We start from the raw sequence: 57,671 nt of genomic DNA, 5'->3' as shown, positions 1-57,671 counted from the left end.
TGTGAAGCGTCCAGTACTCTCCATGGGAATGCGTGATGGACTCCCCATCAGAAAAATAACTTGCCAATACTTGGCCTTCCTTCGGTATCCGTACTAGAACCTCATCTGCAGGATAGGTACTTGTAAAACGTAAGATAACCGGTTGATTTGTGCCTGTCCGAGAAGTCTTTTCTACAAATGAAAACTCTTGAACTGCTGGTGGTGCTTCCTCGACCGGTGTAACAGTATTGGTACTCATTGCTACATAATCTGGTAGATGGCTGCGAAAAGCAGTGAGTGCCTGCTCATCTACTGGTCCATTCGTTTCTGCATAGACCTGACTGATAGTAACGGGTAGCCATTGTGCTAATAGTAAAAGAGTCGTGCATACTACAACGTATTTGCGAATGTTCACTCTAAATCCCTCCTACTCTTTTTGCTTTTTTTCTTGCTTTCTTTTCTTTAAAACGAAGTAAAGCAGGATGATGACCAATAGAATCAATAAACTGATGGTTCCGATCATCCACCAATTTGGACTGTTGTCGATCATGACGTCTTCTCGGTTCAACTTACGGGCATCGTCGGCATCGATCGTAAACTCACGTGTCCAAGACCATTCATTGTCTCCTGACTTTGCCGTTAGTTCTAACACGTAGTTTCCGCTGCGAAAGCGATCTCCTTCTAAAGAAATCGGGAAGTTAAAGTTCGAATTTGGGGCCATCTGCATCATTTCTTTTTCCGCCTTATAGAGAACGTCGTTCTCCCCTGCTCGTTTCACGGTAGCTTCCACCGCCAATTGATTAACAAAAGTAGGCGTAAAGTTTTGTAACGTGGCACTGATCACATTGCGGTAGTTCAATTGATCCGCAAACACATCCAATAGTTCCAACTCCGGTTGCACCGAATCTCTGCTATTACTGACGACCACACCGACCACATGGGCAAACTCATTCTTGATCGCTACACCTTCTCCTTCTGGAGCTTCACTTTCTTCCTCTTCTTTGACTTCGGTGATCCGTAAACCACCGGCTAAATACCCTTCAAAAGCGTCTTTAGGCATTTGAAGAGGAATTTCTATGACCTTTGTTTCATTTCCAGCTAAGGTAATGACCTCTGAAGGAGTCATCAGCTCATCCAAGGAATGGATTAAGGTTGGATCCGCTTCTTCGGCATCTTTGCCATACTCGACATTTCCCAAGGTATTCGTATAAGCCGTATGCGGTGTCACCTGAACGTTAATTGGTTCTGAACTGGAATTGCCGACTTTCACCTGTAATGTCTCTTTTTGATCAGGAGCAAGTAGTAGCTCGTAATAGCCCTTACTTTCATCTACTTGGCTTTCTGGGAAAAGCGGGGTGACATGTGTATTTAAGGTCGTCTCTTCGGCTTGGGCTGAAACGGGCAAGAAAAAGAAAAGCACTACTAGAAGCCACAGCCCACTTTGGATCGATCGTTTGTGTCTCATTTGTCATAATCCTTTCTAAAAAAAGCAACGCCACAGAAATCTGTAACGCTGCCAGTGACTAATGGAACATGGAAATGGTTACTTCTTAAACCTCATCAGGTGCCTCATTATCAGGTGTTAGTTCTAATTCCCATGTCAATGTAGAGGTATACGTTACTGCATCTTTGGCAGTCGAGCCAGGAACAAACAGTTGGATTGCCTCATTTTCTACGACAGCTACCCCATCTTCTACTTGTTTTGCGATCGCGTCATGGTCGCCCCAAACAGTCGTCGAGGTTCCACTCCCTTTTTTAACTGCTGCAGTCATAATTGGCACTGCATCATTGTTTGGAATCAATTCTAACCCGCTTGAGTGAATAGTAGGCGCCTGATTTTCATCGTTAACACTGTAAAGAAGGGTCGGATCGAATAACGTGATTTTCGCACCTTTTAATACGTTATTTAGGGTATCCGTAGGAGCTTGGAATTCAGTTAAGCTAACACTTAGTTCCCATCCCTTGTTCGTTCCGCGAGTGTCTTGAACTTGTGCCAAACTCACATAAGGCACCTTGTTTTCTTCACCGGTTGTTCCTGTTTTTTGTTGTCTTTCAGCGACCATGTTGTAATTCTTATCCGTCGTCGAGATAATTTGAGAACCAAAGTTCATCGTTGGCACGGTTGCAATGGTCAAAGGCCCTTTGTTTTCTCCATCAGGACCAGTGACTGGCGGAATAGTTACATCAGGACCATCCGGTCCAGGATCAACGATCGTATCGTCATTACTTGGGATGAAAGTGATCTGACCATCAGTAGTTGCTTTACGGACTTCTTTTGTTTCCTCTGGCACCGCATCTTCAGCGAAGACTTGTATGCCTCCGGCAAAGATCGTGGTTGATAATGCAGCTACAGTTGCTAAACGAATAAATTTCATACTTAAATTCCTTCTTTCATTCCATTATTTTTTGTGTTGCTTCTCTTCTTTTGTACCCTAAAACTACTAAAACGCCACCCACTAAGAAACTGCCGACCCATAGCCCGATTGAACTACCGATCGTATTGGTTTTCGGTAAAGTGCCGCCTGGCTTTTGGGGGCTGGTGCTGGGGGGTGGATCTGGTGAACCGATTGGTTCATAGGTTCCAGTAAATCCAATCGATCCTTCTGACTCGACGGATTGGATCTCTGTACCGTATACCAGTAGCGGAAACTGCATCGCTATTATTAGCACAAATAGTGCAATCATCTGACCAACCGTTTTTCGCATCTTCCCTCCTCCTTTAATGTTTTTCTCAAAATTCTTCGTTTTTAAGGAGACCACAAAAAAAAGACATCCGATAGAATCAGATGTCTTGAAAAAGTGATTAGATTAGCTTTTCTATTTTAAGTGATAAATAACAAATATCCGTTCTTAAAAACGAAGATTTTCGATAAAAATAATTAAACAAAATAAGGCTCAACTTGAATCCTTATTTGCATCTCTTATATTACAAGATCCTCTATAAAATGAATAATCGAAATTTTCACCTCGACATGTAAATTTAGAAAAACGAATATTAAAAAAGAATCATTAAAAAGAGCGTACAGCAATTTTTTCTCTGGATAATCTTTTTGGATTCATATAATTTAGAAAATATTTTTTGGTCATAAATCGTTACGAAACCTAGATTCAGTCAATTAACATATTCACTATTTTTCAGAGTAATCCTTCTAAAAAGTTAGAAAACTAAAGTTTGATGAGGTTAATTGTTCATTGGGAGTTGACTTAATTAAGCTCGTTTAATTAGTTGGTAGGAACCCAATAGAGTATACTCCAATGTCATTAAGTTAAGGCAAAAAGCAGGAAAACATTTAAGTTTCCCTGCTTTATTTTTTCTATGTAAAAGGACACTCTCTTGATACAATTATTTTAACAATAATAAAACGTCATAGCGCTACGTATTCTGGAGGTGCCCTTATGTCTAATACTATCAACATTTCATCCACACTTCAAGCAGCTCATAAAATCAAACAAAATTTAGAAGATCAAATTCGCTGTATTACAAATCAACCTGAAATTTTTGCTCAATCTCCGCTTGATTTTTCACGAAATAGAAAATTATCTTTTGAGACCACTCTCAAAATTATTCTCTCTTTCGGTGGACAAAGTCTTTCTAGTGAATTACTCTCTTACTTTGATTTTACACTTCAAACGCCAACTGCTTCCGCATTTGTACAGGCTCGAAGTAAAATAAAGATTGAAGCTTTCAAACAACTCTTCTACCGAACCATTCCTTCAAGTAACCAAAACAAGCAATATAAAGGGTACCAACTATTGGCTCATGATGGCTCCGATATTAATATTCCTTATGATGAAAACGATCCTGAATCCCATTACACCATCGGAAAGTTTGATAAATCTGTAGGATCTTTTCATCTCAATGCTTTATATGACCCATTAAATAAATACTATGCATCGGTAAACTTCCAAAAAATTAGACAGCTAGACGAACGGAGCAGTTTGTGTCAAATGGTTGATGAGTTTACTTTTGAAAAGCCGACAATTATTATTGCAGATCGTGGTCATGAGTCATTTAACGTGTACGAACATATTAGAAAAAGTGGTCAAAAATTCGCGATTCGAGTAAAAGATACCAAAAGTAATGGCTTTCTTAAAGGACTTGGATTACCTCAAAAAGGAACATTTGATAAAGAGGTTAACCTTTGGTTAACAAGAAGACAGACCAATAAAATCAAAGCTGACAAAAGCTATCAATTTGTGTGTAAAAAAGCCAGCTTTGATTATCTCCCACCCGATTCAAAAGAAAGCTATCCCGTTAGTCTCAGAGTCGTTCGGATTAAGTTGAGTGAGGATAGTTATGAATCTTTAGTCACGAATCTTGATTCCTTCACTTTTAAAAGCGAAGATTTAAAAGTACTTTATCACTTACGCTGGGGAATTGAAACTTCCTTTAGAGAATTAAAATATGCCTTAGATTTAAACCAATTCCACTCAAAGAAACTAGAGTTTATTATTCAAGAAATTTACGCTCGTCTTATTATATACAACTTTTCAATGGAAATTGCTCAGGTAGTGGCGTTATCAGCTCCTTTAAAGCAGTTCTATCAGCTTAATTTCACACAAGCTATAGGCATTTGTAAAAGATTTTTTCTTGATCAAACCGTCAATGTAGAAATTTTGATAAGAAGATATCTCCTCCCCATACGACAGAATCGGAGTGACCAGAGAAATATAACAAAAAAGAAATTTGTTGGTTTTTTATATCGTATTGCCTAATATTATAAATCGGACTATACCATATAGGACGTTTTTTTGTGTTGCTTAAAAATATAAAATTGGTCAAGTTAATAAGAAAAAAGCGATATACTTGAGACTATTATTTACTTTTTTGCCTTAACTTAATGACATTGGGGTATACCCTGGTGGGCTTTTTGTGCATTCTATTATTTTCTTTTTTAAGCAACAATTTTTCACAAATTTATCACATGAAAATTTGAACATTATCAGATAGTTAGAAATCTAGCAGCTTCTGACTCTTTGGAAAAATTGGTCATACCTTGACAAATTATATTTTAATTGAACAATGATTCATTGACGAAGATCATGAACACAAAACACAATGAGTCACCCAAATTAACCGTAGAAAAAAGAGTGCCCAGATAATAATTTTCTGAACACTCTTTTACAATGACCTAATGCTAGGCTCACTCTATACGACATGAAATACTAGTGAGTGATTGGTCTCCACACTTAACTCATTGCCGCAAAGTTCTTTAAGGTACGTGCGATAATCTGTTTCAACGAGTCGCAGAATCTCTTGCGTCGAAAAATCGTCATACCGAATCAACTCTGCAATGAGTGTTAGTTTTGCATCGATGCCCAGGACTTCAGGAAGTGTCTCCCAAAAGTTGTCTGGTGAGACCTCACTCGTCAATTGATTCAGTCGCTCGAATTGTTGAGACAGATAATCTTCCAGTTCGCCGGTCTCTCTTTTAGCTTGTGTCACGGTGTCATAAAACTGACGCATATATTCGTCCTTCGTTAGAGGTGTTTCCATCCTAACCACTCCTTTTTCTTCTTCATTGATTCTGAATGTAAAAAGATGGAAAAACCTTGCGCTCTGTTCCTCTTTTTAATTGTCAGGAACAGCGCTCAGTTCCCACGTCAAGGTCGTTTCATAGCGAGCGGATTCAGGGTTGGCGCCTTTTGGCACATCTAAAGCCACACTTTTATTAGCCGTTTCTTGATCACCCAACCGATAGATCCAGGTACCAGTCCCTACGGTTCCTTGGGCCATTAACAGAATCCGTCGGTTTTCTGGAACAAGGGCCAATGGATTGGTTTGTTGGAATTCCGGTGCACTGCCCCCTTGGGCGGTCGCCAGTTGCTGGTTTGTCAAGCGCAAGCGTGCCCCGTTTAATTCTCGATTATTGGTTGCGGTAAACTGAGCATTTTGTGTCACAGCAAGCTGCCAGCCGTTGCGGTCGTTTTCTGGTCGACGATCGCTGATTTGAACATAGTTTGGCCGTTCTTCTGTCTTATTAACCGTCCCATCTTCATTCAATAATCGTTGTGGTTGCGCATAATAGGTTTGATCAGTTACTGAAATGCCTTGCGTGCCAAATTGTAACTGTGAGACAAAATCAATACTTAACCTTCCCTGATCTTCAGGAAGCTGCGGTTTGTTTTCTGGATCGATTTCTGTTTCTGGCGCTAATGGATCCACAGGTGAAACAGGTCGTAGATCTTGAACCGTTAAAACCGTTGCTTCATCAAACAATTTATCACGAAAAGAAAGCGGAGATTTTGGATTGATATTCCCTTGCTCATCATTTGTTGCAGGAGGATTCACAACTCCAGCAACTGCAGCAGATCCCTCAAAGTCTTTTAAAAACACTTGAATTTCATCGTCTCCTTGTAATGACAGCTCGCTTAAGTCTAATGTGAAGGTACCATCATTTTCAACAACCACATTTTCTGTATTTATCGGTTCATTATTATGGGTAGCAGTAACCGTTACTTCTTTGTTTTCCGTGAACCCTTTAATCGCTGTACTATCATTTGAAACCACAGAAGAAGAAAACTTAGCTGGTGTTGGCGGAATGATTGGAAAGACTTCCACTGTATCTGTTAAGATAATATTTTCATATCCTTGTGTTAACTCTCCAGAAGTTAAGCGAACGTCTTTAATTTTAACCTTATCTCCTTTTTGTAGGTACTCTTCTAACTCTACTTCAAATAATCCAGCACGTGGCTCTTCACCATAGATACTGATGCCTGGTTCTTCATTTGAGTGTCCCACAGTTTTCGCATTATGCTCTGTTTTCCTTCCATCGGCACGTTCAACTTCTACAATGACTGTAGCTTCCCCATCCCAAGCAGAGCGGCTTTCTTCTAATCCAACTGGAATACTAACATGCCCATGGATTTTCTTATCCGCATTTGTTGGGACCCTGAGTTCATCTGCAATTGCCCACCGGGCATTATTTGAACTTAATCTAGAATATGTTGTCAATCCTGTGGTACCAAAAGTCCCAGTATTTAATACGTCTGGTTGACTAGTGGCTCCTAAAGTATTGAAATTTATCCCAGAGAAAGAAAAATCTAAAGTTGGAAAATTCAAATCTGGATCACCGTCTAAGTTTGACCCATTTTTCCAGACTGCTAGATCGCTATTTAATGCCTTTAAACTAGATCCGCTTGCGACATTAAATAGATTTCCTCCTCCAGATCGATTATTTCTGAAGTCCATAAATAAAGGATTGTCAAATTCTACATCTAGCACACCTGCTCTAAATATTCCACCAGAAGCAGTCGCAGTTCTGCCCACTGCTTCAAAATAACCACCATTGCTATTCTTTACTTTCCCCATTCCAGATAGATCTATAGCTGGTCCATTTTCAGCTAAAATAGTAACTTGTGACCCCGGATCTGTTACTGAAAAAGACGTGTCATTTCCAGATGTTAAATGGACTCCTTGATTTCCGCCTTGTGTATTTCCATCACTAGGGGTTCCATTACCTGGATTTTTCACCTGAAAAATACCACCATCAACCACCTCTATGGAATTTTTATCTCCTAGCATACGAATTCCAGGGGCAGAACCTCCACTCTTTAAAATTGAAAACATACTGTTTTCAATTTTGAACAAGCTATCGCCTGAATTTAAAAACCTAAGTGTAGCAAATGCCCCTGTACTGATTGAAGTAGTAGACCCAGAATACAAATTAATTTCACTTTTATTTTTAACGTAAAAGCTATTAACTCTTCCTTCCAAAACAATAGAACTAGAAAGATTGGATTCTGTTAATATGCTTGATTGCTCATCAACTTCTATTATAGAGTTACTGGCTCCATTCATTCCTATATACAAACTAGATCTTTGGTTATGCTCGTTAGTGCTACCATGAACATTCCAATTACTTTTTAGAATTAGCGAAGATTTACCGGAAATAGTTGTTTTTTGATTAGACCCCTGCATATGCAGTGAATTTGCTTGTTCTGTATTAATTTTAGCCTCTGATTCCTCATCAATATTAAATTTATTACTCGAATTTTGGAAGAAAACCCCTCTCTTCGCACCTGCTATCACATTAACATCTAAAATAGATTGATTTCTCACTGTTAGTTCTGATGATTCTCCTACGAATTGAATGGCATTATTAGCTGAATCTGTTGCATCACTTGTCGGTCCACTTGCGTTCAAAATTAATTTGGATTGATTTTCAATAATCATCTTTGAACGTGCCCCACTAAATAATATATTTCGGGCTGTCCCACTTCCACTGGTTAACTTTACTTCACTGTTGTTTGATATTTTTAATAATGAGTCTGTACCGCTTAATCGGATACCGTTGTTAGAACTACTCATGGTTAAATTCAGTTGGCTCTCATCAATAACGATTTCTCCATTGGCATTATCCGTAGATATAGGCAGTCCCATTGTAGAGTTAGTAGAAAGGTTTGACCTTAATATATTAATTTGTCCGTTTACTCTCATTGCTCTCCCAGCTGTTGTAGTTAAATTCATATTAGAGTTTGCTATCGTTAAAATCCCGTTCTGCCCTTCTGACTGAATTGCTTCTGCGGTCTCAGAAGTTACAGAAAATTCCGAGTTATTTGCCGTAAGTTGTGAATTGTTTCCAACAAGATATATTCCTCTTTTTGATAATGTCGTTCGAAGAGAGAATGTACTTTCTTGATCCAAGCTAAACTTAGGAGATACGCCGGAAAGAACGATCGTATTGTTAGTTGTGTTTGTTGGTGTCGTTGCAGTAGCTGGCCCTATTGTACCTACTGATAAATGTCCATTTTGAACGGCTATTTCTGGATTTTCTCCTCTTAGATCAATCGTATTGGCATTCCCAGCAGTAGTTGTGATCGTAACTGTGGCACCTTGTTCTACCGTCATCTTTGGATCCGCTACTGTAGCAGAAGAAAACAAGACCGTCGCATTCCCTCGACTAATAGTGACCTCTGCTTGATTTGTTGCTACGACTTCTTTTGCTACGATGAAAGTTTGTGCAGAAGCTGTACGTGTGAAGTTTGATACCCCCCCGGTAAAATGAATATTTCCTTCAGGAAGAGAAGCTAATCGCATGGTATTCGCATTCACCTCGGTAATGTTTTCTAATTCAACAGTCCAATTTTTACTGCTTTCTACCGTTGCATTGATCAATGGTGTTGTGCCAACTTTTGTAAGTCTTGTATTTTCAATTCGAAAAACACTTGGTTCCACTACTTCTGCTAGTTGAAAATAAAAGCCATTTATGCCAAATGTTAAGGTATAGCCGTTTCCTTGGATAAGTAACGGACGATCCACAGTTAGTACATTTGCTGTCGCTTCCGTCAGATTGGCTTGAACGGAAATGATCCCAATATTAGGATTGGCAACGGCTGCTCTGAATTGCGCCATCGTAGTGACTTCTTCTGTCTCCCCATCAAAGACGGTCGGCTCCTCTATCGCTTCATCGGTCTCTTCCGCATCGATTTGTTGCTCCTGCGGCGCTTCTACCACAGGCTCACGTACTTCTTCTGCCGGTTGTTCATTCTCTTGATCTTCTTCTATTACATTTTCTTCTTCTTTTAAATCTTCTTGTCCTGCTGAATCCTCATCGGAAGATTCTGTTTCTTCGACCGGAACTTCCTCACTTGTCTCTTCTGGTTCTTGCACCTCAATAGTCGCTGTCGCATCTTTCACAGCAACCTCATAGTTTCCTACCGAGTCAAATATTACTGGAAGAACAAAGGTATTTCGTACACGTTCGGTCTGGATTATCCATTCATGAGAGTGCGTTCCTTGTTTTGCAGTAAGACCCACTGGCAACTGCTCTTTTAGTAGTTTCGCTTCGTTAGGTAAGGTGACTCGCGCTTCTGACACTTCTTGGTCAGAAAAGAAAATCACCTTGATTGGTTCTTCTATCATTCCTTGCATACGCGATTGTGTAAAGAAAAAGCGTGGTTCACTTGTTTCTCCTTTTTCTAAATAATTTTTTATGCTCGGAAGTTCCAATGGTTCCAGATCTTCTTCTGTCTCATGTATAGGCGCCTCAACCATTTCTGCATAAATCATGCTTACCGGCAGGAAGAGTACGTGCAGAACTACTAAAGTTGTACTTAGAAACACCTGCGTTTTTCTCCAGGTCATCGTCATCAAACTCACTCCTTTCTACTTCTCTGATTCATTTTCACTTACCTGCTTCTTCTGAACCATCAGATAAATCACTAAGGCTAGTAAAAGCAGAATCAGAAGCATCGTCCCAATCATCCACCAGTTGATGCTCGTATCAATCGTGACGTCTTCTCGGTTAAAGCTGCGGGCCTCATCGGCTTCAATCGTAAACCCCCGTTCCCACGACCATTCTTCTCCTGAAGTGGCTTTTAGTTTTAACACATAGTCACCGGCTTGGAAACGATCCCCTTCTAGCGAGATTGGAAAATTAAAATTTGAGTTTGGTGCCATCTGCATCATTTCTTCATTCGCTGTGTAGAGCACCTCGTCTTCTCCTGCACGTTGAACCGTGGCTTCGACAGCCAGTTGATTCACAAAAGCAGGTGTAAAGTTTTGTAGGTTCGCACTGATCACATTCCGGTAGTTCAATTGATCCGCAAACACATCGTTCAATTCTAAATCCGGCTGAACCGAATCCCGAGAATTGCTGACCACAACGCCTGCGACGTAGGCAAACTCATTTTGGATTGCCACACCCTCTTCTTCACTTATCGGTTCTTCTTCTGCTTCTCTGACTTCCTTAATGCGTAAGCCGCCGGCTAGAAATCCCTCAAAAGAAGCCTCCGGCATACGTAAAGCGACCTCGACAGTTTTGGTTTCATTGCCAGCTAAGTCAATCACTTCAGAAGCCTCAATTAATGCATCCACTGAATAAGGTAACGTTGGATCGGGTTCTTCTGCATCTTTGCCGTATTCTACCACGCCATGAACATTCGTATAGGCGGTGTGGGGAGTAATTTGCACTTGGATAGGTTCACTACTGGCGTTTTGTAATTTTAAGGACAACCTTTCGGTTTCTCCAGCAGCCAGATTCAAATCAAAGTAACTACTCGAACCCTCCACCTGGCTCTCTGGAAATTCTGGCGTCACATAAAAATTTAAGGTCCCCTCCTCGGCATGTCCGATCACGGGAACAAAAAGTATGACTAGTGCAAAGAGCATCAATAGCCAGCGAATCCCGTTGTTCAATGGCTTCAATCGTATTTGTTTATTCATCACATGTTTCCTTCCTTTTAAAAAAACAGCGCTACAAATAGCTGCAACGCTGTCGATAGTCAATTCATCTAGTAAGAAAGCTTATACACCTACTGGTGGATTTTCTGGAGTAATAGTCAATTCCCATGTCAGAGTTGACTTATAGGTTGTCGCATCTTTGGCAGTTGAGCCCGGGATCGATAAGCGAATCGCGTTGTTTTCGACTACCTCTTTTGTAGGATCCAAAAATTGAGCATTCAATTCCGCTTGATTTCCCCAAACAACGGAAGAAGCACCCGCACCTTTGCCTTTTTCTGCGGTCATCACAGATTGTGCCGCACCGTTAGGGATCAGTTTCAATCCGGCCGCATGTGCCACTGGAGCATTGGCGGCGTTGGACCCTTCGTATTGAATACGAGAACCCACCAATTCAATTTCCGCTCCGGTCAATGTTTTATTGAGTGTTTCAGATTCAAACGCACTTAAACTTAATTTTAGGTCCCAGCCATCATTGCTTCCTCGTACATCTTGAACTTGGGCAAAGCTGGTATAAGGGACATGTGTCGGCCCATCTGTGACTGGATTTGCTAGTTTCTGCATTTCAGCCACCATGTTGTATGTTTGATCTTGATTTGAGATAATTTGTGTACCAAAGTTCATAGTCGCAGCTTTCATAATAGACAATGGCCCCGTCGTTCCTGGTACTTCAGGAGAAATCTCGACATCTGGTGCTTCTGGTCCCGTTTCAGGCGGAATGACTTCTAGCTCCCCATCTTCTTCCCCAGCCGATCGAAATTCGACTTGACCTTCGGTCGTCACTTTCCGTACTTCATCGGCAAAGACAGCCGAAGAGCCTCCTACTAATATAGTGGTTGATAGTGCGGTAATTGTAGCTAAACGGATTAATTTCATTGAATAAGTCCTACTTTCATCTATTAGTTTCTATGTGTGCTTGTTTCTTTTGTTTCCAGATAAAGAAAACCAAACTAAGAATTAGGAGTCCTAACCCGATCAGCCAATGATTGGTAGTCATATTGGTCTTGGGCAATACGCTTTCTGGTTTGGCAATTTCAGTGATCGGTGGTTCTTTGATGCTCTCAGGTGGTGTAGGATCTGGTGTCCCGATTGGCACGTAAGTGCCAGTAAAACTAATTGATCCTTCGGTTTCTACTTGTTGAACTTCTTTCGCACTCACTGAAGGCAGTGAAAAGAAAAAGAAGAACAGCAGTATGCCCGTCAAAATGAGTTGTTTCTTCCTAATCATGTCCCTCCCCCTTGATTTTTCTCAAAACTCTTCGTTTTTAAGGAGACCACAAAAAAAGACATCCGATAGAATCAGATGTCTTGAAAAAGTGATTAGATTAGCTTTTCTATTTTAAGTGATAAATAACAAATATCCGTTCTTAAAAACGAAGGTTTTTGATAATGATCCTATAAGAATATGCCTTTATGATAGATTCTTACCCAATAAATATTAACAGTTTTTCCACTTTAAAAAAAACATTTATTTCACACATGCATGAAATAAATGTTTTTATTTTCTTCTTTGATCGTCTTAAAAAAAAATGATCATATTTTCCAATAGGAACTAATTTTTCTTTTACGCGTGTCAACAGCTGTATTCAATAAAATGAAGTGACGTCAGGGTATACTCTGTTGTCCCCGAAAGAGAGTAACTTTCTGTCCTAATTAATTGAGCCACCAAAAGAGCTATGAAATGAGGAATCAAAAAGGGATCAAAAACTATCAAGTTTCTGACCCCTTTATATCATTGAGTAACTAGCCTTCATAAATCGTTTCTCGCTTGCCAGCTTTTATAACTAGAACCAAAGCATAATCATCACGAATATCACATATTAATCTATATTTTCCTATTCGATATCGCCACAAGCCACTTTTATCAGCTGTAAGACCTTTTCCAGTCCATCTCGGATTTTCGCAACCATCAATATTCTTATTTAACCAAAGTAGAATCTGTTTTCGAATGGGTTTGTCTAACTTCAAAAACTCTTTTTGTGCGCGTTTATCAAATTCAACGTGATACTTCATAAACCTTCAGCCTTCATCATATCTTTAAGGGAGACAGATTCACCTGATAGATTTTTCAGAGCTTCAGATCCCGCTTGCAAGTCCAGGTAATCTTCAATTTTTTCTGTTAATGCTTGTTTCATTAAAGTTGATAAAGGCTGACCAGTTAATTCAGCATAGCTTTGAAAAAATGCCTCTTCTTGTTCATTCAATCTTATAGTAGTAACGCTCATTGTAATCCCTCCTTTTCTCTATACAACTATTGTATTACAATGTAATACAATAGTCAATCTTTTATAATTTAGAATAGCGATTGATTATCGAATCTACTTTTTTGTAATTTTGGTTCTTCAGCTGATTTTCCTTTTCTGTTAGATTCTCATAGCATATGAAAAAGCCAATCATATCTTTTACTTTCAAAATTCCCAATCGATTCGATACATAGCAATGCTCTTTTGCTGATTTATTAACGATGAGCGAACGTTTATTGTTGAAATAAACAAAGGATCAAAAACTATTAAGTTTCTGATACTTTGGAAGAGTTCTTCTAAAATTCATCGACTCCTATTTTTAGTTGTACCCCTTTATTTTTGAATTGGCAAAAACTAAAAAAAAGTGATCGCTCGTACCAAAAGCGATCACCCACAAACAGAATAAGAATGCTGATAAATTCATACCGAAAAATGAATTTAACATGAATCTAGATTCATGGCATAAGAGTAGTAAGAAACCCGAACCTCTAAGTGTCATTCGACTCTTACGCCAACCCAATTATAACATTTATTTCTGTTTTTATAATATTGATTTTTAATTTTTTAAGTATTAGCGTATCATAGAGAAATTTTCTTAAAATATTTTTTTAATTGCCATTCAGAAATCTTAATCCATTCTGTATTGTTTGATAATTTGTATATGTTATCTTCTTTATTTTCTAGTTCCCACTTTTCCCCTTCAGAAATTACAATCTCATTTTTATATGGTCTAATTAAATCTGAAAAAGGTAATACTAAAGTTTCAATACACTCATACATTTTAGTTTCTCTCCAATCGCTTCTTAAGAGTTTTTCTGCTTCTATATTTTATAAACTTAGAATGGAATAAAAATTAAGCCATAACAATTATTATTTTTTATTCCTCTCAATCATATTTTCCATGTCATTTACTTTGATACTTTATTTGAATATCTTTAAACAGTTAGTCTCTCTTTGTCAGTAAAGCGGACCCCATCTGCATATCCGGAGTAAAATGCTTCTCTATCTTTTACGTCATGGGACGTGTCTTTTCCAGGAACAAGTCCAATCTTTTCAACTGCGGTTTCTACAACTTCCGGCACTTGTAAAGCAAGTTCATAGCCGTTTGTTAGCACCTGCTTCTTGAAAGTTTCAGTCAACCCACGTAAATAGCCTTCAAGATAATCTTGCTTCAGCTGCCATTTACGCTTGTATTTCCGACGGATCTCCGGTAATTGTAAAAATTGTCTAGCACAATAGCTGGCACTTCCACGAGCATATTCAAATGTAATCTGAGCGATTTGGACATCTGATTTAATTCCTACGAAATGTAGTTCAATTGGTGGGCCCGATACGTAGTAATAACGAACTCGAAAGTTCTTAGCAATGATCAAAGCAAGTCGATAGAGCCATTTTTGAGGACGTCCCTCGTATATGATCGTATTAATCACTGTCTCCGTTTTTTGTTCCTGCTTATAGCTAAAGACATCTTCTTCATCTATATTGTGCTGGAGCATCAACTCTTGTGCTTTTGCTAGTGCTGACATTGATTCCTCATCGTTTGCATCATTTGCTAAAGCAAGTAACTTAACAATTTTTTGTTTTGCTTTTTCATCCATATAATTTCACCTTTTATATATTTTCTAGTTTAATATCGCGAAAACAGAAATATTAAATACCTTCTCAACTTAATTTATACTCGCTTTGCCTGTACTGTAATCAATAGATAACCCATCTTGCACGTTGTGGATTAACACATTGAATTGAATATCATTGGTTTCAACGCTGCGTGCTTCCATTTGAATCGCCCTGGGCAATAATTCTCGCTCTCTGAATATCGGAGTGACTCGATAACGGACGTGGTTATTGGTTTTTCTTAAATAGTTGGCCACTTCATTTTCAAATTGAACCATGTGGATCTGGTTCAGTTGTTGTGTGCCGGTAAACAAGTTTTTCCAGTTATCATTCTCACCGGTCATCTGAAATCCAATTAAATGGCTTCTATTATAGAGCCAAACATTATTTTCAAGCTTTTTTTGATTCCAACCAGTAGGGTATACGTTTGAGATATCCCCTCGTTCTTCTGTCGGCATCATCGATCGATGTAACAGTGCATCTGCAACACCGACACGATTTAGTGAATCGAGATCCGAAAATGTTTGCCAGGTCCCAGCATCCATCGACATCTCTTCAGCTGTAAAACTCGGATAATTTCCGTTTACTTGAATGACAACATCCTGACCATCAAAATCAGGTAGATTTTCAACCTCTTCAGCTGAGATTTCTTCCTGATAGGCCCAATCACCGAAAAAGCTAGGCAACTGAACATCGAGTTCAGATAAGTCCATCAAAGAAGCAGTAACCCCAAACAAACTGAACAATGCTGCGAGTATGAATTTTGACTTACGTTTCATATCAATCTCCTTTTATTTCATATAATTACGGATTTCTCCATTGTCCTTAAAATAAATATTTCCATGCTCTTTTAGTAGCCGGTCGATCCTTTTTCTTCTATAGGTCAATAGTGACAGGACTCTAACTCTTTTCGTCACTCTTTTCGTCACTCTCTTCAGCCATCAGCTTCTCTGCTAGTTTAGTAAGCAAATAAGCATTATCAAAGCGCATTCTATCAATCGACGACTTTCCATGTTTAAGATCCGAGATTGTCATCTTTGCAACACCGGATCTTTTACTTAATTCAGCTATTGATTTCCCACTTTTCGTCAGTAACCATTGAATTTTTTCTTTGTTAGCATACATAGTTATTCCTCCAGAGTTGGAGTGTAGCTATTATTATTTGCTACTACTCACTTTTATGATATATTTTGAGTAGTAGCAAATCCGGTCTATGGTTTTGTTACTTTGTGCTTATTCTGTGTCCGCAGGGTAAGCATTTTTTTATTGCCATAGTCATCCTTGTAATAATAAGCCACCTCCTACCTCGTTGAAGCAACACCAGCTAAACTCTGAATATACCTCATAATCGACGTTTACAGTGAAACACAGCATCATTTTTTGTTCCTGTAATTCTTCTCTATCATTTTCCCACTCAAACTCATGTGGACTGACCTGAAGTAAAGTCAATAGCAATCCATGCTTAGTACTTGTTTCTATTATATGAAACACAATGAACCCATATTTTTTCTCGTATTTATCAATTATTTTCTTTTGTTGATCTGTCACGCTATAGATAACTGGTAGTACAAACTTCTTGCGATTAACCACTATTGCAGTTCGCCTAGAACAATAGATCTCTCCTTTCCCGAATCCTGCTTTAACGTGGTCCTCGATCGATAATATATCCAAACGTTTCTTTGCTTCTTCCACTAATCTACTTTTTGCTTCATCTAACAATTAACGTAACCTCCCAAAACAATTTATAGACGGTTTACCGTCTATAAATATTATAGCACGGTAAACCGTCTTTATCAATTGATTTATTCTCTTTTTTAGGAGGTATCAGTAGTTGAAAAGATCCATCTGCGTGACATTATTCTGAATTCTTTCTATAGACCTAGTATAGTAATCCAAGTTAGTTTCAAAACCAATGTAGTGTCGCTCAGTATTGATACAAGCAATCGCAGTTGTCCCACTCCCCATACAATTATCTAATACAATATCTCCTTTTTGTGTGTAAGTTTGTATCAGATATTCAAGTAAACGTACCGGTTTTTGCGTAGGGTGGAACGTGTTCATTGACTCTTTGTCAAATCGCAAAACATTATTCGGATATCCTGTATACTCTTGGCAATATTCTTTGCCTGAAAGAGAACTCGTATTATAAATCCCTTCAGTCTCATTTTTCTTCTTTATAAGTGGTTGTTTCATCCTCTCTAACCCTTGAGGATAATAAATAGGTGACCCTTTTGAAAAAACAGAGATTGTCTCAATTGAACGCATTGGCTGTTTTTTGGCAAAGGCAAAGCCAGTTACGGTATTTTTAACCCAGTACCAATCATATTTATATTGTTTAAAGTTACTCATACGTAACTGTGTAGAAAATGGTTCCGCTCCAAACAAAACGATCGCACTATTCTCTTTGACTACACGCAAGTATTGTGACCACAATTCTTCCCAGGGCAAAATAGTATCCCAGGAACAAGCAGTAGTTCCATATGGCAAGTCGCAAATGATCGTATCGATCGATCCATCCGGAATTTTTTTCATTCCTTCTAAGCAATCTTCAAAGTAAATCGTATCTTTTTGAATCATAGGTTTCTCCTCTATGATTCAGGCCTGAATCCAATGGTTTAGTCAAGTCTTGATACATTTACTATACAGGGTAGCTATTCCCTGTTGAGTCTGCTTAAACGCCTATGAAAGGTGGAAATGCTTCGCAATAAAGTAGATCACATCTACTGTCACACTATTTCCTGCTTGTTTATATAGTTGGCTGTCAGAAACCTTCTGCTCAAAGTGAGAGTTATAATGATCCATACGTTCAACCAAAATTCTTTGTGCGACTTGTTTGCTGCCGAATTTGGCTGCTAGAAATGCCCAATCCGGAAACGATTGTAGCCTCCAGCACTCTAAAGGTGTTAATTTACGAACCTGAAAATCTCTCTGTGCTAAATTATTTGGGTCCTCATCCGCATTATTGCGTATTTCATTCACAACAATTTTCGGCTGTTGCCCACCTCCTTGCATGGTATTTAACGTTGGACAAATCCCTTCAGGAGAATAGACACTGACCGCTGATCGATAACGTCCATCAATCTTTCCTTCTACTATGATTCCGTGGCGATCTTGTGCGGTAAGTGTGAACATTTCTTCTCCATTATTTTTTATTCTTCGACCATTCTGTCGAACTTCATCTTTATCTGGAGATATTATAGGAATCGCTATCTTATTTCCTTCTCCTTTGTTTGTCGTAAGAGTTGGAGCGATCCCCTCTATACTACTAACCTGACCATTCATACCATCCCCACTAGGATTTACATTTCCGACTACAATTTGTTTTGGCATTTTATAATCAGTAGCCGTTAAAGTTCCCATTAATCCGTTAGTATAATAGGTTCGTTCTCGAAAATTTGTATTTAAGTTATTGCGTTTATTTGTCGTCCCAGCTATATTGATTTTTGCTGATTTTTGATCAACTGATTTTTCTTCTCCTGTGAGAGGTAAAAACTTTCTGGCACCTGACTCTCTAAAATGTCCGACAATAAAGACACGTTCTCGATTTTGCGGGACAAAATCCTTGCTGTTAAGCACTTGCCATGCCACGTCATACCCCAGTTCATCCAGTGTTCTGAGTATTGTTTCAAACGTAGCTCCGCCATTGTGGTTGAGCAATCCTTTGACGTTTTCAAGGAATAAAATGCTAGGTCGCAAAATATGTGCGAAGCGTGCAATCTCAAAAAAGAGAGTTCCTCTAGTATCTGCGAAACCTCGTCTTTTTCCTGCAGAACTGAAAGCCTGGCAAGGAAATCCTCCTGTGATAATGTCCACACGTCCGAATCCTCGAATAGTGTCGTCTGAGATCCTCGTAATATCATGCATTTCCACCTCATTTTCAGTATTAAAGATCGCTTTATAACTCTGTCTAGCATATTTATCAATTTCACAAAAGCCGACACATTTATGTCCTGCTTTTTCCATTCCCATCCGAAAACCGCCTACACCCGCAAATAAATCAATAAAAGTTAGTTGTTTCGATTGTTTCATTCAATATTCTTTCCCACAGCTGTGTTCTCGTATTCAAGCTTGTAAGATAAGAATAATAAAAGAGCGGGTGAAAGAAGGGCATTCAAAAGTCTCAGAAATGTTTAGATTTTTGTTTCTGCTTTAGGACTACCCTCGCTTTTGATCCAGTAATTGAATTGCAGACGTAAACTGAATGAGCGATTTTTTTGAGTCAATCAAAATAATATTCTTCTGATAATGAACTCGCTCGCTGACTAATGATATTGATAAGCCATAAAAATATCGAAGTAAAAATATTTTCCTTCTTCGGTCAGTAATTTCAGGCTTATAAGGGTGATTGATTGAGAGATACCCTTTTATAAATAGTCTGTGTAAATACTCAAACTCTTTATACATTGGATCATTAATTACTTCTGGTGAAACATTTTCTCTGTGTATCATCGAATATGTTTCTTGAATCCTCGGAGTAGCTGGAATCCCAACTTTTTCTCGTAAATTTTTATACTCTGATAGAAATATACTGAATTTTTCTTTGGTGGTTTCCCATTCTATATCCACATCCTTGGGCAATTGATATTTGGCCACATCAAAAAGTTCCATTCGTCCCTCCATAATACAAAAAGCATTACCTCTCAAAAATGAGTAGGCAATGCTTTTATGTCATCATTATTTTTATTATCAGTTGCACCATGATTTTTCCTTCACAACTCTGGCTCATTGTCTTTTTCCATTGATCGAAGTTCAGATTTTACTCGAAAAGTAGAAAGATCTTGCCCCACATTGCGCTCTTCAATCGGTTGACGCAAATACAACTCACGTTCTTTTTTCGAAGGTAATGTACGATACAATCCCTCAAATGCTTGCTCTTCTTCTAAATGATCCTTTGCTCGATAGAATGACATCAGATTAAAAGTAAACTCTAAACGTTTTATATCATGAAAAGGAACCATCAAATAGTTTTCGCTGTCCAATGTGCCGTATGCAGCATTGGCTGAAATTAGCGCTGTGCGCTTGTTGCCATCTTGAAAAGCCTGTAATTTAGCCAGTCTAGCGAAAACCCACCAGGCATCTTTTTCTGTTCGTTCAGATTGTTCAAACTGATCCACGATTTCTTGTAAATCGTCCCTAGAAATAATCTCTTTAGGGAAATAGTGTTCTTGACTAGCTTGATCAAGAACAATAGCTATCCGATCATCTTCATTGTAATATGAATTTCGCAAATGACCAGGTAATTTGGGCTGTTCTTCAGACGGTGAATCAAATTGCTTGTTCACTTCGATAATACCATCTACAGAAAAACCTTTTTCTTTTATCGCATTGATCCCTTTTAAACTATCCACAAAAATAGCTATATCATCTCTATTTTGACGGAGTGGTTTCGTAGATTTCAAATCTAAAGCTTTTTTCGTTTGATAAACAGAGCTGCCGTAATTATTCAAACTACCCAACGATTGAATGAATTTTGCGAGTGCCGTAGTATCCATATGTTGACCACCTCCATTATCAGACATTTAATTTTTGAGCTAATGCTTCAGTCATCGTTTTAGAAAAATTAATTCCTTCATTCGTCGCACGCACGTTCAACCAATGTGGAATTTTGATTGTTTTTTTATCAAGTTGGACATCTTTTAAATAATCATTTAAGTCGACAGAAATCAATGTCGCAAATTCTGTTTCAGGGTTTACAGAAAGGGCATTGATAGCCGTAGGTGTTGGCAAAGGCATGTTTTTTTCAACTAGGTCTCCAAGCATAATACCTAACGCATCTGCCGCAAGTTCTAATCCTTGGGCGATATCATCCGATTGCGTGACCGCTCCTTCAACATCAGGAAAATAAATTCCGTATCCAACAGGATCTTTTTCAAATATAGCTGGATAAACTTTTTTCATTTCTATCCCTCTCTTTCTTATAGACACAGTAGGCTTATTTGCCCACTGCTTTTCGAACAGAATCCTCTACTCTTCTAGATAACTCTTTTGAATGACTGGTAAGAATAACTGGTCTAGGAAAATTTTTCTTTATAAATTTCCTGTGTGACCCCTTTCCACCCTTCACTTCAACAAAGCCAGCATCTTTGAGTAATTTCTCTGCTTCTCTAATTGTCATGGGCATTTCAAGCTACCTCCTGACAATAATATTATAGCACGTACAGGACGTACAGTAAAGTTTTTTCGTGTCTATTTATCAAGATCAATCGAATCGGATACTGCCTTTTCTGTCAAAATACTCAATGCTGCATCGTAAGTTTTTAATTGTTTCTCAAGCAACTTTACTTGTTTCTCCAGTTCTTTTTTCTCACCATGTAAGGATTTTACTTTTTCTATTTGTTCAAGATTGGAGGGATCGTACTTTAGTTTTTCGTTCGCTCTAAATAACTTGTCATCCAAAGTTGCTCTTGCCTCTTGCACAATTTCATAATTATCATAAAAGTCTTTCCCTAAAACATGTGGTAGTTGATCGCTGCTTACTTGACGGGTTGACAAAATATTTAAAGCTGTAACCATTTCTCGGACATTTTGAATAGCAGAATTTTTTCGTTTTGGAAACAGTCCGCTTTCTCCAGAAAGATAATTTGCTAAAGACGCTCCCTTAACAAATTTATTTTTTTGTCCTTTTTCATCACTCCAAAAATAAAAAATATCTTTATAATTAAAATGCGCCTCATAGCGTCCGTCTTCCAATTTCTCTAACATGTAATCAGGAACTTTGACCACACCTGTTTCATACCGGCCATAGGCAATCTCAACATAAATCCCTGTCATGGTGTCTCTTTGTATTTGCCAGGGTTCAATGACGAAGATTAGATCGGGTAAAGATTCTTTTTCTGCTTTTTGTTCGACATATTTTTTTGCAATATCCATTGCATTGAAAACTGCTTCCGGTTTATTTTTACTTACCCGCTCGATAATATTTTCTTCATTGTAGATTCGTTGTTTTTTGTTTATCGTATAATCACGAGCTGGACGTTTTTGTGGCAGATCCAATAATTTGTAGTTCATCACTTTCCCATATTCTTCTGAATTATGATTAGGGTCAACATCAATATTTAGAAGCCTTGCCTTCACTAAAAAATCATCCCAGCTTGTACTATGGGTAAGCAAAAAATTTAACCGTTCTTTTAATTCAACTCGATACGCATTCTTTCTTCGATATTCTTGATACTTTTTATGTGAGTTTCTTTTAGGCGTATCGAGGATCATTGCCCCGTGATAGTCCGCTACCTTATCGGAGTAATTTCTTAAATGAGCCGCTGTTCCTCGTTGCCAGCGAAACTTCGTTAAATCGACACTTGAGGTTGTATTAAAAATAATATGATTATGCAAATGTTCTTTATCTACATGGGTCGCAATGACAAATTCATAATCTTCACCTAAGAAGTCGAGCGCAGTTTGTCTCCCAATTTCATGAACTTCTTCAGGTGTGAGATTGTCTTCAGGATCGAACGATTGAACAATATGTCTTGCAATTACTTCCTCAGTCTTTTTTTTATTCATTTTTCCACGGACTCTTTGAGCCAATGTTCTTGTTAAGTTCATTTCAAAAAAAGCATTGTTCACGGCATTAACTTTATGACCACTCGTTAAAGTTTGGTTTTTTGTTTTCTCTGGATCTAGAATGTATCTTATCGCTTCTTTTAGATATCTTTCTTGCTTAATCGTGAGCGTTTTAGTCGTTGGCACTTCACTCACTCCTCGTTAGCTTCTGAATTTCTTGTAGCAAAATGTCTTGCGAACGTACGTAGTTGTTTTGCATTTTCGCGAACTCAGAAACAAGATACTGGATATCTTCTGTTTCAACAATATCTGTCTGATTTAATTTATGAGCAATCTGGTTGATATTATTGCCAATCATATTTAACTCAGAAACATATTGCCCTGTTTCAGCCAATGATTCTCTCAAAGTAGTAAAGTCTATTTTGACCACTAGTCCATTAAGCGCCATTATGCGGACATAATTGGTCATCGTCTTCAGGCCAGAGGTCTCCATATTCTCTTTTATCCGCTTCTTTTCTTCCTTCGTCAAATAAACTTGAACAAATTCGCTTCTAAACAATTCCTTTTTCCTCATATTTCTCCCGCTTCCTAACATGAAAATCAGCCAGCAAGGCTGTGCCTTGCCCACTCCCGAACCAAAATCTTCCGCCCAGGAGGGGCGGAGTTTCGACAGTGGCAAGCATAGCGAGGTACATGTACCTCACGAAAAAATAAAAAAGAAGGAAATCCCGAAAATCTACGATTTTCGAGTTTCCTCTTTTTTTGTTTTTAAACTTGGGGCATGCCCCAAACCCCATTTTCTTTCATTACATCAATGACCTTTTCCGAATTCTTCGAGATCCGAAATGAGCTTTCTGAATGATTGTTCAGATTCATTTTTTAGTATTTCCTCTAACAAAGCAAGGCTAGAAATGTGAAGAGCGATTGATTCTTTCTCAACTTTTTCTAAGTTTCGTCTTTCTGATTGCAACTGACCAATCACTGCTTTTAATGGTGGAAGAATAAGTTCTTGAGATTCGTCTCGTTCAAATCGCTGACAAACTTTCCAAAGATAATACAGACATAAAGGTCGCTTTTTAATCAGTTTTATCATCTTCGCTACTTTCTGAATTGCCTTTTAATTTTTCTAAAGTATCCGCTAAATTATACTCTTCCTCAGATCGTTCTTCTTTTTTATTCGCCTTGTCTGTTGCGACATTGTCCATTGCTCGACTTTGAAGTTCTCGCGCACGTCTAATTTCTTCTTCTAATGTTGGTCGAACCGATTCTGTTTCCTTTTCATACATATGCGCAGCAATCTTTTGTAAAAAATTATCGCTTCGAACAATCAAGTCAGTAAATAATTGTTGCAATTTCACTTTTTCGTTATTCATCGATCGTAACTGAGTTAACAAACTCAAATTAAGAGGCAAAGGATTAAAACAAAAAACAGTCATCACAATAGAGGCGATACTTTCATTTTCAAATCGAATAATCTCTTCTGACGATTGTTTCTCTTTTTCTAAAAGGCAAACAATCAAATCAGCAAGTGTTTGTTCTTCTCCCTGATTCGCTTTTATTCGAATGGTATGATCTTCAAGGACTGATTCTTCTCTTTCTTCAAAAACGATTGTCTGATTCGCAATCTTTTCTAAGATAGCGAAAACTTCTTTCGGACTCGTTTCTATTTTTTTAGTTTCTTCTTTTCCTTGCGTTTCCGTTTTTTCAAAATATGGAACGATTGGGACATGAGTGATTTGTGTAAGCTGCGTTTGTTTTTCTTTTAGGATCTCCCCAGTTTCACTATTCACTTTTTGTTGGTTTCCTCCAAATAGAAAGACAGGCTCCGCATTATTCTTCAACGTCCTATTTTCTCGAATCCAATCATGGACTTCTTTTGACTCAACTGCTTCTGCACGTTGATAAAGCAGCAACAACTGATTCATTAACGATAAGTTTTTTGTCTTAGGTATACTTCTTAAAAAGCGTAGATAATTTTTTTCATCTGTCCAGTCAGTTAAGTGATCCATAACATAGGAATAGATACTATTTGAATCTCCTTCATCTAACAATTTTTGAAAGTGATCATCAATAACAAAAGCTTCTTCTACTTGTTCCGCTATTTTATTTTCTAACAAACCAAGCAACATATCCTGCGTTTCTTTTCGATAAAACTTTTGATTATTTCGATAAAAATATGCCAAAAACATTTGACGTGCTTTTTCAATTTCATTCCCTTCAGGTTTTCCTATGCTTTCTTTTGTCTTCAACCATACTTGTTGGACAAAAGCTTGCAAGAGCTTTTCAAGATCATAAGCATCCAATTTTGTTTCAGGCAGTAATCCCCCTGCCTTTACGTATTCCTTCCAAAATGAAGTGGGAAGTTCTTCAAACAGGGCAAGGCACATCGAATAAAAATCGATGGTTATCGGAACGATTGGTAAATCTTGTTTGTCAATAATTTTTGCGTTTGGATTGAACAAATAAGAAACAGCGAATAACTCTTCTTCTGAAAGAGGCGTTTGTGTAAAAAACGCCTCTTCAATTGTTTCATATGGTACGCCTAACGCCTCTGCCGCATATTGAAACAATGAAACAAATGCACTATTCAGCCTTTCTACTCCGTGTCCCGTTAGATAATCGAAAATATCATGGGCATGTAAAGCAATGTCTAAAGCTGACAATTCATTCTTGAGTTTTAAATTTCTGGCCAACTTTTTTCTTTTCGCTATATTCGCTATTTCGTAATTGTCAGGAAACAATGTTGGCATTCTTTTTGTCCTCCTTTATCCCACTTCAAGTTCCGTCTCTGTCTCTTTAACGGAAACAGATTTGTTTTTTTCTTCAACAGCTACTTCCATTGATCGAATCAACTCTGATTTTTGTGTCTGTGTTAAATCTTTAATCGTTTCCGTTTGTTTTTCGCTCGCCTTAAATCCCAACTGATTGCTTAAATCTTCGATTCGTTTTAATTGTTGTAACTCGATATTATTCATTTTCTTATCTGCTTGATTCTTTTCAGCTTCTGTTACTGTACTTTCAGCTGTTGATTGTTCAGCTTCTTCAGCAATTACCGGAGCATTTCCCTCATCTGATAGTTTAGGCTCATTCTGTAGAGTAGGTTCTTCCGAATGCTGTTTATTTTGATCACTCACTGATTCAGCTGTATTTATAGTGGGCTGTGTTTCAGGTTCAGTAGCTGGCGATTGATTTTCAGATACGACAGGACTCTCTGAAACCTTCTCCTGTTCTTTTTTAGCTAGTTCTTGCGAATCCTCTTCCTGTACCTCTTGCATTTTCTCAGCTAAAGGCGCTTGATCACTTTTTTCCTCTATAGTTATATTGGGCTGTGTTTCAGGTTCAGCAGCTGCTGATTGCTTTTCAGATACGATAGGACCCTCTGAAACCTTCTCCTGTTCTTTTTGAGCTGCTTCTTGTGAATCGTTTTCCTGTACCTCTTTTGTTTTCTCAGCTAAAGGTGCTTGATTTCTTTTTTCCTCAATGACAAATTTTTGATCAATTGTATTTGTAAATTGTTTTAACAAGTCGTTGATTGATAAAAGTTTGCGATTAAATGAATTTTTCAAACCTAAACGAATATCATCCATTGTGTTCGTCACTTGATACACTGTATTATTCTTTTGTGTTCTAACATACTGTTTTAAGTTCTCTTTGAAATCAGACAAAATTTGACCGATTGTTCGTTTTACTTTGGTTGTTTCTTCTTTTATCTGATTCTCAGTCGGCACGCTCAAAGAATCCACTGCCTCTATTGACTGTTTAACAATGGTTTCCACTTGTTTTAAATGTGTGGCTAGAATGTTTTCTATATCAGCCATGCTACCGAATTGCTCTCCTTTATATCCCACTTGCTTAAGAAAGGCATCGACTTCCTGCTTCGTTTCATCAAAAGAAACATTGATCTCCTGGATAAAAGAGTGATTAGAAGGTTGAAGTTGTTCGTTCGAAGAAACAATACTGCTCGACTGATCTTGTTCTTGCTGTTCTTCTTTTGGTAAACTATTTGAGTCTTGTGGTGAAGATTTGATCTCTTCCCCAAGTCCTTGCTGATAAAAGTTAGAATAATCGTCCTTCATTTCTTTTAGCTCTTTAATGTAACCCTTTGAACGATTAATCCTTTCCAATATAGAGTTGGACTGTTCTAAATTAACATTGGATCTATCGATACTTTCCAATCCAGCAATGTCTATTTCAAATTCAGCTATTTCACTTAAAATAGGCTCGATAGTATTCTTGTCTAGTGTTTCCACAGCTAAATTTAACTTCCGTAGTTCCCAATCGGTTTCAGAAACTTTTTCCCAATTGGATTGATCTCTAAAATCAATACGTTCTTTCTTCAATGTCTCAATTTTATTGCCTAACTCAATATACTTCTTACTTTTTCTCTCTTCTAAAACTTGTACTTCTGCCATATCATTCACTCCTTGTACTCGTTTGACTGGTTGATTGTCTATTTTATTATTATGGTTTCGTCTAACTTTAATATCCCCTACTTCATTTTTTCGTAGTAAAGCCCCTATCACTTCTTTTTCTGTCTCTGTTTGAGGTTTATATTTCTCGGATGGAAGAAAATCGCCAGTTTCTTGTAGCTCTAAGGCCACTGTTTTCAATCCTTTAACAAAATAAAGTGTTGGATTTTTCTCCCCTGGCATAACTGCTTTACTGTCGATGAGCGCTTGTGCATGTGCGCTAATGTTTTGGTGCGCTTGTTCAGCTTGTCCATTAACTTCTAACAGTACTTCCTGGAACGAATTTCCATAAACATCATTAAATACTGCCCTTTCTGTAATCATTGTCAGCATTTCATTCAAATCTGTTGAATAGTCAGCAAGTTCAGATCCATCAAATAAAAAAAGCGTCTCTTCAGACTGTTCCTTCATTTCTTCCAGGGAATCCTTGAGAATCGCTGTAATTTGTTCCATCGTGTCCGTTTGAGGAATAGCGTTCATATATAAATGAATAGCTTCTTCTTGCTTCTGAATAGCTGAAGCTTTATCTATTAAAGTAAGTTCGCAAGTTTCCAAAGCGTCTCCAACATTCAGTTCTTCGTTCTCATGAATAAATTTGACCGATTTGATACTTTCTATTTTTGTATCAACTTGTGTCTTAAGTAACTCTTGATCAAACCTTGTTCCTTGTTCTACATCAATTTGTTCTTTATTTGATTCTAAGACTGCAGTTTTCAAATTCGGAAAGGCACTGTCAAAAAAAGTTGTGAGCTTATCACGCATATTCTGATCAAACAAAGCATATTCAATATTTGTTGCATAAGTCTCTTTTGATTTAAGAAAAATACTATTCAGTCCAGCTTCGTTCACATATAACTCAAAAGCTCTGGCGAATACTTCTGTAGGAGCCGTGTAATATCCTGCCTTCTCGGCTACGTAGCTGCCTTTGCCGTTAAGTGAAAGGTTTTCTCTATATCTTGTAACAATTGGCTTAAAATCGTCTCTCATGCTCAATAAACGACCGTTGTCTGTACCATAATCTAATGCATGACCATACTCGTGAACAAATGATTGTATACCCACGCCACCAATTTCATCGTTTGTATCTCTAAAGTCTATAGCAATCGTATTCTTGTTAGGTACATACAGTCCAAGAGCTTTATGATTCCCAAGCTTCCTCAAACGCAACTCTGGTAGTTTATCGCCAGTTTTCGGTAGAATGTCGTGCATACGTTCCATTTCCTTCTCAAACTGTGAAAAAAGCGTTAGATCCACATCGTTATCTATTTCAACAAATTGGAAATACTTATTTAACGACGTTGATTCCATTATTTTACGCGTATCTTTATTAATATTCTTTTTTGTCTGCCATGCAGAAGCCCGGGTTTGCTTATCAATATCTTTTTCATACTCTCGTTGAAGAAAAATATCGTAAGTACTTTGAATATATTCTTCTACAAAACTGATTAACTCGTTTTGTTTCCGAGCGTTCTGAATCGTTTTCGGATAGAGATAGGTTGTTCGGTTTCCCTCTTTGAGTAGATACGGAGACTTATCTAGATTTACTTTTACTGGATTTTTCGGGTCATTTGATAAATCTCCCCAATTGGCAGCAAGTTGATCCTCTATCCATCGACGTTCTTCACCTTGTACGTCATTATTTTCTAGCATTGATTTCATTTGTGAGGGATTATCAAGATACTTTTCTCTTTCATCTCTAGGAAGTGTGGCCAAAAAAGCATTCGTCAATTCTCCATGAGGATTCTTTTGGAATAAATGAGCATTCTTTTTTCCGGTATAACTTGCAATTGATAGCCTCTCCAGTAATCGTTCTAAGTCCCGTCTATCAAACTTAAGCTCCTGGACAGTATCATCAAATTCTTTTAAAATATCTCGCTGTAATTTATCGTATCCAATCGCTCGATTCATATTCCCTAATGCGTAATAACTTGGATCTTTAGAATTGCTAGACGAAAAATAATAGAATTCACCGTGTTTTGTGCCACTCTTGTTCTTTGGATCTAAAAGTACATCAACACTTTTGACGTGTTCCTCAGATCCATTGATTTTTCTTCTGATAGCAGTAGCTGAGTAAATTTTCTTTCCCTCGGCTTCACTTCTAAGAAAAGAACTTTCAACTACATCAATCGGTCTTACCTTAACTTCCGTTGACCAGGGTTGGCCTTTCCAGTCATGAAACGTCGCGTCTTCTTTGCCCACCGGATAACCATCTCTATTCCGAATAAACGTGTCTACTGCTCTCAGCTCATCTTCTTGCGTCCACGTACCATTCTTATAAATATTATCGGCCAGCTTTCGAAATGCGGTATATAAAGTATCCTTTTCAGTAAACACTAGCGGAGACGAAGTGGTTGTCCCATATTTCTTTTTGAGTAACGAAGTTAATTGATTTTCCACTTAACATAGCTCCCTTCCTTAGTCTCTATCAAAAGCTTGCTCGGTATCTTGATATTCATCCTTTCTTAAGTCGATTAAATTCTCAATAGAGGACGTTTCTATCACCATTTTTTGGAATTGATCTGAAACTTGTAAAAGAGCTGAAACCGCTCCTCTTTTGTATTCAGTCAGTTCTCCTTCTTGATAATCCTTGATCAACCGAAGAATAAAGTTACTGAACTGCGTTTCGTTAAATGTATTTTCTTCCATAATTTCCTCCTATAGCTGGATTGCTGCCAGATCTTTCGTCGCAACATCTTGTTGAACATTGTTAATCATTTGTTGTAGAGAAGCTGTTGCTTCTATTCCCTTCAGTAAGCCTTTTTGGAACTTCAACTCATCGTTCCAATCATTTTTCTTCATTCCTTCGTGGCATTTTGGAAAGTGTGGGATTACATCGATGTTGTTTATACCAAAACTGTTATAAAAGTCTTTCGCCGGCCTCTCGATTTTCCCTCTTTCTGGATTAAATTTTGCTTCGTCATTATCCAAAGCGAGAACAATTTTCAACTTTTCATGTCTTACGCCTGCAGATCCTGCTAAATCATCAATTTTTTGTAACCAGCGATCGGCACTCACTTTTTCTTCGATTTTCTGTACATAACTTTTATCTGCACAAAGTGCCTCAACGACTGCACGTGAAATAATTCCTTTGTTTAAGCCGTTCATTGCGACCAATCGACAGTTGGTTAATTGGTTTTTGTGCAATTCGTAGTAACTCATCATATCGATAGGGGCTTCAAAAGCGTAAACTGTGAAGGGATTTTCTGGTGTAGCTTTACTAAATTCTGCCTTATCACCAATATCCACAATCACGCCACTGGTCCCCTCACTATTGTATAGAGTCTTTTTTAATCGACCTTTTTCCGGATAAAGCTGCTTGTTATACCAGATTCCTTGTCTAGCGCCTCCAACAATCTTTCCTTCGATATCTACGTGCTTAAATATAATCATTGGTTCGGTTTTACCTGTATCGAAATCTTTATGAATTCCTTGTACCATGATCTCTTTATTCAGAAAAAAATCGATTGTTTCATCCGATAAGCCACGTTCTTCTCGTAAATACTTCCTGGCGTAATCAAATGTATTCGCTTCTCTGACTCGATAAACAAATGGTTCTTTCTTTGGAATTTTCGCTCCATCAAAGACGCCAGCTTCTGTTTCAAGGAGATAATGTAGCGCTTCTTTGAACGATATATTATTGATCACCTCAACCATCTTGATCACGTCTTGTTGTCGAAACTCATCCCCTTTTGAATACCAAGAAAAGGTGTTTTTTCTCGGATCAATTTTAAAACTTGGATGTTCAATCCATGCATACTGATGCCCTACACGTTTTAACTCTAATCCTAAAGAACTAGCCACATCCAAAATATTCTTTTGCTTGGCCATTTCCTTCAATCGATTGGGATTGTAGTTAGCCATAAATATGCTCCTTCCATAATGAAAATAATTTTTTTTCTGAGGTAATATTAGATCTAAACAAAAAGAAGTCAGATACATTCCTTGAAAATTAAGGATTGGATCTGACTTCTTGAACAATAATTTACTCATATTAATCGATACTTGATTCTTTCTTTTCTAGCGACACTCGCTTCCGTTCCCAACCAATTGATCCATCTTCTAGAACTGTTTCATAGTATATTGTTGCGCCATATTTGTTTAGATACTGCGTGCGTAAGGTTCGATATTCTTGGACTAATTCTTGTAAATCTTCTATTCTACTCATTTTACTTGTTACATGAATAAAACGATTTGACGTTGAGATAACTGTAAAATTCGAGTCCGTAAACAACTTAATTAGGTACACTCGTTCTTCCATTGATTGTGGTGAAAAAGGTAATGCTTCATTAGAAATTTCTATAATACCGTCTCTGTACAAACAAATATCTACACTATCGTCACTGACATCCTCGTACTTATTTTCAAACAATGTAAATAATTTTAGCGCTTCATCGTTTATTAGTTCTTCACTTCGATCTTCGGAAATTCCAAGTTGATCTAAATCTCCCTTAATTTGTTCAACAAAATTTTTGTCCATTTCATTCTCCACCTCGTATTACATCTACGATTGCTCGTTTTTTAGGAATCGATACCAGTAACGGAATTGCTAGAATAAGATATTTTGTTTTGCCAGCATCAAAATTTTCCCCTTTTATCAATTTAAGCCTGTAATCTCAATCGCCTTTCTTCTAAACTGATTGGAGACTGTTGCTTTTTTTGCTCCACCTCATGAATCACTTGTGTATGCTCACGGTTAAATGTTTCCAAAATCTCCTTAAAGTTCGCTTCTAAACCTGTATTTACCGTATGTTGCCGAAGTTTTAGTTCATCCATTTTCCCTTGTAATACACGAGACAGTTGCTCCGTTTGTTGTTCATACTCTTTTTTGATTGTCTGATCAACCGTTTCTTTATAGCTATTTTGAATTGCTTCAGTTTCTCCTTCAAGCTGTGTGGTAAAGGACTTTTCTATATTCTGTAACGCTTGCTGGTGTCGCAACTTTTCTTCTTGTACTTGTTGCTGCTTTTGATTGATCAACTGACTTTCTAAATTAGCTAATTCTTCTTGTTTCTTTGCTTCTAAACGCTTCGTAACTGATTCCTCGATCAAATGACGCTTATCTAATTGTTGGATCTCTTGGTTGATTTTCTTCGTTTCTGTCTCAATAAATTTGGTCAATGCTTGTCCAAACTCCACTTTCGTAGATTGAAGAACCTCTTGTACAATCTCATCTGTAGCAACTTCAATGTCGAGTGATTCACCTTTTACAGGATCTGTATCCAAAAGTTTTGTCATTTCCTCTAACATATTATCTTCTGACAGTGTTTCTGCAGAAGCAGTTGTTGATTGGATTTCTGTCGCTTTTTCTTCTCTAAATTGTTTTATTTCTTTTTGATGACGGTCAAGTGCTTCTTTGATGGATTGTAGTTCACTTTTTGAAATCTGTACGAATTCTTCACTGTTTTCTTCTGCTAAAACTTGTTCTTGCTCCATATCTGAAGAGCTGCTAAGTACTGATTCTATTTCTGACTCTGTTTGTTCCGGTTTATCTGTTTTTGTTACTGGCTGAATATCGGCTTCAAAATCATCTAAAGTGAGTGCTTCATCTGAATTCACGGAAAGAACAGGTTCTGAATCTTTCACAGACTCGACAATCGGCTCCTCTAAAAAATAATCGAGCGGTTTTTTCGTATAAAAATCAGCTAATTCTGCGACCCAATCAAATCCTTCTTCCTGTGGTAGATGAAGTCGCTTCGCATAATAAACCGTACCTTCCAGATTATTCCTCACTTTAGTCACAACGACTGAACCCTTTAAATAGTCTCTTCGAAACCGGTAATCTTCCTCCTGAATAAATTGAAAGAGATCATCCGGATTAAAGATCTCTTCTTCTTTCAATAAGGTACACTCAGATAGTTCATAGATAAACTTTGGCTTTCTTCTAAACATTATTCTTTAGCTCCTTTCCTTCGGCATTTTGATAATCACTTGGTGGCGCTGCTTGATTAAATGAATGAGCCAACTGTGCTGCAGATGGTCGATTTTTCTCTTTAAGAAAACTTATGGCCTCTTCAACAGACAAGTCTAATTCTGTCAGCGTCATTCGAAAGCTTTTGGTCTCTTCTTCACTGATTTGACTTTGTAATCTTTTAATTGTTTTATCTAGCTGCACTCGTTTCTTTTCGGCATCTGCTAATTTTGATTTAAGTTTTTCTAATTTACTCTGAGTCATTTGTGTCACTCCTTAATTGATCTTTTGGTCCGTCTAGATCAGTCACATGGTTATCTTCAAAGCGTAAATGGTACGCTTCTTCTATCATAAAAGGTGCGTCTTGATATGGTGCCTGCTTCGCCATACGTACAGTTACTCGATAAAGCGTCTCATCGTTGGTATCTTGATAAATCTGAGAAGAAAGATAGCGACTGGACAAGAGTTGCATGGAATTGGAAGTATTTATTTCATTCGTTTCATTGAACGTATCAATCAACTCCTTCAAAACTTCACTATCTGCCTCTACTTCCTTCTTATCATAGAGTTTCTCTGTCATCAATTCTTGCAATAATTCAGCCCTTTCGGTCACTGAGTCTTCTTGCAATTCCCAGGTAAAGTAAACACTTAAAAAATTTCGGATATTAGAAACTTCGTCTACTTCTCTCACTGGCGGCCGACTCGATTCAGTGGTCTGTATGGTCTCCTCTTTGCTTGATGACGAACCATCAACTAAAGCCACACGACTACTTTCCTCCGTTCTTGTTTCTTGGGATTCAGTTTGAGAAGACTGAATCTGATTTGGTACTTCCAAGGTTGGTGGTTCAGCGTTCATAAAATGACCAACTAATAAAATCAAACCGATAAAGATCAATGCTGAGGTAACCACACCCAACCCTGCTAATAGCCTAAATTTCCGCTTATCTTGCATTCATTTTTCTCCTTGCTTAATTAGGTGGACGAACTACTGACGATACACTGCCAGAGTGAAAAGTCACTGTCCACGTTTTTAATGGTCCTGGATTTTGGTCATATAATAAATACTGGTTGTTTCCTAACGTTTTTCCTACTACACCAGTATGACCGTACATCGAATGGGCAAACCAGGAACCCATATTTCCACCAGTATTGTAATTGATAATATCACCTGCTTTAATTTGGTTATAGCTAGGATTTCTAATGACTGACCATCCCCAACTTTCCCATGGATAATCAGTACCAATATCACTGGCTTTAACCCCACCTGTTAAAATAATGGACGAATTGATAGAATTGGCATAATAAGCCGAAACAGCATAGCATTCTCCGGTTAAACCACCAAACTCGCCACCAATCACTGTACCAAGCCTTTGATCTAATACAGCTAAACCAGCGCCACCACCGCCAACAGGTCCATACCCACCAGGTGGCTTCGGTGTTCCACCATTATCATCAATCCATTGATTGAATTTTTCTGCTGTCTCAGCTCTTGATTTTCCTGCATTTAATTTGGTCCAGTAAACAAATTCTCCTGGTTTTAATGTATTGTCATGAAAAGCTTTGGCACGTGCATCCATGATTGCTAAGGTTCGATTTCCATACGTATCGATCTGCGTATTTCGAAATTCAGTGACTGCTCGTGTATTGTCCCACGAAGCTCCTTGATTAGGATCATTGTCAAATGCACCATAGCCGAAAATGTTCGATTTCGGGAACTGCAAGGCGACACCGGCTGTTCCGTAAGAACTTTCCCATTGGGCAAATGCCACAAGTTGACGGACATCAATTCCTGATAATGATTGAAGACGTAAAAACTCTTGGCCGGTTGCTCTAGAATCTACCGTGTAGCCCTCATTGGCTATAAACCCATCAATTTGTTCGGCAGTGATTCCATACCGCTGAGCCAAAAGTGAGGAGTTATAGGCGTCAGGGCCATCCCATTTTTCAACATAAAATACGCCATCCTCAGAAGACGCGCTGCTTTGGCTATTAAAGATAAAAAATAAACCAATAAACACAAGAAAAAGAAGTGCTATCCCTGTAATGATCCACCCAACTGGATTACTCACCGTGAAACTGCTAAGTGCTTTACTAGTTGCGCTTGTGATTGCCTGTTGGACTTTTAAAGAAGCTTGCGAGAATGCAGTCTGCTGAGTAGCCGTTTTGGTTGCTGCTTTCCCAGCTACATCTGACACTGGTTTTGCAGCCTTTACAGTATTACTAGAAGTAAAACGCAAATCATCAAGTTTCCCAATGGTTACAGATTGAGAAAATTTCTGATTTTTTGTCAAAAATTTATTCGCTTTTTTCGTACCTTTAAAAACACGTTCCCCATCTTTAACATTAGATTGAAATTGTTTTAGCTCTTCTGCATCTTCCTCTTGAGCCATCACATTGAATCCTTGATTGATCAATTGCTTCGTGGCCACCTGTTTGGTAGAAGAAGCAAAATTGCCTTTTGAGTCGGAATTGATCGATTGATTTTTGCTAGTCGCTTGGTGAAAAGACTCTTTCTGCTTTGTATGAAATAGATCATCTTTCTTTTTCTTTAGATCATTTTCAAGTTCCTTCTTTTTCTTTTTATCATGACGCTTCTTTCTCTTTGCTTTTGATACTGAATCTAGTGTTTCAGACTCATTATCTGTAAGAAACGACTGTTTCGATGAACGTTTCTCATGAATTTTTTGACCTTTCTTTTCTAATTTTGAAAATGAAGACTCTTCTGACTTTAGTTTTTCTTCAGATTGTGCTTTTTTTCCTTTGAATGAGTTTATACGGCTTTCATTCTTCTGCTTGCCGAGTGTATAGCCATATGCAGCTCGTTGATTGAATTTGGCGATTGTTCCCTTACGAACAGTTAAAGACCTCTGCTCTCCCTTAAAGCGAGTGCCTTTGGGTAATTTAAAGTACTCTTTAGGCCGGTTGTTGATCCGCATGACTTGTATTCATCAATTCAAACAGTTTTGTGTCTTTGGGGATTAGGTTTGAGAAGGGAATCACCTGACCACCAGCGATAATTAGCCCAGTTCCTACCTTATTATTTTCGAGATAGAGCGATTCTTTTTCCGTTAATTTAAATCGTTCGACTAACGCATCCAATACCTCACCTTTTTGTTCAAGTAGAATCAAAAAGTCAGAGTTAAACAGGATTGAGCGACCTTCTGGAGTTAAAAGCATCGTTTCAGCTGACTGTGTCATAAACGTGGGACAACCTTTATATTTACGAATCCGTGAGTAAATTTCAGCCGCTTGAACACGCAATATCTCAGGTTGTGACTGGTTGATGATAACTTGAAACTCATCAATATAGACCCTAGTCTCAATACCTTTCGCACGGTTTTCTACCACCTTATTCCAGATTCGATCTAGAATGGCTAAATAACCAAAGGTCGCCATTTGATTTTTCAATAAATACATATCATAGATCATTAAATTTTTTGAAGTATTGACGGTCGTTTCTTTGGCAAACATGTTTAATGATCCCGTGACATATAACCCCATTGCATCGATCAGCTCTTTTGCTTCAAGACTGGTATCACGTTGCAACACTTTATACCAGTCTTGAAGCGTTGGTTTTTCAAGCTCACGAAAAGTCTGTTGTGTGACTGAATCAATTTTGGTTTGTTGACCAGCTGAGACATGACCCACCAAATGAGAAATTAAACTGATTAAGAAGTTTGACTTGATGGAAACCGGATCGTCCCCGACCTCTAGGTATTGTTCATCTGCTAGTTCCAAAATATTAATAGAAGTGCCACTTCCTGGAGCGACAGTGACGATTTCACCATCCAATGCGTTCGCTAGTGGCAGATACTCACGCTCCATATCCAGGATAATAATTTCTGCTTCAGGTTTTCTCAATCGTGTCGCTATGATTTCATTCTTAGCTGCAAACGACTTACCTCCTCCAGACACAGCCATAATGCCACCATTGGAATTCTTCATTTCACTACCCATTCGATTAATAAGAATGTTGTTCTTTGATAACTGATTGGTTCCATAGTACGTGCCATTTTTATGTTGTACATCTTGACTAGTAAACGGAGAATTGATTGAAATATTAGGCGTGATCAAGTCGCGCAAAAAGGTTCGTTCAAAATCTAAATAATTTTTACCAATCGGCAAACATGAGTTAAATCCCTGTTCCTGTGTAAGATATAACGGTTCAAATACCGCACCGAACTTTTCACCTACTGCTTTCACTTTCTCAATCTGATGGTACAAAGCTTCCTTTGATTCATCCCATACATATATCAAAAAAGTAGAAGAAAGCTGTTTGTCACCAGTTTCTTCTACAAATTCTATTTGTTCATTGATATCTTGTTGATGTTCTCTTATTACGCGTGCAATATGCTGTCTCGAATATCCTCGCTCGCTAGCTTTCATTTCACGCTTGATTACATCTGTTTCAAGGTTAGTCGCTTCTGTCCGCAATTTTTTTGTTGTTTGAGAGATTGAATACGGACTTGCGTGAATAGTGATTACCATCTCCATTTCTGCTTCTGTCAATTCTTTGCACATATGATCAGATAAGTTTCGAGGAAAATCGCGCAGATACAGCACTTGTCCAAAGTTATCGTCCACCTGAAAATCAATTTTCCCTGATTTTTTAAAGTCTAAATAGCCTGGAGCAATCAAATCTTTGGTGGATCTTCTGCTTCGTTCAATATCTTCAAAATTTCCAAAAAGTGGTTTACCAGGTCGCAAGATTTTATTCATCGTCCGTAACCGCTCCATGCCATCTTGTACATCAACTGTTCCTTTTATACTCATCAGTTCATCCGCAAATGACTCGCCAATATTTAACAATCTTTTTTGGGCATTGCGAAGGTTTGTTGCGTGTGTCGCTAAAGTCACAAAGCGTTCAACTTTCCAATTGTTTCTTCCAGAATCATAACTAGACTCGATTAGTTGGTTCAACTCTTCTCTAAGGGGATCGCCTGGATCGCCTTGTAAAGGATAAGCTGTTTTTTTCATATACTCACCTTTTGGATTCTTAGTTACCAATAGCGTGAGTTGAAAATGGTCTTTTTCAGACAATAAATTGATTGCCTTATTATATTGTGAAAGAATTTGTTTCTGCTTATCGACATGCGCGGTTGTGTAGTTAACTGCACCTAATGTATACGTACTAGAAAATAGGTCTTCTGTAACATGCATAATCCCATCTTCAAATAAAGAAGTATAATACAACGAGTTTTGCGTGCTAGCGGCTTGAATTTTTTGGCTTTTTGGTCGTTTCTTTGATTTTTTTTCCTTTTTTAAAGTCTTGAACACGATAGATTCTCATCCTTTCTCCTTTTTTATAAGTTCTTACTTGAATCGTTGTTTGGAATTTAAAAAACAGCTTCACCCAAGTAGAAAAAGTATAGCCATGTGGTTTGTACATTGCGTTACACGCACTTAGTGCTAACAAGGGGAAAAATATCAGTCGAAATAGCCCAACAGGCAAAACCGAATAGATAGCATTTCTAACATCTAATCCGATCACTAAAATGAGACTTACAATAAAAATCCACTGTGCGCCAGTTAAACCAATAAACGTTTTTTCCCTTTTTGAAGCATCTTTGAACACTTTGATTTCCATTTCTTACACCCCAAACATTTCTGAAGATTTTTTATGTGTCTGCCACAAAACAATGATGAATACGATCGCTAAAATCAGATTCTGAAAGAATTGGACTTCCATATCCAGATTCATTGGATTTCCTAAACCAGTCAGATCCAATACAATATCGGAAAGAAAATGATAAACACCGAACACGACCATAATGACCGCAGGTTGAAAAGCATAGGCTAAAATTCGCTTTAAATACCCTTTTCCTATATTGTCATGTTCTTCAGACGCAAAAGAGGCCATCGGAACAGGCATCAATGCTAACATGACATAGAGTTGAAAGAATCGAAGCATAACGATCACCCATACCATGACATAAGCAGCTAATGTTACTAAAGCACCGATAACAATCAATAAAAGGACCATGATCCCTCTTCTTAGTGCCTCTGTCGGATTCAATAATGCTCCGATTAATTCCCCTAAAATCGATAGTGTATCCGTTGGTACTTCCACACTTGGCAGAGTAAATACATCGAAAGCACCCCTCGCATTTCGGGAAATGAGATTTGCCATTCCAATACCGATAGATAAAATGAAATTTAACATGACACTCGAAAAAGTGACCATGATTCCTCCCAATGCCGCACGAAAAGAAAGACCTTGAAACATTTTCAAGGTCACGATTCCTGCGTTTGAAGAGTTCGCTTTTTCAAACATTTTTGCAATTTCTAAAATTAAGAGTATCCCTACTAAATAAAGACCAACTTCACGGGTTGATTTAGCCACGATATTGTTGACCCAATTTAATGTACTTTGGGAAAAATCCCCCATATTCTGAGTGAGGGCTTCAACTAAATCCATATGAATCCTCCTTTAATTTATTTACTACATACCTGGAGGATTTGAAAATACTCCAGTGATCATGGTTCCCGCGCTAATCGCAAGCAACAGAATGCCACCAATGATCAACCAAGAGCCTTCCATTTTCCCTTGAGAGTCTCCTTGTCTCCCAGCTTGTGTGATCTGAACGATCCCCCAAACAGCTAACAAGGCGCCCCCACCGGCGATCAGCCACTGCAATCCTCCTGCAATTGTCTGAGCAGTTGCATTTGCATTTGCCACAACTAGCGGTTCCAAACTGGTTGTTACATTCATTAAAAGTGATTTCATTTTTCATTCTCCATTCAATTCGCTATTTTTTTTACGCCGCAAAATCAATATCCAATACTACTGGATCTGAAAATGCCTCTTTTTTAACATTTGCTTCGAATTTTTCTAAGCTGTTTTTGTATCTTTTCACCTCATACCAATTCGGATCACCTTCTTTGTGACCGAACTCTTTGGCATTTGGATGAGTTTTATAATTGTATTTTGGCACTTTAAACATAGGGACTGAAGCAATTTTTACTAAGGCGTGAAGTCGATCTAACTCCCCGACTTCACTGACTGAAATAACATCTTTTCCAACGGGTTCACTGCGAACAGAACCTTTGTCACGCTTACGAATATAGATTGTCTTTTTTCCAGCTGCTTCAGAAAAGAACTTTGTGGTATCTGGTTCTGTCGATCCAGATAGATAAACCCACGCGTCACAGTTTCCAAAAAAGGATTTCCAATCCTCTTTGTACATAGCAACGATTTGATTGACGCTTTGTAATAAAATCGTGATACTCATCAAACGGCTTCTAAATACAGACAAGGCCTGCTTGATATTTGGTACTTTTCCGAGATTGGCAAATTCGTCCATTAAAAATTCGATAGGGATATCTGCTTCTCCGCCCATTTCATTATCAATTTTGTGTTCAAGTGTTCGAAAAGAAAGTATAAAAATAAGGAGTGGTAAGAAGTTAAACGTCTCATCCATATCCGGTATCTTCAAAAAGACCGCTGTCTTCTCCTCAACCCATTTTTCAATCTCTAGATTATCCTCTTTGATAAAGTCTTTGACTTGTTGTAAATCAAATAATGAGAAGCGAGTGATCGAAATAGCCAAGACACTGTCCCTAGTCTTTCCTTCAAAGTTTCGGAGGAAGTTTTGCCATTGGAGGTAGGCATAATTTTCTTCGCCAAATTCTTCCGCAAAACTTTTAAACATAAATTCAAGGGGACTTTCTACGTCTTTATTCTCACGATTTAACAGTCGAATCAAAGTGCCGATTTGATCCAGGCTAGGCATAATGCCATCCCCTTTCACTTCTTCATTTCCTTTTCTTCCCCCACGGTAACGGTAATATAGATAAGCAAATAAGGAGGTAATCAACAACTCTTCTGCTTTGTCCCAGAAAGGTTCTCCTTTTTTCTCGTGATCCGCATTTGTTGCATCAATCAATGCACTGATCACTTTTTTGAGTGTGATTTCGTCTTTAACATAAGCAAACGGGTTGAAATGATCGGTATTTGTCAACGTATCAAAATCAACAACTTTGATCTTATACCCTCTACGTTCTAACATCTTCCCTACTCGATTGACTGTTCTCCCTTTTGGATCTGTGAGAACAAAACTAGACTTCATTTGAGCAATATTCGACATGATGTAAGATGTCGTCTTCCAAGATCCGGAACCTCCAATGACCATTACATTGTTGTTTCGATTTAATCGAGGATTTCTTCCCTCATAAAAATTCTTATAGCAACCGTCCCCTAGAATGATATTGTCTGAAAAGTTCTTTTTATTCCTGAACTTCTTGATTTCTTTCTTTGTTCCCCAGCGACCGCTTCCGTATTCTTTCCCTGGCTCATACTCTCTTGTATCTCGCCCAAGATATGTTAAAGACGCTAACGTTAAAACAGCACCACAAGCGAGTAAGGAAGAATTTTCTAATGAAAAATGGAATGGGTTATAAAATATTTCTTTATTCACCTGAAGCGCTCCTAAGAGCTTCTCCCCTTCTGGTGCATGCATAGCAAGCTCGGTTGCACGATTGGCTACAAAACCTCCGACACCACCAAAAAGCGCGTAAGGAATAATTGACTGTTTTTTTGTCATAGATCGATCCCTCCGCTTATGTCATCAAATAGAGACAAAGCATCTAGGCTTGCTTTGGCCTCTTTTGTGGTATCTACTGCAGTTTTTGTTCCATCTTTAATAGCAGTGACACTTGATTCTTTGGTCTCTTCGACTGCCGCAACTTTTTCTTTCGTCTTTCCTTTCGCCTCTTCAATTAGCGCTTCAAGTGTTGGCTTTGTCACAGTTTCTGGATCGTTTAAAATTGTTTCTACGGTCCTCTCAAGCGCACGAGCAGCAATATTAGCATCTTTGGCATAAAAGTACATTTCCGACGTCATGTCAGGAAATTCTTTTACGTGGAATTGTAAACCATACTCTGTCATCATATTTTTCAATTGATCCAAATTTACCGCTTGATCTAAAAGTTGTGGCTCTGCTAGCATTTTATTTGAGGATAATAAGAACTCGTAATCTTTTTCTCCAGCTTGTACAAGTAATTTTTTCTCACAATCACGAATCAATTCCATTTGTTTTTCTCTCGGCAATTGTTTAAATTTGAATTCTAATTCCGGTTTATCAGGCAGTCCAAGCTGTTCTCTAAGATTTTTAAACTTTTCCCAATTGTCCGCTGTAAGTTGTTCTGCTTGTTGCTTCATTTCTTTACTTTTAGCTGCTTGCTTCAACATGGATAGTAAGCGAAACACTTGATATAACTTTTGTGGCGTCCCCTTACAAATCACTTGATAGGCTTCTTGTTGCGATTGACTCATACTCTAGCCTCCTTCTTCAAAAATTAGTAGGAAGGTGCGCTGTAATATCTGAATCTGCCAAATGTTCTGATTCATCTTTTGATAAATCGTCTTCTAAATGATTCTTTAAGGCTATCAAGAGGTTCGCCAACGTTTGATCAGTAAGTGTGATACCCTTTCGCATTTCCCCTTCAGGTGTCCAATTACGTAAATCATATACCGCCTCACGGCCGTTATAAGAAACTTTATTTAGTTCAACTGTCGCCCCCCATTTTGTGCGATTGAGAATAGCAATCTCTTCTACCTTCTCAAATGATATATTGGGATTCTTTTTTTCTTGCTCTGGTTGGTTTTGTGATAAATCCATTACCATTGAAAATACCTCCTAAATTTTGATCATATCTGTCACTCTGTCATTGTTGCTCGAACCATCAATCGATAGTCCGTACCAGCCCGACTTCCATCACATGTCAGCAAGGTCAAGTAATGTGGTTCTTCCGGATTATCCAACATATACTGCCCTTCACTTTGGTGGATAATTCTTGTCTCTTGTATTTCATACGTAGCTGTTTTTCCATAGAAAGTAATTTCTACTTGGTCGCCAACTGAAACATTCTTCAATCCACCAAACAATAGTCCGCTATTGGTCATATAATGCCCCAACAGAGCAAAATTTCCTCGTCCGATTCGTTGATTCGGTTTCACAGTTCCTGCTCCAATACTAAGATTGGCCTGTGTCATACCTTCCAAAATGGGCAATTCCAACCCTATCGTCGGTATCCGTATAATTCCAACCCCATATTTTTGAATCAAATCGCTCGAATCAATCGATAGATTTGTGGGGCGTAAATCTTCAACATCGTCTCCTGAATAATCGCCAATAACTCTTCTATATGGCGTTTTCCCACTCATTTCGCTTAATCCAGCTTGTTGTAGTTCTGAAATTTGTTGGTCAAACTGTCTCTGCCGATAGTGCATCATACCGATAATCGTTCCTATTAGTAAAACCACACTCAATATCCCAAGAATAATTTTCTTTTTGTGTGGGTGCTGCTTGAATTTCAATCGAATCCTTCTAAGCATTATTTGTAATTCCTTCAATACATTGCTCCTTTCCTTCGGAGATAAATGAACCAAAATATTTTTTCGTTTTTTGGATCAAACTTACTAAAAAAGAGACAAGGAATTTCTTCCTTCGTCTCTTCTTAATCATCTATTTTGATTTTAAAATAGGTTCGAAAAAACAGCCTTAAGCTCTTCCAAAATACTTGCATTTCCTGCTTGTGGGATTGACGGAACTTGTGGTGTCTTTAGATCTTTTGGTATAACTGGTAATTCAGGTTCTTCTTCTGGAGTTAAGAAGAGGACTGTTTGATCCTCATTTTCTAAGTCGAAATGCTCATTTACCAGATTCTCCATTTCAGGATCATCATAGATCATATGAGTCGCTACCAATTCATATCCGCTCTCCATTGTGTTTGCTGGCAAATCCAGTGTAATTGGTAATTCGTGTTCTTCGTCACCAGTGGATACAAACGATGAAGTATCTTCGGAAACAACTGCTACTTGCTCTTTTGTGTCTTTATTGACTTTAATGTATTGCGTAAGCATATAGTATTCATGGTCTTCTTTCCCCCCACGAATCCAAGTAAAGTCGGTTAAATGATTGTCTTTTGTCGGATCTAAAACTTTACTTCCAGTTTCAGTTTCCACAAATAGCGTCTCCACTTCTAAATCTAAACGGTGATTTTCTACTTCAAAGACAATAACTTCACCATCATTTTCTGGTGAAACTTCAAACGTATACTCTTCTTCGTTTGCATGATACCAAGGTAGTTCTTGGGATTCTACCAACAAATAATGTCCAGTTGGCAATCCATCGATATTGATCTCACCATTTTCATCTGTCAAGAACGTTCCAATAAGAACAGCTTCTTCAGGAGTTTCCTCATCGATTTCATCTTCACCTTCTAGATCCGTTGAGTCTTCTGACTCAGTTGAATCATCGGTATCGATTTCATCAGAATTGGTTGTCTTTACAGCGTCTTCGTTCTCTTCAGTATCAGTATCTTCTTCAACGTCTTCACTTTCTTCAGGCGCTTCCTCGCTATCTTCTTCAGGATCAATTTCTGGTGCTGGCACTCGGTATAAATCAAAAGCAACGCCTTCTAGCGGTTTTTGATCCATTCCATCGGTTTTAATAACTTGAATACCTGCACGAGCTAAACGATTAATAATTGCGCCTGTCAGGTCCTCTTCTGGCTCTTCCTCCAGATCTATATCCTCTTCAGTACCAGGAGTTTCAGCATCTAAATTGGCATTAGTTGTCACTCCTTCTGCGTCGTCCTCCTCAGAATCAGCGTCAGGGTCTTCTTCAGCTTCGTCACCTTCAGCTTCGTCTTGACTTGCTTCTACTTGAATATCAAAAGAAACATCGTTGTTCTCTGGATCGTATACAAAATGGTGCTTCGTGTCATCCATTACATGATCGGGGCCTGCATAGAGTTCTTGGATATACATAGGAATTGTTTGATTTGGCAATTTCAGCCCTTCAAAAGCAATTTTGCCTTCTTCGACTACTGAATAGCCTAACGTAGTATCAGCAGCTAATTCTTCTTCTCCAACAAGTAATTCTTCTGCTAATCGTAGGGCAAATACTTGCCCGTTTTTCGCATTTTCTAATTCAACAACCGCTTTACCATCTTCCCAACCAGTTAGAACTTCTTGCATTTTTCGACCATAGATATTTAGGTCTTGTAGGAAGTTTTCTACTTCTAAAGAAGAGGACGTGATATCAACCGTTTGTCCTGCATAATCGATTGAGAACGGAATTGGTTCGTCTAAAAGCACAACGCCTGCGGGTGCAGAAACTTCAACGACTTCGTACTTACCGATAAAAAGTAATGGATCTGTCGTAAATTTACCATCTTCGCCTGTAGTCCAAACGATATCCTCACCATCTGCTTGTAAGAATTTTCCTGCTTCATAACGCAGTGTACCGTCACCGGTCACGATATCTTCTGTTGGGCGAATCTTAAAGCCAAATCCATTCCCATTGCGTTGTTCAAATTCAATCGTCGTGTAGTCACCATGATCGCTTTCATTTGCAACTGTAGAAACACCTGTTTCAACTGTTTTAGAAAGCTCCAGTTGTCCTTTTTGAGGCTTATTATCAAAGGTGGCCGTGACTGTTTCATTTACTTTGATTGTAATTGTTTGTGGCTTGCTGTTAATCACATAACCATTCGGTGATTGAATCTCTTCTATTGTCACCTTTTGATCATGGATTAAATCACGCCATTCACCAATTCCTTGATTGTTCGTTGTGATTTCTTTCGTTTTTCCATCATTTGTTGTAAAACGGAAAACTGCTCCCGCTAAAGGTTTTCCAGTCGTTTCATCTAATTTACGAACAGCTGCATGACCTTGTTTTTCAACTTTAACATTTAATGCAGCAATTCCTGGATCGGGTAAATGCAGACGAGAAAGATCTTGTGTTGTCCCATTCGTGTAAGCAAACGTGGTTCCTATCCCCGATCCATTAGGATCATATTTTGTTAGTCGAACTACTCCTGAATCATTAGAATTTGCAGAAGCAGCAATGACTAAATCATTTCCATCTTTTCGTACACTCACACCAGCCGTATTAGTTGAAACAGTACCATTCCAAGAAGAAAAACGGTTATGAGTATCTCGAACGCGTATTTCTTCACCAGCTTTAACTGTTACAGTAGTGTTGTGCCAAGAAGGATTTAGATCATGTTCAGCAATTTTTTTATCGACAGTAGCTTTAAATGAATCATATTTTGCTTTACCAATTGTTCCATAATTGATAAAGCTACCTCCCATTTCGTCCCACACTAGCATTTGTGTTAACGCATAATTTTCCATGCTACGCTGGTTATAGTAACCAAAATATCCAATAAAACGAAGTCTTTTTGATCGACTTTCTGGAGATACTACATCATTAATGTCTAATTTTTGATCATATAAAATGCCCGCTTCCGTAAATACCCCTTCTTGAATACAGAAGACATCTTCGCCATCAATTTGCCAACGAATAATCTTGTCATGCGTATAATGTAGACCAGAAGGTGTATAACGTGCGACATTAACATCTAAACTACCATTTTCAGACAAACGATAAGATGAACTTCTAGTCATTTTCTCTTCTTTAAGTTTTTGCCATTCATCTGATTGTGCAGCTAATTCCTGTTGCTCAGAATACGACCCCAATTCGTGAAGATCTTTTTCTCCGATAAAGAATTCTTTCATATCATTAGGTACTTCTTTAGTTATTAATTCCGGTCCATCATTAGCCAGCTGGCTCTCTCCAGTTTGGATAGATTCAATAAAATCTCGATTGTTCATTAAGGGCAACAACACTGGATCACTAACAGGTTCATTAGTTTCCTTATTGCTATCTATTTCTTTCGTATCAGAAACATCATTGATTTTAATACTAGTTGATTGATCTAACAGTACCGTTGCCATACTATTTATCGGCAAACCTGTTGTAAGCAAAACTGTCAGCAAGAACAAGCTGATCACTTTTTTCATTTTCTTATATTTCATAATCGTCTCCTCATAAGCCTTTTAGCAACAAAAAAAGACCAATGATTAAGCTCATTAGTCCTTTACAACAATTCCCGAATATGACGGGCTTCGGCATCTATTATTCATTTTTATCACCTCAACGTATAAAAAAAAGGCAAGCTTTTCAGCTTTACCTCTTTTTTACATTATTTTTTAATTATAAAATACAACTGTCCATCCAATTATATCGCCCTTAGCATTTAAGGCAGGATTTATTAAGAATCTGGTAAACTCAACAAATTTATCCTCAGCCCATAATGCATATGCTTGTGCATTAGCCTCTTCTTGAGTAGCTGCAAAAATGCCGCTGTTTCCAATATTAACAGGAATATTGTCAGTTTCATTACCTTCAGAGCCATTGTCTCCACCGGTACCATTATCGCCTTCACCTGGAGGGGTCGTTTCATTTCCATCGCCAGTAGAACCGTTATCGCCTCCTGTTGGTGGTGTCACTGTATTGCCGCCCTCAGTTGAGCCATTGTCTCCACCTGCTGGTGGTGTCACGGTGTTTCCACCGCCTGTTGAGCCATTGTCTCCACCTGTTGGCGGTGTTACTGTGTTTCCAGCATCCGTTGACCCACTATCTTCTGTTGCAGGAGGGGCAGGAACTGTCATTGCTGGAGAACCTTGATCATTATTAGAATCGGTTACTGGTGCTTGTCCGATTGGTTGCCCTGGATTTACTTTGTCGTTTTCGTTGATTACTGCTTGGCTAATAGTGTTCCCACTTTGATCTTGTACAGAAGCAACGTTTCCTTCAAATACTAACTTATTTCCTTCGAAAATGACATCTACATTCCCAATGCTATTCCACTCAGCTAATTTTTGTACTGAAATATTTGTCGCTCCGCTAATGGCGCTTAGAGTATCGCCCCACTTTATCGTGTATTCATTGCCAGAAATTTCAGCTTTGATTTGTTCAACTGATCGAGGCGTCCATTCTGCGGCCTCTGCTTTTTCCGTCTGAATAGCTAACGCTACTCCTCCAACGGTTACACCGATTGCTAACACTTTTAACATTTTCATTTATTCTTCCTTCTTTCTTTTTTGTATTATATAAATATAATAATATACATACAATGATAGACCAACAATTATATCGTGGATTTTTTTCTTTTTTTCATCTATACTACTTCTATAGATACTTAGGGGGTGTTAACATGAAAGATACCGATTCAAAAGAAATGCGAGAATGGATCTTAGATAATCTTGTTACAAAGCAAGGTGCTATGAAAATTACGGGTCAGTCCGGACCTGCCTTTCAACAAGCAGTAAGAACGAACATGGTCACTCCTTTTGTTGAATACAATGAGTCCCCAGTAGTGCGTTTATACTTAAAAAGTGAGATTGAAGCTTATGCAAAGCAAGTCGCACTTAGAAAGAATAGATTGAAAAAATGAATAATCAAAAGAACTATCATTCAAATGTAGGAATATCTTTTCCATCATGCGTACTAATTCCTGCGTCTAGTAGTGTTACCTCATATTCTGCTGCTCGTGGATAAGGTGCTAAAATATCTTTGACTAAAATTCCTGTTGGGTAAGTCTCTTCTACAATTTCAAACGTTGCATCGGCTTTATCTGGTAAAATTTTCAATAATTCTTTTAGTTTCATTTTCAGTTCGTCCTATTCCATAAACTCTCTCTTTCATTAACTTCAATATCCCAACGTTTATCACCGTAGAGGTATTCTAGTCTTTTTCTTTTCACTTCTAGAGTCAATTCTTTTTCCGAAATTTCTTCTAACAAATCACTAGCAAAACCACAATAGAAAAAGTCAGGTGCTTCAACTCTGCATTCAATTTTTCTTCTTTTTAAAGCTTCTTTCAAAGTTTCCATAACTTCGCCTTTCCACTATTTTTTCTCATTCCACAATCTCTATCTTTTTAAGAATATCGTTAATCTATTTAAAAGAAAAATCCCACCATATTTAATAAATCAGACAGAGGCTTCTGTCTTTTAGTAGTTCCGAAACATTTCTTCAGCAATGACTCCTGGAAGTTGATTACGCTGTTTTCGTTGATAATACGACTGTGTGACTCTTTCTCGATCGACGATAAAATAAATCCCTGTTTTCGAACGAATAATTTTTGCTACTGGGACTTCCTTCACCAGTCGTCCTTCTTCCAAATTGTTCACGACTCTCAACGAATGGATATAACGTAAATGGATCAACTGCTTCTTGTATAAGGGGGTAGACTGGACGACTTTATGCGTGACAATATAGGCCCGTTCTCCAGGTAATACTTCATCATGTTTGAACTGGATATTATTCGCAAACAAATCTTCTTGTCCGATCATAAACTCCAAGTCCTGCTCCTTTAACAATAGTTCCTCCAATTGGAAAAATCGCTTCTTTTTTCCTTTTATACTTTTTTTTGCTGTACCTTTTGCCATCCATTTTCCCCTTTCTTTTGTTTCTAGTGTGAAAAGACCACACCAAATTCAGTTATTTTCATTGTCTCTGTGCATTGTAACTGTCTAATCAGTCGTTCCGTTTTTTTCGCATGCCAGGCTGATTGATCGGTCAACCATCGAGAAAAGTGATCATGTGATAATTGTGACTTTCTTTGATTTTGCATATAATCAAACAACGCTAAATACTCCTGCATTGCCTCGACTCGAATGATTTCACCAGTTCCCATGACTCTTAATACCTTGCTATGCTGTAGCTGTTGGAACAATTTGAGTTGTCTTTCTTTTATCCAGTAATCATTCGTTTCAAACCAATTATCCAAACTACGACGCTTGATTGCATTACGCTTAGACTGCCGCATAAAAGTAAGTAATACTTGTATTTCAGTCATTCAACTCACTCCTATTTCTTATGCTATAAAGACATACCTGTTCACAAAGAACCGCAAACAAGTAGTAAAAATGGTACAACACTTTTCGGATAAGTGGGAACCTGACCGTTTTAGGATTACGGACAACCTGTCTCTCTTCATCATTTTGAGAGGTCCAAAGTATTTCTTTTCAGAACAAACAGCTGGTTTTTAAGGCGTTCAACTGCGCTACTTTTCTCGCCACATGCCAGAGACACGATCTTCTGCTAGAGTTACCAAATCAAGCAGTCTGTCATTTTTGAATGTATCTATCTCGCCAGACAGAAAACAGCAAGACCTTTCTCGTTTGATTCCAAAGCCAAACACTGCGCCCTAGATAAACGTCCGATACTATCCAGTTTTCAAGGATCATGTAAACAACGAAAAACGTTCTTTACAAACAGCTATGTCTTTCGTTAACGATCTTTCAAGCCCAGTCCTTCACTTTCATTGGTGGTTCAAGTATGATCAGTGATTGAGCCAAATGCTTTTTCTTCGCCATAATTTTTCCGCCACTTTCAACGACTGTTTTAATTTTGGGATAAAGCACCTCTATTTCTTTAACCGTTAGGTTTGTTTGATGAACAAATTTTCCATTTCCAAGATTTGCCCATATACTGCCATCGATTAAACGAATCGTAATCGCTCGTTGTAAAATCAATCGGGGCGAACAGGGCTTCATTCGTGTAGGCTTATTCATTTTTTACCCCTCCTTCACTAGCTGCTCGTGCGTAGATCAGAAAATAAAGGCAAACAAAAAGGAGGAATTCCACATGTGTGAAATTCCTCCTCAAAGATTGTAGTTGTCGACAACGCCCCATAACAGCTAATTTGATCGCTCAATTTACACCTACTCCCCCACTGAATCAAAGGTGTAAAAAAACGACTCGTATTAGTCTAAGCCAGTACACAAACGGCCTCACTCACCTTCTGTAAATCTCTTTCTAGGAATGTTTCATAAAAAAAGATTTTAAAAAATAAGTAAAAACGAATGAATACCACTCAGATGTTTGTTATAATTAGCAACGTTGTAGACTTCGTCTACAATTATCAAGGAGCAATCCAGCAACATGGTCGAATGTTGTTTGGACCCTTTGACTCTCAACGACCTTCAAACTGACGCCAATCAGTTTGGAGCGAGAGAGCTAAAGGTGCTCCTTTTTGTTTGCCTTCATTTCAAGAACTAGACTAAAATGTCTAGTTGCTTTTCGACAAACAAAAACTAGTACTTTATTTAATTCTTTTTAACGATAACATGCTTCTTATCCCTCTTGCAACAATAAATTATCCTAAATCTATTTAGACACTGCTCCCTTTGAAGAAAAATATCCTTTGATAAATACCGCTAATCCTTTATTTAATTTAAGAAATAAACACATACCTAAAGGTTTTCTAACTAGAAATAATTTGTCTTAATAGTTATTCTAATTTATACTAAATTTAGACAATTTACTTGAAAAAAAGATAATAAAAAGTTTCACATGATTCTTTAAATAAATTGGTCTATTCGTTTATTTGGGATAAAAATAACTTTTTAGGGACGTGTTACTTGTGCGTCACGTGGATCAATTGGAAATGGAAACATAGTGTTTCTCCTCCTTTTTTTATTACTGTACAGCTTTTAATATTGACGTCATATAAATCATACAACAAGTTTTTACAAAAATCTCCAAAAAACTGCTGACTTGTGAATTTCACAAATGGCCATTTTTTTGTTGACATTACTGAAAGGACATGGTATGAACATTCATTTACTTATACGAAAACTACGTATCAAACAAGGGGTGAAGCAATCTGAAATTGCAAAAGGGATTATGGACACCTCTGCTTATTCAAGATTTGAAAGAGGTGAACGTGCGTTAACTTCAACCGAATTAGAGTTGATCATGTGCCGACTCAATGCACATATAACGGATCTTAGCGACATCGAAAATATGGAAAATGCTGTCGCAGCAAAAATTAGAGAACTTACTCAAAAATCGATCACCAATGAGGTGGATTTAGACGAATTAAAGGACTTATACGAAATTGCTAAGGCAGAAAAAGATAAATCCTTGCGATCTTACCGAAGCTATTTATATATTAAACATCAATTTGAACAAACTGCACCATTCATCGAACCAATTACATCTGAAGAAATGGACAGACTTTTTGATCAAATAAAAAGTAAAAACTATTTAACAAACTATTATCTCCAACTGATTGCAGATTTTACCCCTAAGTTTAAAATTGTTCACTTAAAATTTTTCCTAGAAACTTTAAAAGATTATGAAGTAGATCATATCAGCTCAATTGATTGTCAATATTTACACGTACTTCCTGCAGCAATCTCTAACATAACCGATTCGTTGATAGATCATGCTGTTTTAGATCCAAATAATATTGATTTTGATCTATTAGCTAAAGCAGAAGAATCCTGCAACAAGCTTGGTGAAATATTAGACTCTCGGCCAATATTTAATTTCAACTTATTATTCACCTTGTTCAGAATTAGAATTGAATATTACAAATCATTAACTCCAGCGGACAAGGAAGTAGCCCTACAAAAAGCCAAAAATTACAAAAAAGAAGTAGAATTTATTGTTAACATGACAGACTATCATGGGAATAAAATTAAAACTACTGCTGATATTACTTTGTACAGTCTGAATAATTTAATCACTTCTGGAACACCTGGTGAAGTAGCCTATTTTATAGATTAGACAAATAGGTTTTTAATTGATCATCAGTCAAAACAGAAACTACAGCTTCGCGGAGACATTCCTAGATCTAAAACATACAAATTTATCTAGTCAATTCCTTCAACCCAATTATGCATTGGTACTTCTGGTAATCCTTCAGTTGATTCTACAAATTTCTTAACTGCGATCAGATATTCAATAAACCAGTTCTTAACATAGACAAAAATAAGGTTGTGAATATTATCAACTTTTTCTGTTTTTGCTTTTGGTATGCTTTTAGGATTGTTTTATATAATTCATTAGCTGTGTCGATTCCGTAATTCCCTATATCTTCAAAAATAACTACCGTACTAGTTTCCTTTTCTGCTTTGGCTTTTGATAGTATTTTTCCCTATATATTTCTTTTAGCTTATAATAAACTCTGACATTTGATACCTCAACATACTTGGATCACTTTTGTATTTCTTAAAAATACAAAAGTGATCCAAGTTATTCACCTAATTTATAAATAATACATAGCAAGAAAAGAAAAAAGAGAGTTTCCTCCTTTTTCTTCAAAATCAAACAAAAATTAATCGATATTTTCCTTTTTCTTTTTTGGATTTAATCCTTTTAAAAACTTATCCTCCAAGGCTAATAGTTCATCATAAACACTCCCCATAGACTGCCCCGATGATAAACTTAAACAGTACAAAAAATCGCAAGGTAACGTTGCTACAGAACGATTTCGGGTCACCCAACTTGCCACAGTAGACTGTCTATAATCATGAATCTCACAAAATTGTTCTACAGTCATCCCTAAGACACCGATAATAAAAACATTGATAGGATAAGGATAAACATAAGTATTGACACTCATGGTCAGTAAGTCCTCCTTCAAGACATATTATTGCATATGCGATAATAGTACCCCTCTTCGTAAAACAAAGCAAGCAGCGGACAACTAAAAAACTCCAAGAAGAAAAGGAACAGTATCAAAGATATATTGTAAAAGGCAATTTGCACCTTTTATTTTTACCCTGTATCTAATTCAAAAAGATTCACTTCTTTAAGGGGGTTCAAGGTAGCTGATAATTGTTTAAATGTCTCTTCTACCAAGCTCCCGTTTAATTCAAATACCTCTGTGATCCTTGTTGAATAAGCTAATCTGTTTTCTTTTCTTAATTGGAGGATCCTAATGAACAACATTTTGACTGAAGCAATGATCATTCCACCATTTCTTCCTCGTGTTACCTTGTAGAAAACCTTATTCTCCTCCCTTAACTCGGTTAAGATCTTATCAAGTGTTCGCTTGGGCATCGTGAGTTCTGAAGCCAACTCTTTTTTTGACATATTCAAATAAGGCTCACTAGCATGACTTTTTTCGCTTAGATAAGCCAATAGATCTTCTTTCCATTCTTTTTTATGACTATATTTTCTTTGTTCTCTTGGCTTTTTAAATTTCCACCAACCACGACGTTGAATAAACAAATCTTTCTCTTGCAGTCCTGCAGAAATCCATTGCTGGCACAGCTCTAAAACAAAATCACGTTGTGCTGCCTGGTACATTCCAGAATAAGCGCTTATAACGATTTTTCTTACTTCCGCTTCAGTCAAAGGTTCATTTAGTCGCTCATTAAACTCGAACATGTTGTATTCACATGTTTCCAGCGCATATCCTGAAGAGAAATAAGCAAGAGCCAATGTGAAAATCACATTATTTCGACCTAAACGGCCCTCTCCACCGATAATATCTGCTTTACGTAATAATAGATCGAACCAGGGTTCATCCACTTGTCGATACTCTTTTTTCTCAGGGAAAACAACAATTTTAGCTTTTCGTTCCGCTTCAGTTTTTTGACTAGAAGCTGTTTTCATTGACCAATTCAACCATTCTGAAAATGCGTATTGATAAGCTTTCTCGTAAAAAACTATATTTTTTTTGTTTGGAAAACGTGCAATTCCAAAGTGATTACAGCCCACATCGATTCCAGGTAATTGCTTTGCTAATTGCTTACGAATCGTTGTAGAAATACGTTTTGCAACTTCAACTACTTTGAAGTTGCTCTTTTTCGTTACGTAAGCTGGGCTACTTAATACGAAATACACTTGATAGCCATGATCAGACTCTAAAATCATTGTTGGCATATAACCAATCTGATCTAAACAAGCAAGAACAATCTCCCCTTCATGATTAACTTTTGTATCGATATCTACAACAAAAGTATTGATTTGGCTTAAATTATTTTCAGAATGTCCCTTAACTACTGAGCGATTTTCGTCAGCATACGTTCCATATCGATACACATTCGGTGTCCAATGTGTAAGCTTATTTTCGTTTTCAAGAATCGCTTCTTCAGATGTGATCACCATCCCACGTCCAGCATTCATTAATTGTTTTGTGCGGTACGCAAAGATAGCACCATTCCTACTCGTATTTTCATACTGAATAGGCTTAATGGTGCTGTTTCGATATTTATATGTTCGAATACCACTTTTCAAAAGCGTTGTATACAAATTAATCAACATCAACTTTACGTCCTTCCCACAGATTAAAAGAGAACACATCGAATATCTGCCGAAACAGCTATACTATGTGTTCTCTCATCAATGTTGATTAATATACTCTTAAAAAGCACATCAAATAAACGTTTTTATGTTGAGTTGCTCGTCTTTTTTTGGTAGAATACAGGTAGTCGGAATTGATTTCCGAATCCTTTTAAATATAAGTAGTTGGTAGCTACTTACATATTCTTGAGACGAGCGTGAACACATGTCCTAACCATGTGATTCAGAAAAATTAGTGGGGTCCAATCCATTAACTTTTCCGTCTCTTTTTTTTATTTTTAAATTCCTTTTTAGGTTACCACCTAAAATACGGTTGTGTAAATAGTTTTTTTCTCAACAATAGTTTACCATTTATTTCAATTTACGTAAAGTCACTTTCTTATTTTTTTTATTATGCTATAGTTGACTTAACGCTAGCAATAATGACATCAATAATACTATTACTATCTTTATTAATATTAATTTTGTTAACATTATTAATAATAGTATCAATATTGTTATTGAAATTGCTAGCAATATTACTATTATTATTAATATCAATATTAATAATAATTATGATAAAAGAATAATATCCGCGTGAAAAGACTGTAAAATAAGGTTTTTTCAAGCTATTAATATCATTAGCAACATTACTATTAACATTGCTAGCAAATTTAATAGTAATTTATTCAAAAAAAGAAGAGCTTGCACTCTTCATTTTTTTGGGGGAAATTGTTTTAATGCTTGATCCACGTATTCTCTATTTCTCTCAAAATATTCTTTTAGAGCGTTCTCCACAATCAAAGACTTTCCTCCGTTTTGCTTACCTACGAATTTTCCCATAGCATATAACTCATTTCGAAGGTCATCGTCATACAAATAAACATTCACTTGTGCATTTTTACTATTTTTCTTCTTTTTCCCTAATATGCTCGCTAGATCAGTGCTATTTTCCGATGGGGAAGTCTCTTCTTTTATAACTACTTTTCTATCTTCCTGCAATTCTTCTTTAGGGGCTGCTTTAACGTCCTTGGTTTCATTTTTCTTTTCGTCATTGATTAATTTTTTTTCTTTTGTATTAGTCTGATTAATCTCTAAATCTAATCCCGCCGTCAAATTTTCGGGAGTAAATCCTGATCTACCATTTACTGATCTGGCCATATTTTATCCTCCTCATACACATCTATTAGTAGCCCAATTCATCTACAAGATTTTTGAATACTTCTTTTAGCATGATAAGTGGTTCTCTTTCTTTTTTTGTTCTTACTGTATCAGTATCAATCATTGTATACGGCATATTGTATTTTGCTAATGCTTCAGCTGGCTTGATTGATTCTGGAATTACTGTTTTTGTGATATCAAGAGAATCGTTGTTTGAGCTAATAATTTGGCTGGAACTATCAAGAAACACAGAGTGTGTGATTGTCTGTTCTTTAAGTTTGACCGGAATAATCGCTTTAACATTAAGATTAGGATTTGTTTCTTTCCATGAATTAATAGTATTTATTGTTTTTATCAAACTTCTAAATGAGTATTTTTCTGGGTGGAATGGAATAAGAATATCATCTACTGCATTATAAACATTACCTGCGACAATTCCCAATTGAGGTGGAGTATCGATAATAATAAAATCATACTTTGTCTTCAAAGGGGCTATAGCCTTTTTAAGCAATACATAGATATCTTCAACACTTATTCCGCTATCTGCAATTTTCATTTGTAACTGTCTTAAGTGTCCTTGTGCCTCGTTTTCAAGACTCTCGACTTTAGATAATAGTTCATCATCCTCAACCATAGCTTTCAGAGAATTAATAATTAAGAGCAAATTCTTAATCATAGGTAATATATTTTCCATACCTGCTAACACTTCTTTATTGGCCATACCTGTGAGAACGTCGAGTTCAAAAAAGGCCATGTCATCATTCGCAGGAATAATATGCAGATTATCATTTATTTCAATTATGGCTTCTTCAGCTGGTAAATCATTTAATAAAACATCGTAGATAGTATTCTCAACCTTATCTGGGTTGATACCAAAAGTTAATAAAGCATTTCCCTGTGAGTCTTTATCAATCAATAGTACTTTATTATTTCTCCAGGGTTGCAATTTGTTAGGTCTTTGAGATAATTCTCCAGCCAAATTCACATTGATAGTAGTCTTTAAAACTCCACCTTTTTGTGTAGCAGAGGCAATACTTTCAGCATTATAAACAGGTTCTTTACTAATTTCAGTGTTATTCATCTAATCCTCCTAGTTGATTTATTGACTAAACTAGTTGCTATTAACATTGCTAGCAATGTTAATATTATTTTCACTAGTGATATTAATAGTATTGTTATTAGCAATATTATTAATAAAAATGCTAGCTTTATTCTTGAGCTTTTTGCTTTTTCCTTAACGCATCTTTGTAAACTGTATAAAGTTCCTCTAATAGATAGCTATCTTTTAAAACCTCAGAATTAACTCTATTTAATACTTCTTTCATCGCTTCATCATTGATGGATTCTGGAACAATTTCTTTTATAGTATCTTTCATAAATTGATCCAACGTACTTGTGAATGATAAGAACGCTCCTTGATCCTTAAAAACTAAAGTTGATTCTCTTTGTTCATCATAATAGTTTGCTAATTTCTCACCAATCTGGAAAGACATTTTTGAGAAGTCGTATGTATCTTTCCTCATGTTTACGATAGAGGGTCTGGTTACTCCAGTTCGCTTCTCTAACTCATATGCAGATAAATCTGAACTTAAAACGCTTTTTATTTTGCTTAAAGTATCCACTGAATCACTCCTAAATTTAATTTTCATACTATTTAATATTGCTATTACGATTGCTAGCAATATTATTAGTAAAATTACTATTAATATTAATGTCGCTAATAATATGATTC

At 37.4% G+C, this 57,671-nt stretch carries 56 protein-coding genes and 1 pseudogene (1 of these 57 running past the window's edge); 3 read left to right on the top strand and 54 right to left on the bottom strand.

Features of this window, described 5'->3' with window-relative positions:
* The 4 genes from IGJ00_RS15590 to IGJ00_RS15575 form a co-directional block, all read right to left on the bottom strand.
* Positions 1–394: the 5' portion of a WxL domain-containing protein gene (locus IGJ00_RS15590; protein ID WP_438844616.1), read on the bottom strand. The gene continues 2,168 nt to the left of window position 1, outside the view; 394 of the gene's 2,562 nt are visible here — the first part of the coding sequence; its start codon is at positions 392–394; the stop codon falls past the left edge of the window.
* 12 nt (positions 395–406) lie between these two features.
* On the bottom strand, positions 407–1,444 hold the full coding sequence (locus tag IGJ00_RS15585; protein WP_438844615.1) for a DUF916 and DUF3324 domain-containing protein: 1,038 nt from the start codon (positions 1,442–1,444) through the stop codon (positions 407–409).
* A gap of 85 nt (positions 1,445–1,529) precedes the next feature.
* Entirely contained in the window at positions 1,530–2,354 is an 825-nt protein-coding gene (locus IGJ00_RS15580; RefSeq protein WP_438844614.1) for a WxL domain-containing protein, read from the bottom strand.
* Between the two features lie 16 nt (positions 2,355–2,370).
* On the bottom strand, positions 2,371–2,685 hold the full coding sequence (locus IGJ00_RS15575; protein WP_438844613.1) for an LPXTG cell wall anchor domain-containing protein: 315 nt from the start codon (positions 2,683–2,685) through the stop codon (positions 2,371–2,373).
* Between the two features lie 690 nt (positions 2,686–3,375).
* On the opposite strand from IGJ00_RS15575, the gene IGJ00_RS15570 reads away from it, so the two are divergent.
* Positions 3,376–4,695 (top strand): IS4 family transposase, encoded by a 1,320-nt coding sequence (locus IGJ00_RS15570; RefSeq protein ID WP_438844612.1) that lies wholly within the window; start codon positions 3,376–3,378, stop codon positions 4,693–4,695.
* Between the two features lie 433 nt (positions 4,696–5,128).
* Here the strand turns inward: IGJ00_RS15570 and IGJ00_RS15565 are convergent, their stop codons facing one another.
* The 40 genes from IGJ00_RS15565 to IGJ00_RS15370 form a co-directional block, all read right to left on the bottom strand.
* On the bottom strand, positions 5,129–5,476 hold the full coding sequence (locus IGJ00_RS15565) for a DUF7006 family protein (protein ID WP_438844611.1): 348 nt from the start codon (positions 5,474–5,476) through the stop codon (positions 5,129–5,131).
* 75 nt (positions 5,477–5,551) lie between these two features.
* Complete coding sequence (locus IGJ00_RS15560; protein WP_438844610.1) at positions 5,552–10,072, bottom strand: WxL domain-containing protein; 4,521 nt, start codon at positions 10,070–10,072, stop codon at positions 5,552–5,554.
* Between the two features lie 15 nt (positions 10,073–10,087).
* Positions 10,088–11,146 (bottom strand): DUF916 and DUF3324 domain-containing protein, encoded by a 1,059-nt coding sequence (locus tag IGJ00_RS15555; RefSeq protein ID WP_438844609.1) that lies wholly within the window; start codon positions 11,144–11,146, stop codon positions 10,088–10,090.
* Positions 11,147–11,227: 81 nt separating this feature from the next.
* Complete coding sequence (locus IGJ00_RS15550) at positions 11,228–12,037, bottom strand: WxL domain-containing protein (protein ID WP_438844608.1); 810 nt, start codon at positions 12,035–12,037, stop codon at positions 11,228–11,230.
* 16 nt (positions 12,038–12,053) lie between these two features.
* Positions 12,054–12,389, bottom strand: coding sequence for an LPXTG cell wall anchor domain-containing protein (locus IGJ00_RS15545; protein ID WP_438844607.1), 336 nt, complete (start codon positions 12,387–12,389; stop codon positions 12,054–12,056).
* Between the two features lie 515 nt (positions 12,390–12,904).
* Entirely contained in the window at positions 12,905–13,174 is a 270-nt protein-coding gene (locus IGJ00_RS15540; RefSeq protein WP_066025970.1) for a type II toxin-antitoxin system RelE family toxin, read from the bottom strand.
* Positions 13,171–13,386, bottom strand: coding sequence for a type II toxin-antitoxin system RelB family antitoxin (gene relB / locus IGJ00_RS15535; RefSeq protein ID WP_023520736.1), 216 nt, complete (start codon positions 13,384–13,386; stop codon positions 13,171–13,173). Before relB ends, IGJ00_RS15540 begins: the two co-directional genes overlap by 4 nt.
* A gap of 597 nt (positions 13,387–13,983) precedes the next feature.
* Positions 13,984–14,184: a hypothetical protein gene (locus IGJ00_RS15530; protein ID WP_066025971.1), complete on the bottom strand. Its 201-nt coding sequence runs from the start codon at positions 14,182–14,184 to the stop codon at positions 13,984–13,986.
* Between the two features lie 155 nt (positions 14,185–14,339).
* Positions 14,340–15,002, bottom strand: coding sequence for a DUF2786 domain-containing protein (locus IGJ00_RS15525; RefSeq protein ID WP_066025972.1), 663 nt, complete (start codon positions 15,000–15,002; stop codon positions 14,340–14,342).
* Positions 15,003–15,071: 69 nt separating this feature from the next.
* Positions 15,072–15,797: a DNA/RNA non-specific endonuclease gene (locus IGJ00_RS15520; RefSeq protein ID WP_066025973.1), complete on the bottom strand. Its 726-nt coding sequence runs from the start codon at positions 15,795–15,797 to the stop codon at positions 15,072–15,074.
* 121 nt (positions 15,798–15,918) lie between these two features.
* Positions 15,919–16,143 carry a helix-turn-helix domain-containing protein gene (locus tag IGJ00_RS15515; RefSeq protein ID WP_066025974.1) on the bottom strand — a complete coding sequence of 75 codons (225 nt, stop codon included), beginning with the start codon at positions 16,141–16,143 and terminating at the stop codon, positions 15,919–15,921.
* Positions 16,144–16,293: 150 nt separating this feature from the next.
* Positions 16,294–16,737: a hypothetical protein gene (locus tag IGJ00_RS15510; RefSeq protein ID WP_438844606.1), complete on the bottom strand. Its 444-nt coding sequence runs from the start codon at positions 16,735–16,737 to the stop codon at positions 16,294–16,296.
* Between the two features lie 105 nt (positions 16,738–16,842).
* Positions 16,843–17,595 carry a DNA-methyltransferase gene (locus IGJ00_RS15505; RefSeq protein WP_438844605.1) on the bottom strand — a complete coding sequence of 251 codons (753 nt, stop codon included), beginning with the start codon at positions 17,593–17,595 and terminating at the stop codon, positions 16,843–16,845.
* 102 nt (positions 17,596–17,697) lie between these two features.
* Positions 17,698–19,047, bottom strand: coding sequence for a DNA cytosine methyltransferase (locus IGJ00_RS15500; RefSeq protein ID WP_438844604.1), 1,350 nt, complete (start codon positions 19,045–19,047; stop codon positions 17,698–17,700).
* Between the two features lie 126 nt (positions 19,048–19,173).
* Complete coding sequence (locus tag IGJ00_RS15495) at positions 19,174–19,626, bottom strand: hypothetical protein (protein ID WP_066025978.1); 453 nt, start codon at positions 19,624–19,626, stop codon at positions 19,174–19,176.
* A 101-nt stretch (positions 19,627–19,727) separates the two neighbouring features.
* A complete protein-coding gene (locus IGJ00_RS15490; RefSeq protein WP_066025979.1) occupies positions 19,728–20,510 on the bottom strand; it encodes a Fic family protein in 783 nt (260 codons plus the stop codon).
* Between the two features lie 19 nt (positions 20,511–20,529).
* The gene (locus IGJ00_RS15485; protein ID WP_066025980.1) at positions 20,530–20,916 is read right to left on the bottom strand and encodes a type II toxin-antitoxin system HicB family antitoxin; all 387 of its coding nucleotides are present in this window, start codon (positions 20,914–20,916) and stop codon (positions 20,530–20,532) included.
* Positions 20,917–20,950: 34 nt separating this feature from the next.
* Complete coding sequence (locus tag IGJ00_RS15480) at positions 20,951–21,139, bottom strand: type II toxin-antitoxin system HicA family toxin (RefSeq protein ID WP_023520664.1); 189 nt, start codon at positions 21,137–21,139, stop codon at positions 20,951–20,953.
* Positions 21,140–21,204: 65 nt separating this feature from the next.
* Positions 21,205–22,707 carry a relaxase/mobilization nuclease domain-containing protein gene (locus IGJ00_RS15475; protein WP_066025981.1) on the bottom strand — a complete coding sequence of 501 codons (1,503 nt, stop codon included), beginning with the start codon at positions 22,705–22,707 and terminating at the stop codon, positions 21,205–21,207.
* 1 nt (position 22,708) lies between these two features.
* Positions 22,709–23,095, bottom strand: coding sequence for a plasmid mobilization protein (locus IGJ00_RS15470; protein WP_066025982.1), 387 nt, complete (start codon positions 23,093–23,095; stop codon positions 22,709–22,711).
* A 237-nt stretch (positions 23,096–23,332) separates the two neighbouring features.
* Positions 23,333–23,614 carry a hypothetical protein gene (locus IGJ00_RS15465; RefSeq protein ID WP_066025983.1) on the bottom strand — a complete coding sequence of 94 codons (282 nt, stop codon included), beginning with the start codon at positions 23,612–23,614 and terminating at the stop codon, positions 23,333–23,335.
* Positions 23,598–25,271, bottom strand: a complete 1,674-nt coding sequence (locus IGJ00_RS15460; RefSeq protein WP_066025984.1) for a hypothetical protein — start codon at positions 25,269–25,271, stop codon at positions 23,598–23,600. The genes IGJ00_RS15465 and IGJ00_RS15460 overlap by 17 nt, the downstream gene beginning before the upstream one ends.
* Before the next feature lie 15 nt (positions 25,272–25,286).
* Positions 25,287–29,387, bottom strand: coding sequence for an LPD1 domain-containing protein (locus tag IGJ00_RS15455; RefSeq protein WP_066025985.1), 4,101 nt, complete (start codon positions 29,385–29,387; stop codon positions 25,287–25,289).
* An 18-nt stretch (positions 29,388–29,405) separates the two neighbouring features.
* A complete protein-coding gene (locus IGJ00_RS15450) occupies positions 29,406–29,636 on the bottom strand; it encodes a hypothetical protein (RefSeq protein ID WP_066025986.1) in 231 nt (76 codons plus the stop codon).
* A gap of 9 nt (positions 29,637–29,645) precedes the next feature.
* Positions 29,646–30,851 (bottom strand): hypothetical protein, encoded by a 1,206-nt coding sequence (locus tag IGJ00_RS15445; protein ID WP_438844603.1) that lies wholly within the window; start codon positions 30,849–30,851, stop codon positions 29,646–29,648.
* A gap of 130 nt (positions 30,852–30,981) precedes the next feature.
* The gene (locus tag IGJ00_RS15440) at positions 30,982–31,467 is read right to left on the bottom strand and encodes a hypothetical protein (RefSeq protein WP_066025988.1); all 486 of its coding nucleotides are present in this window, start codon (positions 31,465–31,467) and stop codon (positions 30,982–30,984) included.
* Between the two features lie 122 nt (positions 31,468–31,589).
* A complete protein-coding gene (locus tag IGJ00_RS15435; RefSeq protein WP_066025989.1) occupies positions 31,590–32,879 on the bottom strand; it encodes a hypothetical protein in 1,290 nt (429 codons plus the stop codon).
* On the bottom strand, positions 32,872–33,162 hold the full coding sequence (locus tag IGJ00_RS15430) for a hypothetical protein (RefSeq protein WP_066025990.1): 291 nt from the start codon (positions 33,160–33,162) through the stop codon (positions 32,872–32,874). Before IGJ00_RS15430 ends, IGJ00_RS15435 begins: the two co-directional genes overlap by 8 nt.
* On the bottom strand, positions 33,149–33,850 hold the full coding sequence (locus IGJ00_RS15425; RefSeq protein WP_066025991.1) for a hypothetical protein: 702 nt from the start codon (positions 33,848–33,850) through the stop codon (positions 33,149–33,151). The genes IGJ00_RS15430 and IGJ00_RS15425 overlap by 14 nt, the downstream gene beginning before the upstream one ends.
* A gap of 16 nt (positions 33,851–33,866) precedes the next feature.
* Positions 33,867–35,834: a CHAP domain-containing protein gene (locus IGJ00_RS15420; protein ID WP_438844602.1), complete on the bottom strand. Its 1,968-nt coding sequence runs from the start codon at positions 35,832–35,834 to the stop codon at positions 33,867–33,869.
* Positions 35,812–38,175 carry a VirB4-like conjugal transfer ATPase, CD1110 family gene (locus IGJ00_RS15415; RefSeq protein ID WP_421757561.1) on the bottom strand — a complete coding sequence of 788 codons (2,364 nt, stop codon included), beginning with the start codon at positions 38,173–38,175 and terminating at the stop codon, positions 35,812–35,814. Before IGJ00_RS15415 ends, IGJ00_RS15420 begins: the two co-directional genes overlap by 23 nt.
* Positions 38,105–38,485 (bottom strand): PrgI family mobile element protein, encoded by a 381-nt coding sequence (locus IGJ00_RS15410; RefSeq protein ID WP_077152010.1) that lies wholly within the window; start codon positions 38,483–38,485, stop codon positions 38,105–38,107. Before IGJ00_RS15410 ends, IGJ00_RS15415 begins: the two co-directional genes overlap by 71 nt.
* A gap of 3 nt (positions 38,486–38,488) precedes the next feature.
* On the bottom strand, positions 38,489–39,316 hold the full coding sequence (locus IGJ00_RS15405; RefSeq protein ID WP_430608595.1) for a type IV secretion system protein: 828 nt from the start codon (positions 39,314–39,316) through the stop codon (positions 38,489–38,491).
* Positions 39,317–39,340: 24 nt separating this feature from the next.
* Complete coding sequence (locus IGJ00_RS15400; protein WP_077152012.1) at positions 39,341–39,625, bottom strand: hypothetical protein; 285 nt, start codon at positions 39,623–39,625, stop codon at positions 39,341–39,343.
* A 31-nt stretch (positions 39,626–39,656) separates the two neighbouring features.
* Positions 39,657–41,441: a VirD4-like conjugal transfer protein, CD1115 family gene (locus IGJ00_RS15395; RefSeq protein WP_438844601.1), complete on the bottom strand. Its 1,785-nt coding sequence runs from the start codon at positions 41,439–41,441 to the stop codon at positions 39,657–39,659.
* Positions 41,438–42,172: a hypothetical protein gene (locus tag IGJ00_RS15390; protein ID WP_438844600.1), complete on the bottom strand. Its 735-nt coding sequence runs from the start codon at positions 42,170–42,172 to the stop codon at positions 41,438–41,440. Before IGJ00_RS15390 ends, IGJ00_RS15395 begins: the two co-directional genes overlap by 4 nt.
* 16 nt (positions 42,173–42,188) lie before the next feature.
* Positions 42,189–42,524 carry a PC4/YdbC family ssDNA-binding protein gene (locus IGJ00_RS15385; RefSeq protein ID WP_066025997.1) on the bottom strand — a complete coding sequence of 112 codons (336 nt, stop codon included), beginning with the start codon at positions 42,522–42,524 and terminating at the stop codon, positions 42,189–42,191.
* A gap of 32 nt (positions 42,525–42,556) precedes the next feature.
* On the bottom strand, positions 42,557–43,234 hold the full coding sequence (locus IGJ00_RS15380; protein ID WP_081308353.1) for a class A sortase: 678 nt from the start codon (positions 43,232–43,234) through the stop codon (positions 42,557–42,559).
* 141 nt (positions 43,235–43,375) lie between these two features.
* Positions 43,376–46,726 (bottom strand): SpaA isopeptide-forming pilin-related protein, encoded by a 3,351-nt coding sequence (locus IGJ00_RS15375; protein WP_438844599.1) that lies wholly within the window; start codon positions 46,724–46,726, stop codon positions 43,376–43,378.
* 174 nt (positions 46,727–46,900) lie between these two features.
* Positions 46,901–47,773, bottom strand: a complete 873-nt coding sequence (locus IGJ00_RS15370) for a LysM peptidoglycan-binding domain-containing protein (RefSeq protein WP_438844598.1) — start codon at positions 47,771–47,773, stop codon at positions 46,901–46,903.
* A 134-nt stretch (positions 47,774–47,907) separates the two neighbouring features.
* Here IGJ00_RS15370 and IGJ00_RS15365 point away from each other — a divergent pair, with 134 nt between their 5' ends.
* On the top strand, positions 47,908–48,147 hold the full coding sequence (locus IGJ00_RS15365) for a hypothetical protein (RefSeq protein ID WP_438844597.1): 240 nt from the start codon (positions 47,908–47,910) through the stop codon (positions 48,145–48,147).
* A 16-nt stretch (positions 48,148–48,163) separates the two neighbouring features.
* Here the strand turns inward: IGJ00_RS15365 and IGJ00_RS15360 are convergent, their stop codons facing one another.
* The 5 genes from IGJ00_RS15360 to IGJ00_RS15340 all read right to left on the bottom strand — a co-directional run bounded on the left by IGJ00_RS15360 (position 48,164) and on the right by IGJ00_RS15340 (position 50,271).
* Positions 48,164–48,361 (bottom strand): hypothetical protein, encoded by a 198-nt coding sequence (locus IGJ00_RS15360; protein ID WP_438844596.1) that lies wholly within the window; start codon positions 48,359–48,361, stop codon positions 48,164–48,166.
* Positions 48,362–48,363: 2 nt separating this feature from the next.
* Positions 48,364–48,585, bottom strand: a complete 222-nt coding sequence (locus IGJ00_RS15355) for a hypothetical protein (RefSeq protein ID WP_438844595.1) — start codon at positions 48,583–48,585, stop codon at positions 48,364–48,366.
* A gap of 120 nt (positions 48,586–48,705) precedes the next feature.
* Positions 48,706–49,143, bottom strand: coding sequence for a hypothetical protein (locus IGJ00_RS15350; protein WP_438844594.1), 438 nt, complete (start codon positions 49,141–49,143; stop codon positions 48,706–48,708).
* 23 nt (positions 49,144–49,166) lie between these two features.
* A complete protein-coding gene (locus IGJ00_RS15345; protein ID WP_438844593.1) occupies positions 49,167–49,553 on the bottom strand; it encodes a hypothetical protein in 387 nt (128 codons plus the stop codon).
* 445 nt (positions 49,554–49,998) lie between these two features.
* A complete protein-coding gene (locus IGJ00_RS15340) occupies positions 49,999–50,271 on the bottom strand; it encodes a hypothetical protein (RefSeq protein WP_438844592.1) in 273 nt (90 codons plus the stop codon).
* A gap of 1,000 nt (positions 50,272–51,271) precedes the next feature.
* On the opposite strand from IGJ00_RS15340, the gene IGJ00_RS15335 reads away from it, so the two are divergent.
* The gene (locus IGJ00_RS15335; RefSeq protein ID WP_438844591.1) at positions 51,272–52,273 is read left to right on the top strand and encodes a helix-turn-helix domain-containing protein; all 1,002 of its coding nucleotides are present in this window, start codon (positions 51,272–51,274) and stop codon (positions 52,271–52,273) included.
* A 550-nt stretch (positions 52,274–52,823) separates the two neighbouring features.
* On the opposite strand, the gene IGJ00_RS15330 is transcribed toward IGJ00_RS15335, so the two are convergent.
* From IGJ00_RS15330 to IGJ00_RS15310, 5 genes and pseudogenes are all read right to left on the bottom strand, one after another.
* A complete protein-coding gene (locus tag IGJ00_RS15330) occupies positions 52,824–53,111 on the bottom strand; it encodes a type III secretion system protein PrgN (protein ID WP_169059064.1) in 288 nt (95 codons plus the stop codon).
* 155 nt (positions 53,112–53,266) lie between these two features.
* Entirely contained in the window at positions 53,267–54,760 is a 1,494-nt protein-coding gene (locus IGJ00_RS15325; protein ID WP_438844590.1) for a primase C-terminal domain-containing protein, read from the bottom strand.
* Positions 54,761–55,492: 732 nt separating this feature from the next.
* A complete protein-coding gene (locus tag IGJ00_RS15320) occupies positions 55,493–55,939 on the bottom strand; it encodes a hypothetical protein (RefSeq protein WP_438844589.1) in 447 nt (148 codons plus the stop codon).
* A 25-nt stretch (positions 55,940–55,964) separates the two neighbouring features.
* On the bottom strand, positions 55,965–57,020 hold the full coding sequence (locus IGJ00_RS15315) for a ParA family protein (protein ID WP_438844588.1): 1,056 nt from the start codon (positions 57,018–57,020) through the stop codon (positions 55,965–55,967).
* A gap of 127 nt (positions 57,021–57,147) precedes the next feature.
* Positions 57,148–57,671, bottom strand: a pseudogene (locus IGJ00_RS15310) (hypothetical protein); the annotation flags it as partial.

The sequence above is a fragment of the Enterococcus sp. AZ062 genome, from assembly GCF_051715065.1.
GTDB lineage: Bacteria > Bacillota > Bacilli > Lactobacillales > Enterococcaceae > Enterococcus_B > Enterococcus_B mundtii.
Note: the sequence above shows the minus strand (reverse complement) of the source record. Positions and strands in the feature narration are given on the sequence as shown.

What these genes read in the sequence shown, in the direction of transcription:
- IGJ00_RS15355 (WP_438844595.1), bottom strand. Translation starts at nt 48,585, where the DNA reads ATGGAAACTTTGAAAGAAGCTTTAAAAAGAAGAAAAATTGAATGCAGA.
- IGJ00_RS15380 (WP_081308353.1), bottom strand. Translation starts at nt 43,234, where the DNA reads ATGCTTAGAAGGATTCGATTGAAATTCAAGCAGCACCCACACAAAAAG.
- IGJ00_RS15405 (WP_430608595.1), bottom strand. Translation starts at nt 39,316, where the DNA reads ATGGATTTAGTTGAAGCCCTCACTCAGAATATGGGGGATTTTTCCCAA.
- IGJ00_RS15325 (WP_438844590.1), bottom strand. Translation starts at nt 54,760, where the DNA reads ATGTTGATTAATTTGTATACAACGCTTTTGAAAAGTGGTATTCGAACA.
- IGJ00_RS15460 (WP_066025984.1), bottom strand. Translation starts at nt 25,271, where the DNA reads ATGCCAACATTGTTTCCTGACAATTACGAAATAGCGAATATAGCGAAA.
- IGJ00_RS15570 (WP_438844612.1), top strand. Translation starts at nt 3,376, where the DNA reads ATGTCTAATACTATCAACATTTCATCCACACTTCAAGCAGCTCATAAA.
- relB (WP_023520736.1), bottom strand. Translation starts at nt 13,386, where the DNA reads ATGAGCGTTACTACTATAAGATTGAATGAACAAGAAGAGGCATTTTTT.
- IGJ00_RS15530 (WP_066025971.1), bottom strand. Translation starts at nt 14,184, where the DNA reads ATGTATGAGTGTATTGAAACTTTAGTATTACCTTTTTCAGATTTAATT.
- IGJ00_RS15565 (WP_438844611.1), bottom strand. Translation starts at nt 5,476, where the DNA reads ATGGAAACACCTCTAACGAAGGACGAATATATGCGTCAGTTTTATGAC.
- IGJ00_RS15545 (WP_438844607.1), bottom strand. Translation starts at nt 12,389, where the DNA reads ATGATTAGGAAGAAACAACTCATTTTGACGGGCATACTGCTGTTCTTC.
- IGJ00_RS15580 (WP_438844614.1), bottom strand. Translation starts at nt 2,354, where the DNA reads ATGAAATTTATTCGTTTAGCAACTGTAGCTGCATTATCAACCACGATC.
- IGJ00_RS15350 (WP_438844594.1), bottom strand. Translation starts at nt 49,143, where the DNA reads ATGGCAAAAGGTACAGCAAAAAAAAGTATAAAAGGAAAAAAGAAGCGA.
- IGJ00_RS15490 (WP_066025979.1), bottom strand. Translation starts at nt 20,510, where the DNA reads ATGGATACTACGGCACTCGCAAAATTCATTCAATCGTTGGGTAGTTTG.
- IGJ00_RS15505 (WP_438844605.1), bottom strand. Translation starts at nt 17,595, where the DNA reads ATGATTCAAAAAGATACGATTTACTTTGAAGATTGCTTAGAAGGAATG.
- IGJ00_RS15550 (WP_438844608.1), bottom strand. Translation starts at nt 12,037, where the DNA reads ATGAAATTAATCCGTTTAGCTACAATTACCGCACTATCAACCACTATA.
- IGJ00_RS15330 (WP_169059064.1), bottom strand. Translation starts at nt 53,111, where the DNA reads ATGAGTGTCAATACTTATGTTTATCCTTATCCTATCAATGTTTTTATT.
- IGJ00_RS15575 (WP_438844613.1), bottom strand. Translation starts at nt 2,685, where the DNA reads ATGCGAAAAACGGTTGGTCAGATGATTGCACTATTTGTGCTAATAATA.
- IGJ00_RS15345 (WP_438844593.1), bottom strand. Translation starts at nt 49,553, where the DNA reads ATGACTGAAATACAAGTATTACTTACTTTTATGCGGCAGTCTAAGCGT.
- IGJ00_RS15370 (WP_438844598.1), bottom strand. Translation starts at nt 47,773, where the DNA reads ATGAAAATGTTAAAAGTGTTAGCAATCGGTGTAACCGTTGGAGGAGTA.
- IGJ00_RS15425 (WP_066025991.1), bottom strand. Translation starts at nt 33,850, where the DNA reads ATGCAAGATAAGCGGAAATTTAGGCTATTAGCAGGGTTGGGTGTGGTT.
- IGJ00_RS15525 (WP_066025972.1), bottom strand. Translation starts at nt 15,002, where the DNA reads ATGGATGAAAAAGCAAAACAAAAAATTGTTAAGTTACTTGCTTTAGCA.
- IGJ00_RS15470 (WP_066025982.1), bottom strand. Translation starts at nt 23,095, where the DNA reads ATGAGGAAAAAGGAATTGTTTAGAAGCGAATTTGTTCAAGTTTATTTG.
- IGJ00_RS15555 (WP_438844609.1), bottom strand. Translation starts at nt 11,146, where the DNA reads ATGAATAAACAAATACGATTGAAGCCATTGAACAACGGGATTCGCTGG.
- IGJ00_RS15315 (WP_438844588.1), bottom strand. Translation starts at nt 57,020, where the DNA reads ATGAATAACACTGAAATTAGTAAAGAACCTGTTTATAATGCTGAAAGT.
- IGJ00_RS15340 (WP_438844592.1), bottom strand. Translation starts at nt 50,271, where the DNA reads ATGAATAAGCCTACACGAATGAAGCCCTGTTCGCCCCGATTGATTTTA.
- IGJ00_RS15430 (WP_066025990.1), bottom strand. Translation starts at nt 33,162, where the DNA reads ATGACTCAGAGTAAATTAGAAAAACTTAAATCAAAATTAGCAGATGCC.
- IGJ00_RS15400 (WP_077152012.1), bottom strand. Translation starts at nt 39,625, where the DNA reads ATGAAATCACTTTTAATGAATGTAACAACCAGTTTGGAACCGCTAGTT.
- IGJ00_RS15360 (WP_438844596.1), bottom strand. Translation starts at nt 48,361, where the DNA reads ATGAAACTAAAAGAATTATTGAAAATTTTACCAGATAAAGCCGATGCA.
- IGJ00_RS15515 (WP_066025974.1), bottom strand. Translation starts at nt 16,143, where the DNA reads ATGTATGCTAACAAAGAAAAAATTCAATGGTTACTGACGAAAAGTGGG.
- IGJ00_RS15320 (WP_438844589.1), bottom strand. Translation starts at nt 55,939, where the DNA reads ATGGCCAGATCAGTAAATGGTAGATCAGGATTTACTCCCGAAAATTTG.
- IGJ00_RS15410 (WP_077152010.1), bottom strand. Translation starts at nt 38,485, where the DNA reads ATGGAAATCAAAGTGTTCAAAGATGCTTCAAAAAGGGAAAAAACGTTT.
- IGJ00_RS15465 (WP_066025983.1), bottom strand. Translation starts at nt 23,614, where the DNA reads ATGATAAAACTGATTAAAAAGCGACCTTTATGTCTGTATTATCTTTGG.
- IGJ00_RS15440 (WP_066025988.1), bottom strand. Translation starts at nt 31,467, where the DNA reads ATGGACAAAAATTTTGTTGAACAAATTAAGGGAGATTTAGATCAACTT.
- IGJ00_RS15445 (WP_438844603.1), bottom strand. Translation starts at nt 30,851, where the DNA reads ATGGCTAACTACAATCCCAATCGATTGAAGGAAATGGCCAAGCAAAAG.
- IGJ00_RS15375 (WP_438844599.1), bottom strand. Translation starts at nt 46,726, where the DNA reads ATGAAATATAAGAAAATGAAAAAAGTGATCAGCTTGTTCTTGCTGACA.
- IGJ00_RS15450 (WP_066025986.1), bottom strand. Translation starts at nt 29,636, where the DNA reads ATGGAAGAAAATACATTTAACGAAACGCAGTTCAGTAACTTTATTCTT.
- IGJ00_RS15540 (WP_066025970.1), bottom strand. Translation starts at nt 13,174, where the DNA reads ATGAAGTATCACGTTGAATTTGATAAACGCGCACAAAAAGAGTTTTTG.
- IGJ00_RS15365 (WP_438844597.1), top strand. Translation starts at nt 47,908, where the DNA reads ATGAAAGATACCGATTCAAAAGAAATGCGAGAATGGATCTTAGATAAT.
- IGJ00_RS15520 (WP_066025973.1), bottom strand. Translation starts at nt 15,797, where the DNA reads ATGAAACGTAAGTCAAAATTCATACTCGCAGCATTGTTCAGTTTGTTT.
- IGJ00_RS15485 (WP_066025980.1), bottom strand. Translation starts at nt 20,916, where the DNA reads ATGAAAAAAGTTTATCCAGCTATATTTGAAAAAGATCCTGTTGGATAC.
- IGJ00_RS15395 (WP_438844601.1), bottom strand. Translation starts at nt 41,441, where the DNA reads ATGACAAAAAAACAGTCAATTATTCCTTACGCGCTTTTTGGTGGTGTC.
- IGJ00_RS15335 (WP_438844591.1), top strand. Translation starts at nt 51,272, where the DNA reads ATGGCCATTTTTTTGTTGACATTACTGAAAGGACATGGTATGAACATT.
- IGJ00_RS15495 (WP_066025978.1), bottom strand. Translation starts at nt 19,626, where the DNA reads ATGGAACTTTTTGATGTGGCCAAATATCAATTGCCCAAGGATGTGGAT.
- IGJ00_RS15420 (WP_438844602.1), bottom strand. Translation starts at nt 35,834, where the DNA reads ATGCGGATCAACAACCGGCCTAAAGAGTACTTTAAATTACCCAAAGGC.
- IGJ00_RS15385 (WP_066025997.1), bottom strand. Translation starts at nt 42,524, where the DNA reads ATGGTAATGGATTTATCACAAAACCAACCAGAGCAAGAAAAAAAGAAT.
- IGJ00_RS15390 (WP_438844600.1), bottom strand. Translation starts at nt 42,172, where the DNA reads ATGAGTCAATCGCAACAAGAAGCCTATCAAGTGATTTGTAAGGGGACG.
- IGJ00_RS15480 (WP_023520664.1), bottom strand. Translation starts at nt 21,139, where the DNA reads ATGCCCATGACAATTAGAGAAGCAGAGAAATTACTCAAAGATGCTGGC.
- IGJ00_RS15500 (WP_438844604.1), bottom strand. Translation starts at nt 19,047, where the DNA reads ATGAAACAATCGAAACAACTAACTTTTATTGATTTATTTGCGGGTGTA.
- IGJ00_RS15435 (WP_066025989.1), bottom strand. Translation starts at nt 32,879, where the DNA reads ATGTTTAGAAGAAAGCCAAAGTTTATCTATGAACTATCTGAGTGTACC.
- IGJ00_RS15560 (WP_438844610.1), bottom strand. Translation starts at nt 10,072, where the DNA reads ATGACGATGACCTGGAGAAAAACGCAGGTGTTTCTAAGTACAACTTTA.
- IGJ00_RS15585 (WP_438844615.1), bottom strand. Translation starts at nt 1,444, where the DNA reads ATGAGACACAAACGATCGATCCAAAGTGGGCTGTGGCTTCTAGTAGTG.